Genomic DNA, 43,547 nt, shown 5'->3' on the forward strand with positions numbered 1-43,547 from the left:
GGGTCTTATGGGTCTTATGGGTCTTATGGGTCTTATGGGTCTTATGGGTCGTATGGGTCGTATGGGTCGTATGGGTCAATATGGGTCATATGGGTCATATGGGTCGGGTCGTACTATGAAATCGCCCTGTACGAAGCATTGGTCCCATTACCGAAGCCCCAGTACGTCCTGCATGTCGTAGAATCCCGGTTTTGCGTTCAGCGCAAAGCGCGCCGCGGTGAGGGCGCCGTTCGCATAGTGATCGCGCGTCGAGGACTTGTGGGACAGCTCAATCCGCTCGCCCTGGCCGAAGAAGAACACGGTGTGATCGCCGATGACATCGCCGCCGCGGAGGGCGTGCATGCCGATTTCATTCCGGGGACGTTCGCCGATGAGGCCCTCGCGTCCGTGGGCCGTGTCCTTGGCATAGTCGAGACCGAGGGCCGCCGCCGCGTTCTCCGCGAGGCGCACCGCCGTGCCGCTGGGGCTGTCCTTCTTTAGATTGTGGTGGATTTCCATCACTTCGCAGTTATAGTCGAGACCCAACTTCTCCGCCGCCACTGTAGTGAGATAGAATAGAAGGTTTACGCCACGGCTCATATTGGGCGCATACACGATGGGAAGCTTCGTCGCGATTTCGCGCAGTTCATTCATCTGGGCTTCATTCAGGCCGGTGGTGCCGATGACCGACGGAATCCCCGCCGCGGCCGCCGCGCGCACGTTGTCCAGGCACACGCCCGCATACGTGAAGTCGATCATCACATCGGCCTGGGCCACGGCCTCGGCCGCGCTGCCGAGCACGATTACAGGATGGGGCGCGCCGGATTCGGCGCCTACGGACAATACCGTGCCCGCGTTCGACGGGGCATCGAAGGCACTGCCGATCTCCGCGTCGTCCGCCGCCACCGTCATCTCCAAAATACGCCGACCCATGCGGCCCAAAGCGCCCGCCATGCAAATCTTCATTGTATTGTCTCTCCAGCCAGTGGGGTTGAGGGTAAGTTGGAATTATACCCCCTGCCATGCGCACAGTAAAAGCGCGGTACGAATAGTTTCGCGGTTTACGGGGTATTTCCGTACAATAAGACCAACGAGGAGATCCCCATGGACACACCGCCCCCCATGCCGCCTGTCGAGTACGAAGGCCCCATCTTCGATGTTTTCGGGAACATTCTGAAAATGATCCGCGTCTTTGCCATCCTTTGCGCCATCGTCTTTACCGGTGCGGGCGGCATGCTCGCCTGGGAGTTCTTCTTCTTCGTGAAGGACATCGTTCAGGCGCCGGGGCCGATTGTCGAACAATGGCAAACGGCCATGGCCCCCGATCAGGAGCTCTTCGGCGCGGCGGCAGCCCCGTTTGCGCCGTCGACTTCGGCCTCGGTTCCCGCAACGGCTGCAGCACCGGCTCCGGAGGCCGCAACTCCGGACACGCCGACTCCGGTCCCTGCCGCACCGGAGGTCTCGGTTCCGCCCAACGTGCCGGAGGCGACAACGGCACCCGAGCCGGTTGACGAAGTCCCCGCCCCGCTTCACCCGTCCCACAACGACGACGCGGAACTCTTCCTCAACTTCGCGAGTTCGGTCCTGGATCGCTTTGAGGCGGGTCACTACAGTTGGCTGGTGGGCATGTGCTTCCTGGCCGTTTTCTGCGGGATCCTCGGGAAGGTGCCGGGCGTGATGATATCCGTGGGGGCGAAGGTGCTCGTGGAGCTGCTCAACGCCGACAAGCCCAAACCCCGAGGGCCGGCAGGGATCTGACTAAAGCTGGTTCATCCGGATTAGGGGTACCGGGTGCGGCCCGACCGTAAGGAAAGGGTTCCGGCAAGAGTGCCACGCGATCCGCCTACGGCGGTTCGTGTGCCCGTGGCGAAGTGCACCTCGTTTGTCGGCGGAAACTTGACCGGTCCTTTCTTGCCGCGCCCCCGTCCTGATCGCGGACATGGTTCCAGGCATTCCGTAATGAACACCCCGCTCGGTAGCGGCTCTCCCTCTACCGCCGCCGATTTCGCGGCTCAGGGCACACGAATCGGCGTTGCCGAATCGCGTGGCACGCCCGCCATCGTATTGAACGCAATCGAATTCCATCCGTCGCACGCCAAAGCGCGCATTTTCGAACCGGATGACCCGCTTCTCTATGTGGGCCGGTGTAATTCGGCGGGAAAATCCTACGCTGAACGTTGCCCAGTTTCCGCCCGCGCCTCAATCCGCCTTCAACAACCCCGCGCGCCGTTTGCGCATGTTGTCGTAGTAGACCAGGGCGATAATGAGCACGCCGACGAGCACCTGCTGCCAGTAGGGGTCCAGGTTTTCGAGATTGCAGAAATTCCGCAACACGAACATGATCAGCGCGCCCGCGATGGACGCGATGGCGCCGCCCTCGCCGCCCATCAGGCTCGCGCCGCCGATGACGCAGGCCGCGATGGTGTCGAGTTCGTACATCTCCGCCGCCGTGGGCGAGCCGATACTGGTTTTGGCGGCGAGCATCATGCCGCCGAAGCCCGCAAGCAGGCCACACAGGGTGTAGGCCATGATCAGCACGCGATCCACGGGCACGCCGGACAAACGGGCGGCCTGTTTATTGCCGCCGATGGCATAGAGCGAGCGGCCGAAGCGGGTGTATATCAGCATGATGGTACAGAGCAGGCAAAGCAGCACGGCGATCACAACGGGAATGCGCCAGTCCTTCGTCTCCGAGAGCCAGGAGAGGCTTGCGGGCAGACCGAAGATGGGCTTGCCGCCCGAGATCAACAGGGCCAGCCCCCGGGCGATCATCATCATGCCGAGGGTCACGATGAAGGGCGGTATTTTTCCTTTGGCAACGAGCGAGCCGTTGATGGAGCCGCAGAACATGCCCACGGCGCATCCCGCCAGCACGCCCAGCGGCATGGGAGCGCCCGATTTCATCGCCAGACACCCGACCACGCCCGACAGGGCCGCCACGCTCCCCACGGACAGATCGATACCGGCGGTCAGAATCACCAGCAACTGCCCGATTGCAATCACGCCGATGGTGGCGGCGCGCCCGGCGACCGTCTTCAGATTGCCCGGCTGGCGAAAGTCTTCGGAGTACACCGCAAGCACGATACAGAGGGCCGCCAGGATGAAGAGGGGCGAGTGTTTTGCGATAAATCGCTTCATGGAAACCTCGGCAGGTTCAGGAATTGGGGTTTACGACTTTACCTCGGGGCGCCTGCGCTGGATCGCGGGGATGGCAGAGACAACAGGGACAGCAGAGCAAGAGGTCCGTTTTGTCCCTGCTGTCTCTGCCGTCCCTGCGAAACCGGGCGGCGCACCAAATCAAAGGGGTAACTTGACCGGGCGCCCTTCGAGGCCGGAGAGATCGGCGGCGTAGCAGATCTCGTGGGACTTGAAGGCGTCGGCAATGCTGGTGTGGGACTCCACATTCTTTTCGATGCAATCGATAAGGTGGGAAGCCTCGCCGGTGAAGGGGTGGTGGGTCACGTCGCCGCTGTCGGGCAGGATCGTGGGCACCGTTACCCAGGTGGTCTGACCGGGGAAATGGGATTTGGACCAGATCTGGTTATTCTTGATGGTGCCGTGGGTGCCCACGAGATTGATGTTGAACACATAGGGCTGCACGCACTCGATGCAGGAGGTTACCTTGCCGATGCGGCCATCGGTGAACTTGAGGATGGTGCAGGTCGTGGGGGCGTATTCATATTCCGTGAAACTGGGCCCGCCGCCGGCCGTGGCGTACTGCATCACTTCCTCCACCTCGCCGCCCATGAACCAGCGCAGGGCATCCAGGGCGTGGCAACCGGCGGAGAGAAGAGAACTCGCGCCCACCTCTTTCTTGATGTTCCACTCATACTGCTTGTACCAGGGGCCGATGCCGTGGAAGTAATCCACTTCGCCCATGAACACGCGTCCAATGGCGTTTTCGGAGAGCTGCTTCTTGATGATGTCGAAGAGGGGGTTCCAGCGCAGCACGAAGCTGACCACGGATTTCACACCCGCTTTGTCCACCGCATCGCGAATGGCGCGGGCGTCGTCCACGGTCACCGCCATGGCCTTTTCCAGAACGATGTGCTTGCCCGCGCCGGCGGCGGCCACCGCCTGATCCCGGTGGACGTTCGGCGGCGTGCAAATGGCCACAATATCGATCCCGTCCTGCTTCAGTAAGTCGTCCACGTCGGTATACACCGGGCAGGTGAGGCCCAGCCCCTCCGCGAAGGCCTTGGAGCGCGCCGCATCGCGACCGCACACCGCGCGGACTTCCGCCCGGGGATCGTGTTGAAAGGCCTTGACGTGCTCACCCGCCACCCAGCCTGTGCCAATGATTCCAACCCCATATTTCTGCATGTGTCCTTCTCCATCCGTTGTCGCGCCATGAACGCAAGTGTTAGCAGAAAAATTTTGGATCAGTGTAGCACCCCTCCGTGCCGGAACACACCTTGCCCGAGCGGGAGCTGGAGCGGGGTATCGCAGGTACGACACGTCGACCGGTCCCCCCCCCACGCAACACGGTGCACCTCAGCATGCGCTGGTCGCTGAAACCACGCGGTCTTCGGGAACAACACGCCATTCGACGACGAAACGGCGCAACCACGCCGGCATGCTGCCGAGCAATTGCAGCGGCTAAACCACTGTAAAAATTAGACTTGGAAATAATGATTCAACCTGGGTTGCACCGTTTGGCCGGGACCCCGGGCGAGCATCGCGCGGTCCTGGGTGCACATTGGGGGGATTTTTCGCCTTGGTTTAATTTCGGCACGCTTCTTTCTCTTTCTTCATGTACGGAGGAGGCGAATTGGCCAGGCATTGACCCAGTGTAAGCGAATCGGTCGGGGCGCCGTCTTATGGGCTGTGGTGACGAAAGAACGCCAGGTGGCGTCGCAAAAATCGGAAGGAGACCTTCAGGGGAGTAAAGACGCTTGGGGAAGCGCCGACAAGCGCTGAACGGGGGTGGCTGCGGATCTGGTAGGTACGCAGCTACTTGAAACTTGGGAATGATCGGCGGGCGTCCGTCCGCTGGTGAACTGACAAACACCTTATCAAGGCCGCAGTGCGGTGCAACCAACTGGAGAACGTATTATCATGAGAACACTTGAATGGGCGAGCCCGCTGGCGGGCATTTCCACGAAGCGCTGGGCCCTCGGGCTTGCGGTGGCCTGCCTTTCGGCACTGCCCACCTCCGCCTCCGTGGTTAACGGGGACTTCAGCGGCGGCCTCGGAAGCTGGAACACTTCCGGCGATGTGACGTCCGTGAGCGAAGCGACGCTGGGCGACAACGGCGAAATCTACAGCTATCTTTACCAGGCCGTGGCCCTGGCGCCCGGACAGTACATCATCGAGTTCGACTTCTTGAACTTGCTGTCGTCCGACCTTGCGACCGACCCGAATGCCTTCCCCGATGCTTTTTTTGCATCGCTGTATTTCACCAATGACCTCTCCTCTTTCGACCTGCTCGGCACCGTTCCTGTCGACGTGATGCCGTTGGTTGATCTGGAGTCTGCTGGTCCCGTGAATGTTGCGGGCGTGTTGAGCCCGAGCGCTGTGGGACCCGACTGGACCCACTTCTCCATGGCGTTTACGAACAACTTCAGTTACGTGATCCCGACCTTTGAACTGCTGGACTTCAATTTTGCGTCGAATGACAGCTCCGTCAGCCTGGACAACGTCTCCATCACGCTGGACCCGGCCGTGGTTCCGATTCCCGAACCCGCGACCATGACCCTCCTGGGCATGGGCCTGGCCGGCTGCTTCCTCAAGCGCAAGCGCAGCGCCAAATCCCTCTAATTGCCCCTGCTCAATCACGCTTTCAAACTTCAACTACCCACAAGGAAAACACGCATGAAACGTCTATTATTGACCTTGGCGCTCGCCGCGCTCAGCCTCTCCGCCGGCGCCCAAACAGGAACGCTGTACGGCAGCCTGAACAACTTTGACGCGGTGAACGACACCGGGGTGGAGTGCCACGGCTTCGAGATCGAAGTCCACGGCTGCCACAGCCGCGAAATCACCTACACCTACGACTGGAACCACTACGGTGTTCCCCGCATCTACGAGGACAGCACCGATCCGGCGAATCCCATCTGCTACGTGCGCTATGAAAGCAAGAAGAACCCCGACGGAAGCTGGGCGTCCTACACCGCGATCCCGGCCGGCCCGATTGCCGCGACCGACGGCCACCAGTTCACCAACCCCTTCATCAACTTCGGCGGCGAGCACTTCGGTGTTGGCTTCTGGGGTGTACCGCGCACCGTGAAGTACTCCTGGCTGATCGACGACGGCGCGGGCAATCTGATGAAGGCCGGTCAGGTCAACATCGGCACGCCCCAGTTCAATTACCTGCCGCCCTTGATTGTTCAGCAGCAGGTCGTCGCACCGGCGCAGGTCGTTGCCGTGATTGAGCCCCCGGAACCCATCGAAGTTCCCGTGCTCGAATTCGGCGAACCAACCTGGATCAAGGTCATTACCACCCAGTCGCGCAACAACAATAAGGTCGAACTTGAGGACCTTGTATCCGAAGACCCGAACGATCCGAATGATGTTAACTGGCGCAATGGCGAGCCCGATGAAGTCGAAGTTGAATGGGAACTGCTCCAGGTCGAATTCAACAAGGACGACGGCGGTAACCGCGGCAAGAATGAAGCTGCACCCGAAGACCTGAATGAGGGCGACGAAGTTATTACCCGCCGCTACGAATTCTACAAGTACATTGGACCGATCGATCCCGAGTCTGGCGAAGTCGAAACGGACTCCGTGGGCCCCGATGGCATCCATGGTGACGAGATTAAGGAGATCAACGGCGTCGAGGTCGATTTCTCCACCATCGAGATCGTCGGCGACTATATCGGCGCCCAGATGGCTGCTTTCGATGCGGCTGGACAGATGGGTCTGATCGACCACCTGCAGGATGGCGAGATCAACCAGCCCTACGTGGAACGCTCCATGGTCATCGGCGGAACGCCCCCCATCGTCACTACGATTGATGGCGCTCTCCCCGAAGGCATGGAGTTTGACGTGGTCACCGGTATCCTGTCGGGCACCCCGACGGAGAGTGGAATCTTCAACTTCACGCTGCACTCCACCGATGCCGCCGCCGCGGACGTGACCATGGACTACAGCCTCAACATCCTTGAAGCGCCCATTGCTCAGTTCACCGTCACCGCGGACGCCGCCCCGGTGGAGGGTGGTTCCGTCACCGGTGCGGGCACCTTCGATGAAGGCGCCAACGTCAGCCTGGAAGCCACGCCGGAAGCGGGCTATCAGTTCCTGAACTGGACCGAGAACGAAGTCGAAGTATCGACGAGCGCAATCTACGAGTTCGCTCTTAGCGGCGACCGCAACCTGGTGGCCAACTTCGAGTTGATCCCCGTGAAGGTGTATCAGTCGGTGGACCACCTCGTGTCGATTGTGGAATCCGGAAAGACCTCCACGCTCAACCGCGTCACCCGGAAGATCACGAGCGTCTCGACGGTGACCATCACCAACAATTCCGGTGATTCCATTGACGCGCCCCTCAACCTGCTGGTAAACGGCGTCGGCGCGGGTATCACGATGCCCGAAGCCAGCGGCTCCCCGGCACCCGGCAGTTTCAACTACGACCTCGGCGCCAAGAAGGGTCTTGCCACCCTGCTGCCCGGCGAGTCCGCAACAATCACGATCAAGTTCGTGTACCCCATGACCACACGCCTGGCTTATAGCCTCGGGTTCATGGGCACCGCGTTCTAAGCCCGCCACACCCCACATCGGCCCCGCAGGCAATGCCCGCTCACGGCGCTCCGTGAAACGGCCCGCCTGCGGGGCCGTTCCATTGCCGCGCGGGAAAGAAAACCAAATGCAGCAGGGTCCGGTGCGATGGACCCTGCTGCATTCAGTTCATCATGCCAGGGGAACAGGGAAGGCTGGCACGACTAACCTTTGGCTCACCGACGATTCGAGCGGCCCGAAGCGGCGTTGCGAATTCGGTGGCTCACCCCTCAGACGAGGTTATAGGTGTCGAGCAGCACATAGGCCACGTAGAGCCCGCTGAGAAAAGAAAACCAGAATACGGGCAGGGGCCGGGCGTGCGCACCGCAGCGGAAGCAGAATTTCGCGCTGGTGCGGACCGACTCACCACAGGATCGGCATTTGGTATAGCTGACTTGCATGACGTAATCCTCCAAGTGTCGGTGGCGCTACTCAATCACCATCCGTGTAAGAGCAACTGGCATACCAATGCCTCGGACAGCCTCAAATCGCTTTTAGTCTCCAAAAACCGATAGAAACAGAATCATTTTATCTATGGGGCGATGTTGTAATCGACAGAATTCTGACAATCTGACAGGGGGCGATGTCGACGAATCGTGATTGAAATGCGCCGCGAACCGCATGTCGAGGATGGCCACGAAGCTGCTCCTTTTGTCGGTATGCATCTGTAATTGTCACATCGGCGCCCCTATCCGCCGTGACACGTTTAATTGACTCAATTCCCGCGAAATGCTACCCTAACCTGTGGTCTCAAAACGCCTTACTCAATCCAATGCCCCCTTGAGGATGCTATGTACAAAGCTTTTTACGGCTTGCGGGAAAAACCCTTCAACCTCACGCCGGATCCCCGGTTTCTCTATTTGAGCGAGAAGCACAAGGAAGCCTTCGCCCATCTGCTCTACGGTATCCGCAATCGGGCGGGCTTCGTCATGGTCACGGGCGAGATCGGCACGGGCAAGACCACGATCTGCCGCAACCTGCTGAATCAGTTGGATGAGGATACGGAACTCGCATTCATCTTCAATCCCATGCTGAGCCCGCTGGAGTTGCTCAAGAAGATCGTTTCCGAATTCGGTATTGAGGCGCAGGGAACCAATGCCCTGGAGCTGACCGAAGAATTGAACGAGTATCTTCTGGAAGCCGCCGCCAAGGGCAAGAACTGTGTGCTTCTGATCGATGAGGCGCAGAATCTGGATCCCCAGGTGCTGGAGCAGATCCGCCTCCTCTCCAATCTCGAAACGGAAACGGAGAAGCTGCTTCAAATCGTGCTGATCGGCCAGCCGGAGCTTGGGGAAAAACTCGCCCTCCACGAACTGCGCCAATTGAACCAGCGCATCACGGCGCGTTATCACCTGAAGCCCCTGAGCGACAAAGAAGTGCTCCACTACGTGGCCTACCGCCTCCACGTTGCGGGGGGACGGCGTCAGGTGAAGTTCGCGCGCCGGGCGATAAAGGCCGTGTACAAGATTTCCAAGGGCACGCCCCGGGTGATCAACGCCCTGTGCGATCGCGCCCTGCTCATTGGCTTCACGCGGGAAGTCCGCGTCATCACGCCCGGCATCGTCCACCGCGCGTATCGCGAGATCCGTGGGGACGCCATTTTCGGCAAGAAACAACCCCGCTGGACCCTGCGCCAGTTGCTTTTCAATCCCGTGGCCGCGATCGCGCTCTTGTGCGTCGGTATCGCAATCTACCTCAACTCGCCCGCGCTGCAGACCCGGGGCAATGCCCTGGCGACGCGCGTGGTCGCCGCCCTTCCCCGGCCGACTGCTTCAACCCCCGAAGTGATGCCGGAGCAGGCCCCGATCGCTCCGGAAACCGCGCTCCCCACACCGGCGGGTCCATCGGCCACCGGGCCCTTGAACAGCGCTCCCCCCGAAGTGACCGCGACCGCCGTCGTGCCGCCGGTTCCGCCCGCGGCGCCGCTTGTACAGACCTTCGAGACGACGCTGGCCGCCGTTCCCCAATCCGAGTCGGACGCCGCCGCCGTGACCCTCATGTGCCAGGCGTGGGGCAAGCCCGTGCCGGCGAAGCTCCCCGAGCTTTCCAGCGATGGCGCGCTGGAGTCATTCATTCAATCTCAGTCCTGGTCCCATGATCGGCTGAATCCGGCGCTGGATCAGCTTCTCGCTCTGGACCTGCCGGCCTTCGTGAAGGTCATCGCGGGCGGTAGTTCCCGTTGGGTCACGCTGAGCAAGGCCGAAGGAGACAATCTCACCGTTTCGCTCAGCGCGACCGCACCGGCTACGGTCAATCGTTCCGATTTCCTGCGGGTCTATGCCGCGGAAGCGCTCGTACCCTGGCAGGACAGCCTTCCCGGGGCCGCCGTACTTCGCCAGGGCCAGCAGGCGCCCGCCGTCGCTCAGTTGAAAGAGAAGCTTCAGCGCTTGAACCGCCTGCGTCCGGAGAATACGACCGACACCTTTGATGTGGAAACAGCCTCCGCCGTGGCCCGGATACAAGCGGAAACCAGCCTCGATGTGGACGGCATAGCGGGCAAGCAGTTCCGCATGGTGTTGAGCAGTTGGCTGAAGGAAAATGGCGCGCCGAGCCTCACCGGGAAAGTCGCGCCCGCCCCGGCCCCACCCCGTCAGACCCTTGCCTCGACGGATGCCACCGCAGCGGCGACGGAGCCGAAAAAGGAGGCCAAACCGGAGCCCAAACCGGAGCCCAAACCGGAGCCCAAGCCCGAATCCAAGCCCGAATCCAAGCCCGAATCCAAGCCCGAATCCAAGCCCGAATCCAAGCCCGAATCCAAGCCGGAGCCGGTGCTGGAATCCGCTGCCGCGCCGGCGCCCGCACCACCCGCGCCTGTGGTGGCGGAGCCGCCCGTACCCGTACAGGAAACCCCTGCGGCCTCCGAGGATGTGAAGGAGCCCGCCCCGGCTGAATCGGCACTCGCCGAAGACGCGGCGCCCGCGCCGGACGCAGCGGAGACACCCGCCCCGGTTACTCTGACGAATATCGGTGAGGACGGCCCGAAGTCGCCCGAAGCGTCCCCGGAGACCTCGCCTGAAACTGCGGAACCCGCGGCGGCGACTCCCCAGCCGACGAACCCCCTCGACCCCACTTCGCCACCGCCGGCTATCGCGGCGCCGACACCGGTGAATCCGGTGGGTGGCTTGCTGGCGGTGGAGGAATTGTCGGATCCGGGGCAACTCTTCATGCCCGCTCCCCCGGCGGCAACCGCCCCGGTTGAAGGGGCGAGCGCGGCGGCGTCACCGGCGGAAGCCAATTTGCCCGGCGAGGGCGAATCCCCGCCGGCGGAAGGGGAAGAGAGCGAGGGCTGAAGGCCGGATCACGGGCGTAACGGGGACGGGGCCAAGGCGTGGTTGCCCCGCGCCGAAAGTGGCGGAATTCATTCCGAACCCGTACAATAGGCGCAGTCAGGCCGACGCGGGCGACGCGAATGACGCAACCACAAACGAGGTGTTGTGAATGAGTTCCATCCTGGAAGCACTGAAGAAACTGGAAGCGGATAAGAGCGCCCAGCAGGTGGCCATCCAGGAACCGGAGCCGGTTTACACCTCGGATCAGATGGCCCAGTCGCTTCTGGGCAACTACGCCGATCCGGTGTCGGAAGCTCGCCGTCACTCTCCGGTGATTCTGGTCCTGGGAGGAGCCATGTTCACGGTGCTCCTGATCGGCGTTTCCGTGGCGCTGGCCGTGTTTGTTCTGCGCGAAGTTCAGCCCCCTCGACAAGACGCCGTCGTACCCGCCGCCGTTGCGGTTGCGCCGGAACCGCTTCCCGCGCCCTCCAGCTCGGGCGAAGCCCAGGGGGAAGCATCGCCGTCGGACGGGGAGCCCGCTCCGCTGGACGTCGCGGCGGTCGCCGAGACTCCCAAACCGAAGGCCACCCGTCCCAAACCCAAGCCCGCTCCGGCACCGGAGCCCGCCGAGTCCATGGTGGTGACTTCGGTCCCCGTGGCGGCCGAAGTGCGCTACGAGCCCTATGTTCCCAAGCCGGCCGAAAGCGCCGCGCGGGAAAGCGCGCCGCTGCCCGAAGACATTCGCACGCTGCCCATGTTGTCGCGCAGTGATCGCGCCCAGTATCGGCTGGAGGGTCTCACCATCAACATGCTCAACGAGGCGAGTCCCACGCGCCCGCTGGGGAATGCGCTGATCAATCTGGAGAAGATATTTATCGGGGAGACCCTGCCGGGCAGCAATGCGACACTGATCGACGTGAAGAGCCACGGCATTGCCATCGAGATCATGAGTACACGCCAGCGGTATTATCTGCCGCGTTAATCGTTGGAGAGCAGGCGCGCTTCGGGAACCGAGAGAGCCTTCCCCCGCGCCGCAGCACGGAAGGAATCATGTCATGCGTTCGATTCATCGTCTTTGGAATTCCCCCATCAGCCCGCGCTTCGCGTGCGCGGTGCTGCTTGCGCTGTCCCCCATCGCCTTGAGCGGTTGCGGCGGCGAACCCGCGGGCACACCCCAGGAAGCGCCAACCGGAGGCACCGCGCCCGCGGAGACCAGCACGCCCGAAGCCGCGCCGGCCGGACAAGCCAAGCTCCGTATTGCCGTTGTGCCCAAGGGCCTGGCCCACCAGTTCTGGCTGACCATCAAAGCGGGCGCGGACGCCGCGGCGGCGGAGGGCAACGCCGAAGTCATCTGGCAGGGTCCGGCGAAGGAAACCGAAGTTGAAAACCAGATCAATATCGTGCAGGACATGATCACCAGCAAGGTGGATGCGCTGGTGCTCGCGGCCTGCGACGAGCAGGCCCTGATCCCCACCGTGCAGATGGCGGTGGACGCGGGTATTCCCGTGATCACCATCGACTCGGGCGTCGCCTCCGATCTTCCCGCGTCTTTCGTGGCGACGGACAACGTGGCGGGCGCCAAGATGGCGGCGGACACGCTGGCGGGACTCATTGGCAATGCCGGTACCGTGGGGCTAATTCCCTTCATTAAGGGCGCGGCCACCTCGAACATGCGCGAGGAAGGTTTCCTCGAAGGCATCAAGGCCCATCCGGAAATAACCGTGTCGGCGACGCTCTATTGCCAGAGCGACGTGGAAGAGGCCATGGCCGTAACTCAGGACATGCTCACCCAGGACGGGGGCATGAAGGGCATATTCGCCACAAACGAGCCCGCCGCCATCGGCGCGGCGGCGGCCCTCAAAGCGGCGGGCAAGGCCGGCGCGGTAAAGCTGGTGGCCTTCGACGGCGCCGAAGAAGAGATCAAGGGCCTGCAGGACGGTTCGATCCACGCCCTCATCGTGCAGAACCCGCACCGTATGGGCTACCTCGGCGTGAAGGCCGCGCTGGACGCCATCGCGGGCAAGCCGGTGGAGAAACGCATCGACACGGGCGTGACGGTGGTAACCATGGAAAACTTCAACGACCCGGAAATTCAGAAGTTGCTTTATCCCATGGGGAAATAGGCGTCTCCTGGAAGCTGAAGACACTACGAATCCTTGCGGGGACGGCGGGGACAACAGCGACAGCAGGTCAGTGATTCACCTGCTGTCTCTAAACGCTCTTCCGTCCCTGAGATTTAGAAAGGCCACTCGATGACAAGTCCCCTCGCCGCGTTCCAGGAGAAAGCTCTGGCGCGGAACGCCGCCGACGAGGGCGTTTATCAGGACCTGATGTTTTTCCATGCCGCACAACGCGCGATGGACAAGATCGATGCGCTCGTGCAGCATCTCGATCCGTCGAACCAGACGGACCTGCTGGTCTTCGAATTGTTTCAAGGCACCGAGCCGCAGGCGCTGCTGGCGTTGGCCGACCCGGAAGACGCGCCCTGGATCCGCTACAGTCTATTGAAGGCCTTTCTCAACCGGGGCGAAATCGACAAGGCGCTGGCCTTCTGGAAGAAAATCCTCCAGTGGCAGGTGCCGGACACGCTCGTCGCCAATACGCTGCTTCAATGCATGCTCCGAGAAAGCCGCTTTGAAGAAGCGGGCAATGTCGCCGCCGTTTCCTTGAAAGTCGCGCCAAAGCAGCGCGACGTGATGCTCTGGAAGGCCATGGCACAGTCGAAACGGGTGCTTGATCGAGAGCTCTATCTCGACCCGCTGCCAAGAGCGTTTCCCGTCAATTTTGCGCTGTGCGCCGATCCGCGCAGTGGCCTACCGGCGCCTCCGGATGTAACGATGGCGATTGCTGAACAGAACTACCCTCTGGCTGAGGTCTTGTGCGTTCAGGCCGCGAATGGGAGCGATTGGCATGATGGACGTTCCCTCAAACCTCGGATTGTGACACCGGATCCCGGGCAATATTGGATTAGCGCCGCAGTCGACGCCAATGCTGCGCCTCTTCTGGTAACCGTCCCCCCGGGACGCGTACCTACCTTCGACTATGTGCAGCAGTTCGTCCTGGCGGCGGAAAACGCCGCGCCCGACTGGGCACTCGCCTCCGGTCGAATCGAAGACATGAACCAGGATAATCCGGGCGACGCCTGGCGCGTGGCGCGCATGAGCCCGGCTTTTTCCATGGAGCGCACGACCGATTTCAGCGCCATTGACTCAGAGGCGCTCTGTGTAAATTGCGATGTGCTCCGACCGCTGCTGGACGCCACCTGCACCGACCTGAAAGCGATCGCCCGATTGGCCGAGGCCCGCGATTGCACGGGGGCCTACCTTCCAGAAGCAGTCGCGCTGGATCTCCGTAGTGACGACGTTCAGAGTGCGCTCGAATTCTTCTGGAAGCAGAGCCTGTCTCGGCGAAAAGCGGCGGGAGATTTTGATTCGGCGGCGGCGCTTGTGGCGCGTTTCAGTGAGCACCGTGAACAATCTACGATATTCATGAACCAATCCATGGCCGAGGGCAACTCCATTCTCATCTTCCCGGATTTTCTGTTGTTCTTCGAATCGGTCGTGCTCGACCTTCGGCACGGTTTGGAGAGTGGACTCCTCGACGAAGCAAAAGCCAGCACAATTCAGAAGCGCCTGATAGAATCCCTGGCTCCAATGGACGAATCTTTCAAGCGGGGGCTTCGTGCCAAAGTGCGCCTGAGCCTGGGCCCCCTGTTGTTCGAGGGGCATTCCGATGCCACGCTTCCCGCCGAGGTAGATCGCGCGTTGGATGGCGTGTTACAAGAACTGACGACGCTCTTTCGCGCCTTTCCTCAGGACCTTTACCTCGCCCTCATCGGCTGATTCCGGATTACCCATGGAACCCACGATGCATACGAATGAACGCCCCCGCCCGACCTGGAGGCTCCTCGTCGCGGGCGGTTGCCTCGGCGCTTTCTTCGGCGCGGCGGCCCTGCTCACGGCCCTGCTTGTTGCCTATGGTTTCTTTCAGCAGAAGGCCGTGCAGAAGATGGCCGAAGCCAAAGAACTCAAACCCGTGCAGCTTCGTGCCCACTATGCGTGGGAAGTGAAGAGCGTGGACGGCGCGGCCCTGTCGCTGGAGTCCCTGAAAGGGAAGCCCCTCTTCCTCCACCTGTGGCGTCCGGGTTGTGTTTCGTGCGTCGCCGAGATTCCCGGCATCAACGCGCTGTATGACGCCACGGCCCCGTTGGGCATGCAGTTCGTTGCCATTGCCCTGGGAGCAGTGGACGATCTGGACGGCGAGCTCCAGATGCACGGCGTGAAGTTTCCGGTGTACACGGTGGAGGGGGACAAACTCCCGCCAGTTTTCAACACCGCCAGCACCCCCACCACGTACATCATCGACAAAGCGGGCTTCATCGTCTATTCACACGCCGGGGGCGTCGACTGGAGCAGCGAGGACGGCAAGGCATTTGTGGCGTCGCTCTGCGAGAAGTAGTGGGGACCGTCCCCCGCTTTGGGATCAACGAGAAAGTTCCCCTCACACGCCCTGAAAAGGCTGTCCCACTTCGGCCTTGATGAACACGTCGACCAACTCGGGGTCGAAGCGCTCGCCGCGCTCGGTCTTGAGATGGTCCACGGCGGCCTCGTGGCTGGCGTGGGTGCTGCGGTAGTGGCGGGGGCTGGTCATGGAGCAGTAGACGTCGAGGATTTTCATGATCCGGGCGAGGAGGGGGATGGCCTTTTTCTCCAGGCGCTCGGGATAACCCTCGCCGTTCCAGCACTCGTGGTGGTATCGGACGATATCGAGGATATCGTCGTGGATCTTGTGCTCTTTGAGGAGATCCGCGCCCATGGTGGTGTGGGCCTGGAGCAGTATCCAGTCGTCGTAACTCAGCACGGCCTTTTTCATCAGGACTTCGTTGGTGAGCAGGATCTTGCCGATATCGTGGAGGAGCGCTCCCCGCTCCAGGGCGTGCTGCTCGTCTTCGCTCAGTTTCAGGGCCTTCGCGAAGCGGGTGGCGTGATCCCGGATGCGCTCGGAAGAACCTTTAACGAGTCCTTCGCGGCTGTCTACGGCCTCGGCGAGCAACACCATGAGGACATCATGGGCGGCGGCCTGAACACCGGCGGCGGTAAGGGATGCGAGCGTCAATGGGGCAAGCAGGGCGCCCGATCCGGCGGGGATCGGGGCGTTTGCCGCCATGGGCTTCAACTGGATTCCCGCCTTGGCGGCGGCCTTGGACAGTTTCGGATCGAGATCCCCGTCGGCGACGACGGCAATGCGCTTCAGCATCCCATTCTCCCTGTGCGTGTTGCATGGTCTGATTCCGCGCCATAGTACCAAGCCCGCCCGCAAACAGCAACTTGAATTGAGGCCCAATCCCGCGTAGGATCAGGGCCACCCGAAGCCACCAATTCCCCCCGCACCCAGGTAGTACCGCCCATGATCTCGCTGAATAAAGAACAGAAGGCCGCCGTTACGGCGGCGGATGGCGCCACGCTGGTGCTGGCGGGCGCGGGAAGCGGAAAAACCCGGGTCATCATCGAGCGCATGGCCTGGCTGGTGGAGGAAAAGGGCATCGACCCGCGCTTCCTGCTGGCACTGACCTTCACGAACAAGGCGGCAAAGGAAATGCAGGCCCGATTCGCCCAGCGGCTGAACACGGACCGCGTGGCGGCGTGGATGGGCACCTTTCACAGCTTTGCCCTCTATGTCCTGCGCCGGGAAATGCAGCACCTGGGCCGGAGCAAGAATTTCACCGTGTTTGACTCCGCCGACCAGTTGAGCGTCATGAAGCGGATGGTCAATGACCTGCCCGACGCCCTGGCCAAGGTCTCGCCCCGGGATGCCCTCCAGTGGATCAGCAATCTCAAGCAGGAAGTCGAGTCCCCCGATTCCGCGACGGAGGCGAAAGACGCCACGGAAGAGGCTCTGCGTATTCTGTGGGTGAAGTACCACGACGCGCTGAAGGCGGCCTCCGCTGTGGATTTTGACGATTTGCTGGTACTGCTGGTGGAGCTGCTGCGGGATCACCCCGAAGTTCGTGAACGCTATCAGCAACGCTATCGCCACATTCTGGTGGACGAATACCAGGACACCAATCGCGCCCAGTACTTGATTGCTCGGAACCTGAGTGGGGGCTACGGCAATATTTTCGCCGTGGGCGACGAAGACCAGAGCATTTACTCCTGGCGCGGCGCGGACATCAACAACATCCTCGACTTCGCCCAGGATTTTCCCGACGCGTCGGTGGTGCGCCTGGAGCAGAACTACCGCAGCACGCAGGCCATCCTCGATGTGGCCAACAACGTGGTGAAGAACAATATCAATCGACTTGGGAAGACCCTTCGCACGGAAAATTGCAAGGGCGACCGGGTGGGCTTTTACCTGGCGGAATCGGGCGAAGAAGAAGCCCGCTTCGTCATGCGGGACATGCTCGAAAAGGGCCACGCCCCCAGCCAGGTGGCGGTGCTCTACCGCACCAACAACCAGGCCCGGCTGGTAGAAGAGGCGCTACGCAACAAGGGCGTGAACTATACCGTCGTGGGCGGCATCAAGTTCTACAGCCGTCGCGAAATCAAAGATATCCTGGCCTACCTCCGCGTTCTGGCAAACCCGAACGATGACGAGGCCCTCCGCCGCATTATGAATGTGCCCGCGCGCGGGATCGGTGCGACCACCCAGGAACGCCTGGACGAGTATGCGGCCCTGCGGAAGTGCCCCCTGCTTCAAGTCTTGCGAGAGATTGATCTGGACGAGACATTGCCGGGACGGGCCCGGAAATCGGCGGCGGATCTGGTGCAGCTTATCGATGATCTGGCCATGGACGCCAAAGAAATGGATCTCGCCGATCTGGTGGAGAAGCTGCTGGAGGCCACGGGCTACCGCAGCTTCATCCAGCAGAGCGATGAGAAGGATTTCCGCACCCGCCTGGAATCGCTGGACGAGTTTGTGGTTTCCTGCAAGGCCCGGGACAGCAAAGGAGAAAAGGGGCTCCTGCCTTTCCTGCAGGATCTCTCGCTGCTGGCCGATGTGGATGGCTGGGACGAATCGACGCCCGCGGTGACCCTCATGTCGATCCATGCCTCGAAGGGCCTGGAGTTTGACTATGTCTACCTGATTGGCTTGGAGGAGGGCCTCCTCCCCTTCGGCGTCGATTTTGACAGTGGCGCCGACCTGGAGGAGGAACGACGGCTCTGCTATGTGGCGATGACCCGCGCGCGCAAGGGCCTCGTGTTGACGGCAGCCGCCTCGCGCATGCTTTATGGGCAGACCCACAATAACCGCAGGCTCTCCCGCTTCCTCGAAGAGGCGGGCTCGGATCGCCTGGAACGGCTCAATGATGACCTGCCCACGCCCCGGCAACGCCTGTCCTCCTTCACGCCGCCGACAGCGCGGTCGAGTTCGCGCCCCGCGCAGACTTCCGCGTCGGCGGCTTCGAACTCCTTTTCGCTGGAGCCCTCCCGGGGCGGCGCCGAATCGGGCGGAATGCGCATCGGAACGCGGGTGCGCCATGCCAAGTTCGGGCCGGGCATTGTGATGTTTACGTCGGGCGCGGGCGACAAATTGAAAGTTCGAATTCGCTTTAACACGGGCCGGACCGCCATGCTGATGGTGAGCCAGGCTCCGCTGGAAATTCTGGAAGGAAAAGATCGCTGATGCTGGAAGAATGCCGCAATGAAATTGACCGCCTGGATGGGGAAATCGTCCGACTGTTGAATGAGCGGGCCGGCTTTGCCCAGAAGATAGGCGAGATCAAGAAAGAGGCCAATGCGCCGATCTACGTGCCCGAGCGGGAGAAGGCCGTGCTGGAAAAGCTGGCCCGCCTGAACGAGGGGCCCCTGCCCAACGGCGCGGTGCAGGCCATCTACCGGGAAGTGATCAGCGCCATGATCGCGCTGGAGCGCCCCATCAGCGTGGCCTTCCTCGGCCCGCGGGACACGTTCAGCCACATGGCGGCCATGCAAGTCTTTGGCGGCTCGGCGGAGTATCACCCCCTGCCTTCTTTCACCGATATTTTCACGGAAGTGGAGCGCGGGCGGATTGACTATGGCATTGTGCCCGTGGAGAGCTCCATGGGCGGATCGGTGAGCGACACCCAGGACCGCTTTATCTCCTCCGATCTCAAGATTATCAATGAGATGCTCCTCCACATCACCCAGAACCTGCTCGCGGCCTGCCCGCTGAGTGAAATCAAGCGGGTGTGCTCCAAGGACAACGCGCTGCTCCAGTGTCGCAACTGGATTCGGGCCAACTTGCCGGGTGTGGAGCTGATCGAGACGTCGAGCACGGCGGAGGCCGCGCGACGGGCGGCGAAGGAAGCGGGAACGGCCGCGATTGCCAGTAAGATGGCGGCCACGACCTACAACCTGAATCTGCTGGCGGAGCAGATCGAGGATGCGCCCCACAATTACACGCGCTTTCTCGTGCTGGGTCGCCAACTGGTCAAGCCGACGGGGGACGACAAGACGTCGCTGCTGGTTTCGATCAAGGACAAACCAGGGGCGCTCTTCAACCTGCTCGTCCCATTTTCCGAAGCCAACATTTCCCTTACGCGGATTGAATCGCGTCCAAGCCAGAAAAAGGCGTGGGAGTATGTATTCTTCATCGATCTCCTGGGTCATGTGGAAGACGAGCCGGTCCGACAGGTGCTTGCCCGGCTCGAAGACCAGGTCCACACCCTGAAGGTGCTGGGCTCCTTCCCCCGCGCCCCACAGCCCCTCTAAACCCCTAATTATAAGACAGTTAAGCGCATGGTCCCCTTGCGCTTTTCTTTCATGTCTGGATAAAAAAATACCGCCTGCCCGCGTTCGTGCGGAGCAGGCGGTAAAACTCGGTGTGCGAATTAAAGCTCAACCGGGTCAAGACCGATACCCACGAGGATGGGGTTCAGCAGGCCGAGGATGAGGTTGGTGATGAAGGAAGCAATGCTGTTGGTGATGCCTTCAGCGATACCATTGAAGATGTCTTCGAATAACATGACGCGTTTCTCCTTGAATTACACTTTTAGTTTGTTCCGTACCTGGGTGTTCGCGCCTCCAGAGCGCGTTCACCTGACCTTACAAGCACAGTTGGAAAACGTTACACACATGGTTGGAATGACAGCGGCTGGTTTCCGAATGGCCGTCACAACGGGATTACCCCCGCTGAACCGGCATTGAATAGGCGTTCGGATCCGTCGTCCTGTATATAAAAATGCCGCCTGCCTTCATTGAAGCGGAAGCAGGCGACATTCACTGTACGCAAATACAGCTCAACGACCTCTCGGTACCGTATCAGGCAGCGGGAGGAAGGATGGGGTCGATGATGCCGTAGATCAGACCAGAGATCAGGGCAGCGACGCGGTGAATGATCTCGAGGATCACGTCGTTGAAGAGGATTTCAAAAAAGCCGTCGTTTCCGTGGGGATTTTCCATGACGCGTTTCTCCTTAACTGAATGCTTGTTGTTCCGTAGTCACTGGTGAACGCGCCTCCAGAGCGCGACCACCTTACCGACCCACTGTGCAACCACTGCACGGGTTGGGTTGATACTGAAGCCTACACCACAGGTTAGGGTTTCTACCACAACTTTTGGCATAACACCACTAAACCTAGGGTGCAGCATACACGATCTGATGTTTAAATGTCAACCGTTTGGCAATTTTTACATTCAGATGAATTTCCAGGAGCATCATACGCCCTAAGCTATTATATTTCAATGATTTAAGAGCCCCGCAGAGTACCGCGAGCTCATGGCCGCGCCGGAACCTCTCCCTCTTTTCTTAAGCAGATTGCGAACTTTTCGGTAACAATTCACCCCGCTGGGATATACTATGGGGTGATTGCAAAAACAAGTTCAACGACCCAGGAAGTTTACCTTGACCATGTCTCAACTGCTGTTCACGTGCCGGTGCCGCCCCGCCTCTCTTGCCCTCGCGGCCTGTCTGCTCTTTTCCTTCATCAGCCCGGCCGAATCATTTCGCGGGATTATCCGCGCGGAGGGCACCCAGGGCGATCTTGTCACGGTGTCGCGCGAGGGCAAGCCCATGACCATCCGACTTTACGGCGTGGCCTGTCCCGTGGCGGGTCAGCCACTGGCGGATGGAGCGACGTCCCGCGTGCTGGAAGCGGCCATGGAATCGACGGTTACGGTGGAACTGGTCGGTCAGGACACGGCGGGCACACCGGTGGCCCGGGTGACGCTGCCCGATGGCAGGAGCCTGAATGAAGACTTGGTGCGGCAGGGTCTGGCCTGGTGGGACGCGCCGAACACGCCGGAAGCGCGGGGCTTCCAGCGAGCCGCCACCGAGGCGATTAGCGCGAAACGCGGGCTCTGGAGCACTCCGGCGCCGTTGGCCCCCTGGGATTACCGCGCCAGCAATGGCCTGGCGCCTGTGGCCTATCGGAAGGCTGACCCGGCCCCCGCGAAGCCAGCTACTCCCGCGCCCCCGCAACAAACGCCCACGATCCAGGCCAAAGGCGACGGCCAGGCGGAAGATTACTTCCCCGAAGACCCGGCGGAGCACATGGCCCTCATGATCAAGCACCAGCCCAGGATCGTGTACGACAAGACCGGCAAGCCGGTGGGGCTGACGGCGGATGACATTGCCTCGGTACCCGGAGCGAAACGCGTCGGGCTGCAAGATGGGGATATCGTGCGCTCGGTGAACGGCATCGCCCTGACGGACGAGGCGCAGGTGCTTGGCCTGGTGACTCAGTTGCAGGGCGTGAAGCAACTGGACTTGGCGGTCCAGCGCAACGGCGCCATAACGAAGATCAGCATCCCGCTGGAATAGGCTGCTATCGCGTAAGCCTGGGGTCGGGCTCGAATCGGGTCGCGGCCCCGATTTCAACCCGGCTGAAGTCCGGGTGCCGCGGATTGATGAGGTAATTGTACTCGCCGGGCGTCACCACGCTGGGGACTTTCAGCACCGCCGACGCGTACGAACGCACCCACTGATCACCGAGTTGTTGCGTGGACAGCGCGATCTGAGGGCCATCCCAGCCGGCCCGCAGCACGCTCGTGTTCGCCTCCGCCACGATGGATTCGTCGAAGGTCACGGGTATAAGGACATGGGAACTGCGGATAGTCGCGAGATCGTCCAGATGGACGAGCAACTCCAGCGTTGCGAGGGAACGGGAACTGGAGACATAGACCATGGGGGTACCCGGCGAATTCCACCGCCCGCCAAACTGACGCGCTCCTTCGCCGTCAAAGGCGCTTGAGGCATACTTCGCGCGGGTAATGCGAAAGGCCGTGATGGTCAACTGAAGACGCCATGCTCCATCCGGCCCAGCAAATGCTCGACTTCCTCAGCACCGGGGCCCGTGTCACAGTATTCAAGGGGCGTCTTTCCAACGAGCGCGCGTTTCGGCGTGGAAAACCAGTGGCGGGCTTTTTCCAAATCTTCGAAGATATCCAGGCTGCGCTGGAAGGCCGAGGCAACTCGCAGGAGCCCCTCGGACTCGTCGGGCTTGAAGCGACGTCGCCGCGCCAGGGTACGAAGGGGCACGCCGACCGCCCGGGCCAAGGCATCGTTGGAGACCGAGAGCGCCTGACGCAAGCGATCAAACGCCTCTCGACTCAGGCCGGCACGCATGACGTCTCGTATTCCGTCGAGCGTGGCTTCGGCCCCCTCCATTGGGCGCCCCTCCAGATTTCCAAGTACGCCCCCATACCAGACGGCGGCCCCCTGCGGAACATGAAACACCCACGCGCCGCGTCGGCGGAACGCGGCACTCCGGGCGCGAGCGCTCTTCGCGCCCTCCCAGGGGATCAGTACGAGACCCACGGGATCTTTCAGCTCTTCTGCCATATGTCATAGTATAGCGCGCCATTTGGCTGGCGTCAATTGAGGCCCTGGCTGTCAGCCGAAGAAATGGGTCTTATGGGTCTTATGGGTCTTATGGGTCGTGTGGAACCTCAGTTTTCATACTGACTCATGCGACCCATTCTTCACCCTTCAGCCTCCCCACCGTGGATCCCGCCGCCCCATTGCTGCTACCCTTCCGGGGTGCGATGGTACCAACCTGTGGGGCAGGAGCCAGTCCATGACCGAAGAAGTCCGAGAGTTGCTGCTTGAAGCGGGGAGCCTGCTGAAGGCCCGCTACTTCGATCCGCCCCTGTGCGACGTCAAGGCCCGCCGCGAACTGGTCACGGAAACGGACCGGGAGATCGGGCGGATGATCGTGGAGCGACTGCGCAAGCTCTTTCCGGGGGATGGTATACGGGGGGAAGACCTGGGCCGGGCTCAGGGACATTCAGGCGGAAACTGGATCATCGATCCCATCGACGGCACCTCCAATTACCTCATGGGCAAGCCCTATTTCGCCATTTCCATGGCCCGGGAGCAAGGCGACAAGATCACCGAGGCCTACGTCTACAATCCGGTAAGCGGTGAACTCTACCACGCGGACAAGGGCAAGAAGGGCGCTTTCCTCAACGGCCAGCGCATCAGCCCCTCCCCCACCACCGATATCCGCGACTCCCTTGTGGCATTTGGCTTCAGCGCCAACATGATGGCCATCCAGCGCTACTACGACGAGTGGAAACCGGTCTTCGATCAATGCGCCAAAGGTGTGGGCTGGATCACGCCCGCCGTCACCCTGTGCAACGTGGCCCGGGGACGCCTCGACGCCTACTTCGATTTCGGCGCGAGCCCGGCGGGGCAATCCTCGGGCGGCTATATCCTCCAGAAAGCCGGGGGCGTCGCCATGGACTACGATAGCTTCGACCACTACGACTACCGCACGAAGGGGATCGTGGCCTGTGGACCGGGATTGGTGGAGGCGTTGAAGAGGGCGCGGAAGTGAGAAATGTTGTTGATGCAGACTAAGGAAAACGGAGGGCAATGTTACGTGGATAGGCGGCCTATATCTGTCACCATCGCAGGATGGTTCTTCCTGTTCGTTTCGGCCGTGTACGTAATTCCCCGTGTCGCCTCGGGCATCCCGACTTCATTCGAGGAAACTGGTGAATTTGTGAAGTTTAATTGGCAACTGGAAACCCTGATTTTTGCGCTACTGGGAGTATTCTCATTCCATACCCTTCGCGGGAAGAACTGGGCCCGCCTCGGCTTGTGTGTCGTGTTCGCACTCGATCTCCTCCGGAATGTAATACTCGACTGGTCGGGTTCCTGGCATTCGCTTCATCTCGATATTCTCGGCGATCTACTTGCCGTCGCTGCGTTGTACGGGCCTGGATGCAAGAGTTTTTTCTCCGAACAAGATAAGGCAACACCCCTGACCTACCAACTGGGTTCTGCAATTTGCTATATCGTGACTGTAGTTTTTTTGATGACCACGATTGCACTTCCATCCGCCTATACACGGCTGGAGGGTCCAGAGTCCTATAAGTATCTTCTCTTCGCCTGTGTCCCGCTGCTCACCTATGGTATAGGAAACGCATTCGGCCTAGTTCTCAATCCCCGCCGCGATGTGGGATGGATGCTAGCTATCGCAGCAATCCTAGACGTCGGTTTCGGAGCCAGTCTTTATCTCCGCCAGGCGGGAAGTTTCGAGGCGGCGCTTCGCGGGGACGTACCCTATCTGACCATGAATCCATGGATAGCGCTCATCGTGGCGACACTCGTAGGCATGGCCGGTGTGGTACTCATTCGACAATCGTCGGCGAAGCCCCCCCTCTTAGCTTCCGCAGAGCCGACGACGAGTGAAAATGCAGATTGACTAGGTCCGCAACTGATGGCCTCCCGAACCTATTTAATCGTTCCACCGGATAAACCGCTTCCCGACTTCTTGACGCCCCGGGCAGAATAGACTAAACTTAGTTTAGTCCATAAAGGTCCATCCCATGAAATCCGTCAATATTCACGAAGCCAAAACTCATTTGTCCCGCCTCCTCCAAGAAGTGTCGGACGGCGAGGAAATTATCATCGCCAATGCGGGCAAGCCCATTGCCCGGCTGGTCGCCTATGTCGAGCCCACGGGGCCGCGGACGCCCGGCTGCTGGCGCGGTCAGGTTTGGATGGCGGACGATTTCGATGAGACGCCCGAGGACATCATCAATTCGTTCTATGGTGAAGAAACGTGAACCTGCTGCTGGACACCCACGCCGTACTGTGGTGGCTTGCGGACGATCCGGCGCTGTCCAGCGAAGCGCGGCGCGCGATAGGCGACGCTGCGAATGACGTTTGTGTCAGCCCGGTCACGCCTTGGGAAATCGCGATCAAATCTTCAGCGGGCAAGCTCAAGGCGCCGGATAACCTGCTGGAAGCACTCAGGGCTAATCGCTTTCGGGAACTCCCCATTTCTCTCGTGCACGCGGAAAGGGCGGGCACCCTTCCACCCTGGCACCGCGATCCCTTCGACCGAATGTTGATTGCTCAGGCGTTAACAGAAGGCCTTACGCTGGTCACCCGTGATCGCGTCTTCGAGCAATACGATGTGAACGTTTTGCGGGCCTGAAGCCGCTCGTTCCCAAGCTCTGCCTGGTCGAAGATGCGCATGCCGATGGACTTAGTAGCGCGAATATTGCTATTCTAAGGCCTTTCCATAACGCCTTTTAGCGCCCAGCCGTGCCTTCGCGCGGTGCGTGCATTTTCGACTTTTACAGGACTCCAGATCATGTGCAGCCAGCCCCACGACGACCCGAAGCAGACTTTTATTTACAAATTACGCCATTCGCTGGCCCATATCATGGCGCAGGCGGTGCTCACGATTCGTCCGAAGGCAAAAATGGCCTTTGGTCCGCCGGTGGAATTTGGCTTTTATTATGACTTCGACTTCGGTGCGGAGCCCATCGGCGAGCGGGATCTGGAACAGATCGAAAACGCGATGCGCAAGATCATCAAGGAAAAGCAGCCCTTCGAGCAGTCCTTCAAGACCCTGGACGAGGCGAAGGCGGTCCTGAGCCCCACCGACCAAACCTACAAGATTGAATATGCCCAGGAGCTGGTGGAGAGCGGCCGCGCGGGCGATGAGGGCCTCGGCTTCTATGTGAATGGGCCCTTCACCGATCTCTGCGAGGGCCCCCACCTGGCCCACACGGGCGAGGTGCCCAAGGCCTGCTTCAAGCTGGACCGAATCTCGGGCAGCTACTGGCGCGGCAGCGAGAAGAATCCGATGCTCACCCGCATCTACGGGCTGGCTTTTGAATCGAAGGACGAACTGGACGATTACATCGCGCGGCGCAAGCTGGCCATGGAGCGGGACCACCGCAAGCTGGGCCAGGAGTTGGACCTCTTCTTTATGGACGAGGAAGTGGGCGTGGGCCTGCCCATGTGGATGCCGAATGGCGCCGTGGTGCGGGACGAATTGGAGCAGTGGGCGCGGGAGATCGAATTCCGCGCGGGCTACCAGCGCGTGAGCACCCCGGCGATTACCCGGGGCGAACTCTACCACCGTTCGGGCCACCTCCCCTACTACGCCGACTCCATGTATCCCGCGATGGTGGTGGACGAACACGACGAGTATTACCTGCGCCCCATGAACTGCCCGCACCACCACAAGATTTACGGCGCGCGCCCCCACTCCTACCGCGACCTGCCCCTGCGCCTGGCGGAATACGGCAACACCTACCGCTATGAGAAGCACGGCTCCCTCGCGGGCCTGCTGCGCGTCCGCGCCATGTGCATGAACGACGCCCACATCTACTGCACCCCGGAGCAGGTGGAACAGGAATTCCGCTCGGTGATGGACATGTACACCTATTACTATGGCCACCTGCGCATGGGCAACTTCCGCGTACGCCTGAGCCTGCACGATCCCGCTTCGGACAAATTTGCGGGCAAGACCGAAGAGTGGCTCAAGAGCGAGGCGGTCGTCCGCGATGTGCTCAACAAACTCGGTGTGGAGTATGAAGAAGAAAAGGGTGAAGCCGCCTTCTACGGTCCCAAGATCGACATCCAGGTGAAGAACCTCCTGGGCCGCGAAGAGACCGTGTCCACCTGCCAGCTCGACTTCGTGGTGGCGGATCGCTTTGACCTGAAATACGTCGACGCCAATGGCGAACAACAGACCCCCTTCATCATCCACCGCGCGCCGCTGAGCACCCACGAGCGCATGATCAGCTTCCTTATCGAGCTTTACGGCGGGGCCTTCCCCACCTGGATGGCCCCCCTCCAGGTCAAGCTCATCCCCGTCAACGACGACGTGGCCGACTACGCCCAGGAAATCGCCGCCGACCTCCGCGAGAACCTCTTCCGCGCCGAGATCGACGACAGCAACGAGAGCTTCAACAAGAAGATCCGCAACGCCATCACCCACAAGGTGCCGAATATCTGGATCATCGGCAACAAGGAAAAAGAGAACCGCACCATCACCTGGCGGCGGTATTGCTCGAAGGACCAGCTCAGCGTGGACATCGGCGACGCGCAGATGGCCCTGGAGCGCATGCGCGGCGAGCGGATGATGGACAATTTCGAGGACGTGGCGTTGCCGTTGGGGTGACGGGGAAGAATAGCCGCGAGAAAAGATGAAGGGCGCAAAGAGGCGATGGTCTCTTTGCGCCCTATTATTTCAGATATGCGGCAAGCGCCTCACTCTGGCGCTTTGGGTAACAGGGCAAGTAGGGCCGCGACGAGCTTCGGTACATCCCGTGTAGCCGTAGTCCAAAGCACTTCCAGTACGATTTCGTCGTAGTTGTGTGCGATGACATTCCGATTTCCGATGATGTATTTCCACGGAATTTCCGGATGAGCGTCACGGAAGGGTTCGGAAACTCGGCGGGCGGCTTCGCCGATGATCTCGAGTGCTCGTTCGAGTGCAAGCTGGCGCATGCGCTCGGTCTTTTCATCGCCCAGTTTTTTCCATGACGACACGCGCAAACCTCAACATGTCGTTCAGGTAGCCGATGTCGCGGTCGTCAGGCTGCATAAAGAATTTCCCTCCGATCCAGAATCTCCTTACGGCGGAAGGGATTGTTCAGACCCTCTTTGATGACCAAGTCCACCTTCCGGGCGTAAAGTCCTTCAAGCTCTTCAGCCATTTCGGAGATATCCCACAGGCCTATCTCGGGATGCTCCTGAAAGCTGACCAGCACGTCCACGTCGCTGTCGGGGCGAAAATCATCGCGGAGGACGGAGCCGAAGAGGGAGAACTCGCGCACGCGCCATTTCCTGCAGAAGGCTTCGATCTGCTCTTGCGGTATGGCGATTCTGGGCTGGCTCATTTTCATATCTCCTGCAACGGGACAAGGGTACTTTCTCGCGACCCTATTGTACCGCGCCACGGCAACCATTGGAAATGCGCACTTTGGGAATCACCACGGGTTTTCATTTCATTGGCGGTGCGGGCGCGGTGATCTCGTAGGTGCCGGAGCCGAGGGTGGCGGCTACGCGTTTGCCTTCTTTGCGCACCTCGCTGGCCAGGGGATTCTCCGCCAGAGGCTTTCCTTCGAGCATCACCGTTGCGGGGTCGTCGGCAGTGAGCATGACGTTGGCGGTGGTGTTGGGCGGGATGGTGATGGTGTAGGTGGCTTTGCCGCCTTCGCGCTTCCAGTTGGATTCGACGCGGCCGTAGAGGGTTTCGCGTGCGCCGTTCACATGGGTAAGGTCGCCGACGAGGGCGGGGCGGATGATGAAGTGCTGAAAGCCGGGATGGGCGGGGTCGAGCTGGATGCCTGCGAGGCCCTGGATGAACCACATGCCCACGGAGATGAGGGTGTCGTGGATGTGGGAGTTGTCGCCGTTCCATTCTTCCCAGATGGTGGTTGCGTCATTCGCGCGCATGTGGCCCCAGCCGGGGTAGTCGGGTTGGGAGGCGACGCTGTAGAGGAGGTCGCTGTTGTCGGTGTCGGTTAGATAGCGGAACATGAAGTAGGTTCCGTGCATGCCGGTGTTAAGGTGACCCTTTTGCTTTACGAGGATGGATTCGCGGAGGGCGTTCATGACGGCGTCGCGCTTGTCTTCGGGGGTGATGTTGAAGAGTAGAGGCATGGCGAGGTAGGGCTGTTCGCCGTTGACGTAGGTTGCGCCATCGGGATTGAGGAAGCGCTCGTGGAGTCGGGCGGCGAGCTCCTGGGCTTGTTTCGTGTAGTTGGCGGCATCGTCCGGCTTACCGAGGAGCGCGGCCGTCTGGGCGGCAAGTTGGAGGTTATGGACGTAGTAGGCGTTGTTGAAGAAGAGGGTGGAGTTTTCATCCACGCGGCTGTCCGCGCCCTGGCCTCGGTTGGGGGATACCCAGTCGCCGAGGAAGGACCACTCCTGGCTGGTATAGCCGACGCCGAAGTAGGGGGCTAGGATGCCGTCTTTCTGCTTGGTTTCGAGGAAGGCGAGCCAGCGCTGCATGGTGGGGTAGGACTCTTCGAGCACGCGGGTGTCGCCGTACTGCTGGTAGACCATCCAGGGCATGGTAACGCAGATGCCGCTCCAGGCGGGTCCGCCGCCTGCGATCTGGGCATTGGGCGCGGTGTGGGGCAGGTCGCCGTCGGGAGCCTGGGTGTCGCGCCAGTCGCGGAGCCATTTGCTGTAGAGGGGGGCGGTCATGAAATTCGTCATACCCATTTCCATGGAGGTGCCGGAATCGCCACCGTAGCCCAGGCGCTCGCGGTGGGGGCAGTCGACCACATAGCTGCCGAGGGTGAGGCAGCGATAAGTCCAGTTGGCGGTATCGTAGATCCAGTTCAGCAGATCGTTGGAGCTGGAGAACTCGGACGTGGCCGCGTAGTCGGTGGAGATCCAGTGGCCGGTGATATCCTCAATGGAGGGTGCAGCTTCCAGGCCCTTCACGATGACATAGCGGAAGGCGTGGTAGTTGAAACGGGTCTTGAAGGTCTGTGCTTTCGGGCCGCTGAATACGAATTCATCGTACTGGTTGTAGCTCTGGAGCTTGCCATTGTCGAGGAACTTGTCGCCGTAGTCCAGTCGGATTTCCATGCCTTCGGGTCCCCCTTTGGGGAAGCGGTATTCGAGCCAGCCGCTGAAGTTCTTGCCCATGTCGACGAGCCAGGTGCCGTCCTCCTGCTTCTTCACGGACCGGGCGGGGATATCGCCCAGCACGCGGTTGGGCTCGGAGATCTGGGCGGCGATGATGGGCGTGGGCGGGTCGTATTGCACGGCGTTGCCCCAGGCGCTGTCGTCGAATTTCACGGCGGCCCAGTCTGGATTCTCCAGGCGGCTGTCATAGCGCTCGCCGCCGTATTGTCCGCTCTCCAGCTTGCCCAACGGCGTAATGGGGCTTTTGGCGGCCTTCCAAGTGGTGTCCGTGACGATGACCTGTGGCGCGGCTCCGCCGATTTCGAACTGGGCGCGCACGAGGGGACCCTTCGTGGAAGCGGCGGCAAGCAGGCGACCGGACCAGCCCCGACCGAGCCAGAGGGCGATGGTGTTGTCGCCCTTTTTCAGGTAACCGCTGATGTCGTGGGTCAGGTAAAGGCCGCGCTTGCCATAGTCGCTCACCGCGGGTGTCAGCACGTAGTCATCGACTTTCTTGCCGTTGACGTAGAGCTCGTAGTAGCCCAGGGCACAGACGTAGGCGACCGCTTTCTCGGGGGCGGCGTCGAGGGTAATGTTCTTGCGCAGCCAGGGCAGGGGGCCTGCGTTGTCTTCGATCCAATCCGCGCCGATCCACTGACCGGTCCAGTCCTCCGGCGTAAGGAGCCCCATGGACCAGTGGGCAGTCTCGCTCCATTTGCCGGGCTTGCTATCCTGCCCCCAGACGCGGACTTTCCAGTAGCAGAACTGACGCGAAGTGAGGGGGGCCCCAGCGTAAACCACGTGAGTCGAATCATCGCTTTCGATTTTTCCGCTGTCCCACAGATCGGCCTTGCCCTCCTTGAGCAGTTCGGGCGACGAAGCAACCAGCACGTGCCAGGCGGTCTGGCGCACGCCGCGCTCTTTGCTTTCGAGCTTCCAGCCGAGGCGCGGGACGTCAGAATCGATGCCGAGGGGGTTGGTGCGGTATTCGCAGCGGAGGTCGGTGGTGGAGAGCGCCATGGCGTCTGCGGCGGTCATCAGACCTGAGACCAGGCACAATACGAAGAGGGTGGAGAAAATTTTCCTGGAAGTCATGGTATTCCCTTCTGGCAATCGGTGGGGAATCCGGGCGCGTAACATTCGGCTGGATTCGGCCCCGATCATAGGCCGCGACTCCGTGCGTTGTCCAGTGTCTATAGCGCTTTCATTGCAGAACTGGGCTGATCGCGGGACGCTCATTGCAGGCGAGCGAATCCGCCTCATGCGATTGCGCCGTGCCACGAAGCGTAACTTCATGGCACGGCGTTGTCGACAGGCTGGCGCGATAGCGAATGGAGACGGCTTATCGCGCGATGATCTTAACCTTCAGGGAGTACTCCGCCTTTTCCCCGTTTTTCGCGGCGGGTTTCACCAGGAAAGGCCGAATCAGGTAGGTGCCATCGGTGTTGACGTCGATGGACGAGATAGACCCGTCGACCTCGCCGCGGTGCAGGGCGGCGCCGCTGGTGTCCGACACATCGATCACGTTGAAATAGGCCGAGGTGCTGGTCGTGGTCATTTCCACGTGGAGAGTCGAGCCCTTCGGAACATCCACGCCGTAGCAGTCGCTGTTGTAGCCGTTGATGTAGCCCTTGCTGATGACTTTGGTGGCACCCGAAGCGATTTCGAGCATGGTCAGGGCCTCGTCCGGTGTCAAGAGCGCCTGGGCCGCCTTGGCGCCGGTATGGGCTCCGCCCGACGGCGTGGTGGCGGCGGTACCGCTGTCGATCTGAATCTTCAGTCCGTACTCGGCCTTTTCGCCCCGCTTGGCGGCGGGGGATTCCAGAAATGGCCGGATCAGGTAGGTGCCATCCACGGAAGCCGCGACGCTCGCCTCGGGGCCCTCCACCTCACCGCGATGCACGGCGGCGCCGCTCTTGTCGGAGACATCGACGACATTGAAGTAGGCCGACTTGCTCTTCGTAGTCATTTCCACGCGGAGTGTGGCGCCTTTTGGCACGGACACACCGTAGACATCGGTCTTGTAACCCGTAATGACGGCTTTGTTGATTACTTTGGTGGCGCCCGGCTTGACGTCGAGCATGGTAAGGGCCTCATCGCTGGTGAGCATGGACTGGGCGGCTTTCTCGCCGCTCTGCGCGTTCAGGGCTTCGCCGAGACCAATCAGAACCTCGCCGCCGACGTAGCCCCGCTCATAACCGCGCTTGAACGCATCTTCATACTGCGACTCATATTCGCCTTTGTGCTGGCGATAGTCGTTGGGCTTCTTGTCCGCCGCATCCTTCAGTCCGGCGCGATTACCGGCGTGAGCGGCCTTCTTCTCGGGATCGTCCTTTGCCAGCACGATTCTTTCGGGCGTCGGCACAGCGGCCGCGCCTGCGGGGCGTGCAGCCTGACTCTGGGGAGCAACCAGACTGGCCAGAATGAAAGCGGCCGTGAGAAGCCCGGCGCGGACGGATGTCGGGGGGGTGAGATAGTCGAGGTGAGACATGGAGGAGCCTTTCCAGAATGGTTGCAATCCACACGCCGGAAACGGGCACCAGGCAGCCTTCCCCCGCGGTTCCCACACCGGCACAAATCCCCCATACTCTAACATTGGCCCGAGCAAGTTTCCATCTCGGAATGCGTCCCGCTGGGGAGAGGTGGCGGATGGGGCGCGCGAATGATGGGACTGGCGACCGGGAATGTGGCAGACTGTGACCTCCGCCCATCTGGAGAAATGACATGGGAATCTCACAAAACATGTTGGTGGCGCTCGCCCTGCTCTGCCCGGTGAGCGCGATCTTTGCGCAGAAAGCGCCCGCTGCGGGAGCCCCCCTGCCGGTCTATCCGATCTGGGATGAATCCGTGCCCTTTCCGACGCGGGAAGCGCTCGCAACGCCCGATGGGATGACGCGACAGGTAGTTCATCGCGCGGGGAGCGATGAATTCAATTTTCTGCATGACGTGGCCATTACGGAATACCAAGGCACGCTCTTCGCCGCGTGGTACAACTGTCCCAACGGGGAGATGGAAGGCGCGTCGGTGATTCGGGGTCGGCGATCGACGGATCAGGGCAAGACGTGGTCCGAGGTGGAGGTGATTGCGGCGGATACGGCGAACCAGGGTGTGATGTATGTTCCTATTGCGTTCGGGCAGAGCGGTGGGCAGCTCTATGGTTTTATTTCCAATATGATCGGTCCGGATTTGGTAACGCGATGCGAGGTTTTCGTCTATCCCGGCGCAACGGCCCCCGGTGAGCCCTGGAATTCGAAGGGCTTCATTGCGGATAGCTTTCTCCCCAACAGCGCGGCGCAGCGGCTGCCGGGCGGGGACTTTCTGATCGCGGGACGCGTGGCCGATGCGCCGGGAACGAAGCCGGAAACCCCGGCGGTGGCGCTGAGCCGAGGGGATGACCTCACGGTGCCCTGGGACATCGTGCGGCTTCAACGGGACAAGCACCTGCCCGATGGGCACGAATTGAAGTATCCGGAGACGACCGTTATCGTTGAAGAGGATGGTCTTGTGGCCTTCGTCCGCAATGACGGCGGCAATGGTCTGATCTACACCGGCGACCCGACCGGCCGCACGTGGTCCGCACCGCACACGGCGAACTTCCGTATTGGCTCGGCCAAGCCCTATGCGGGCACGCTGAGCACGGGCCAGCGCTACCTGCTCTACACCACGCCCACGCCGGGTTATCGCGAGCTATTGACGATGGCCATCAGCAAGCCGGGCGAGCGGCGCTTTTCCAAGGTTTGGCAGATTCACGATGGCCCCGACACGGCGCTGGGCGTGGGGCCGGAGTGGTCCTACCCGTGCGCCTATGAAACTTCCGGGAATCTGTACGTGGTCTACACCTCCGAAAAACGCCACGCGATGCTGGCGATTATTCCCGTGGCAAGTCTCGCATCACCTTGAACCAGCCACGCCCCGGACAGCGGTGTTCTTGCGTCACCGACTTCTCTGGTTCATACTTGCTCGAAATCTGTCCTTTGCCTGAATTCTATTGGAGTGATCATGAGTACGTTTCCGCTGAAATCCGCGCTGTTTGTTCTCGCCTTCGCAACATCACTGTCCCCGGCCCACGCGGGCATTGAATCGCTAATCGTGCCCTATACCGCCACGGAGGATGTGGTTTACGGCCAGAAGGAGGGCATGGGCCTGACGATGGACATCCTGGAGCCGGAGCAGGGCCGGAAGGGCATTGGCATCGTGCTGATCTCCAGCGGGAGCTGGCGATCGAGCAAGTCGAATCTGCCGGAGGAAGTGGCGGAGTTCCGCCAGGACCACTGGGCCATGGGCCTGCTGAGCAACGGCTACACGGCCTTCGTGGTGCGCCATGGGAGCGGCCCGCGCTTTCATGTGCCGGAGATGGTGGAAGACGTGCGGCGCGCGGTGCGCTTTATCCGCCTGCACGCGGCGGACTACAAGATCGATCCCGATCACCTGGGCATCACCAGTGGATCCTCCGGCGGCCACCTGGCGCTCATGGTGGGGATGACGGGCGACGATGGCAACGCGGATTCGAAGGATCCGGTGGAGCGGGTGAGCAGCAGGACCCAGGCGATTGTGTCGTGGTTTCCGCCGACGGACATGGTGAACTATGGCATCACCGATGGCTATACCTTTGTCCAGAAGCTCCAGCCCCAGCGTTTCACGGACATGTTCGGCACGATCACGGATCTGCCCGCCCAGCTCCGGGAAGTCTCGCCGCTGTATTTCACGACGCCGGACGATCCGCCCCTCCTGCTGCTCCATGGCGACGCCGACAAGACCGTTCCGCTGCAGCAGTCGGAAATCCTGAAGGCGAAGTACGAAGAGACGGGCCTGAAGGTGAAGCTGATCGTCCAGCCCGGCGGCGTGCACAGCGGCTGGGAAGGGCTGGAGAAGAATTACGTGGATGTGGCCGAGTGGTTCGACACGTACTTGAAGTAGCGTAGCGCACAAGAAATTCAATCTCTGCGTCGTTGCGCCTTTGCGTGCCACAGGACTTATAGCGTTCACGCAAAGGCGCGGAGGCGCAAAGCGAACAATAACAGCCGTGGCGCTCTGGCAAGCGGATTGCACCCGTCGGGGGCTGAAAAGCCCCCGCTCCATACCTCCCCAAAATCCCCAGTCTTCAATGCGAATGCGCTGATTCTAGTTTCCATCCTTTTCCAGGAGGTATCACTTTGACGTTTGTTTCTCGCGTGGCCCTGCTGGGCTTCTTTATTTGCCTCTGCGGCATCTCCGCCGCCGCGCCGATCTCGCGGATATGGCTGACCCATAAGACGAGCGATCCTTCGAAGCTCATGGTGAACTGGGAGTCGAAGGAGGTCGGCCCGTCGCGGGTGGAGTATGGGTCTTCGGAGGCGTTGGGCGAGTCGGCGGGGAGCGACGGACCCGCGACGCTCCACCATGTGGAGATTCCCTTTCCGCAGACGGGCCTGCTCCACTATCGGGTGAGCACCGGCGGGGAAGTGTCGGCGATCAACGCGGTGAAGTCGTACAGCGGGGAGGCGCTCCGCATCGCCGCCACGGCGAACTGGCAGTTTCGACCCGCCATTGACGGGCTGATCCAGGATGACCCCCACCTGCTGCTTTCGTGCGGCGACATGGTGCTGGACGTGGTCACCATCGACAACGTGGGCGCTACGGGCAACACCCAGCCCTTCGCCACGATCATTGATCGCTATCCCGCGCTCTTTGCACGGGTCCCCTTTCTGCCGGCCCTGGGCAATCACGAACGGCAAATCCGCTATCTGAAAGAGGGGCAGGCGGTGGAAGCGATTTATGATATTGAGGCTACCGCGTTCCGCAGCTACTTCCCCTTGCCGGAAGACGGGCGCAAGTATTTTTTCGACATCCCAACCTTCAACACGCGGCTGGTGGCGCTGGACCTGAGCCATATCCGCGACGTGGGCACGCTTCGCCAGAGTTGCCAGCCGTTCGAGCGCAATTCAGAGCAGTTTCGATGGTACCGTGAAGTGGTGAAAACCCGCCCGTCGCGATTCATGATCACGTATTTCAACGAGTCCGGTCCGAATATTCGCGCCCAGGAAAAGGGCATGTGGGAAAACATGCTGCGCCAGGGTTCCGCGGTGCTTTCCGGGTTCGGGAGTTTCGCGGAACGGAGCGAAGTAAAGGGCCTGCCCTATTTCACTTCGGCCCTCAAGGTGCTGGATTCCTTCGGCGACAAAGCCAACGGGAAGTTCTACCAGGCCGTGGAGAGCTATACGCTCCTGACCATTCCCAAGGCGGGCGTGCTCATGACCGTGGAACTTAAAAAGACGGATGGCACCGTGCTCGACCGTTCGGAATGGCCCAGCCGGCCCCAGCCCGGAAATCGGCAGCGGATCCCTCAATAGCGCCCGCCCCCCGAATTTCAAAATTATCGGGTATACTTCCAGAGGCCGATGGTCGGCCCCATGGAGGATTGCGATGGCGTGTGTTGTCCGGTGTCTTGTGGTCTGCTGCGCGGCGTTTCTATTTTCGACGTCCGCCCGGGGTGAATACATCACCCGGATCTGGTTGACCCATGCCAGCACCGACACCACGACGCTGATGGTCAACTGGGAGACCGATTTACCGGGTCCGTCGCGCGTGGCCTATGGCCCCACGGAGGCGCTGGGCGGGGAAGTCCGGGACGATGCGCCTGTGACCCTGCACCATGTGCCGGTCCCCTTTCCCGACGATGGCACGCTCTACTACCGTGTATCCACCGACCGACGTTGTTCGGCGATTCACGCGGTGCAAACCTACAGCGGCGACGCGCTCCGGATTGCGGCGGCGGCCAATTGGCAGGATCACCCGAATCTGGACGCCTTGCTGGCCGAAGGGCCTCACCTGCTGCTTTCCTGTGGTGATATGATCAACGGGCTTATGAGCATCGGCCATCCGGGCAATCGAACCATTACCACCGATTTTTCCGACCTGATAGACGCCTATCCCGACCTCTTTGCGCGGACGCCTTTCATGCCGGTGCTGGGGAATCATGACCGCCAGATTTACCACCGGCTCCTCCAGCCGCCCCCCGAGCCCATCTATGACCTGAAGGCGACGGCCTTCTTGAACTTCTTCCCCCTGCCCGATCCAGGTAGGACCTGGCACCTCGACATTCCAGGCTTCGATGTGCGCGTTATCGGGCTGGACCTGAGCCACACGCCCGACGCGGGCACGACGTGGCAGAGTTGCCAGGCTTTCGACGCGGGGTCCGCACAGATGTCGTGGTATCGCGAGACAATGGCGGAAAGCCGCCAGCGCTTTGTGCTCACGGTGTACAACGAGTGGCACCACCTCGTGGGCAAGGCGGCGGAGGGCGAATGGATGAACGTGGCGAAACAGGGTAGCGCGGCGATTTCCGGCTTTGGTCTTTTCGCGGAGCGGGCCAACTACGACGGCCTCCCCTGCTTCAATACGGCGCTGAAAACGGGCAACATTTATGCAAACGGCGGTCGCACCCGTTTCTATCAGAAAGCACCGAGCTATCTGTTGCTCACGATCCCGAGGGCCGAAGGCCCCATGCGGGCGGACTTCAAGTCCCTCGATGGGCGGCTGATGAATCGGACGGAATGGCCGGAGCGGAAATACCAGATCCGCGCGTCGACGACGGGGCTTGCAGCCCGGCTTGATTCCGACTAGAATCATGGCGTCGTGCCGTAGGGTTCCCCTCGCGGGGGCGCCATTGCTTTTCACCGGGTTGAAGTCCAAACGAAGGGTTCGAGCTCATGCGTCAACCATGGGGTAAATCAGATGTCGACGGGGCCAAGTTCAAGATGGCCGCGAGCGAACTGGATCGCATGTATGACGAGATGCCGCGCCTGCCGGAGCCCCCGGCCCAGGCCGAAGGCGAGGGCAGCGCCCCGCCGGGAACGCCGCCCCGAAGCCAGCCCCAGACCATCGCGCCCGCACCCGCCGAGGAGGAGCACCCCGCCGAGTGCACGAATCCCGCGTGCGCGCGCGCCTTTACGAGCGCCTCGGAAACCGGCGCGCCCCTGGTGCAGGGCTCGGGATCGGGCTGCACGGACGAGCGCAAGGCGGTGGACAAGTCGAAGATTCCCAATCCCGACCGCCGCAAGAGCTGACGAGCGCATCGGGATGGCCCCAAGCAAACTTCAACGACGAAACGTGACGCACTGATGTCGAGCAAGCCCAACGCCTACGATCTGCACTGCTTCATCGAGCAGCACAAGCAACCGGGAGATATTCTTTACTCCGTGGTGGATGCCGCGAGGGACTACCGCCTGGCGATGGCCTCCCGGGACCTGCTGGGGGAACCGTTGCGCCCGCTTTTCATAAAGGCGCCGCGCCACATGGAAAAGGTGGGGCCCTATCTGGCGCGGATTCAGTGCACGAACCGCTATCCCGACTATATGAAGCTCTGGGCCGAGCGTCTGGGCGACAACGGGGGCATTCTGCTGCTGAGCAGTGCGTGGCCGAAGGCGATTTACAGCCACCTGCGGTCCATATTCAAGGTCTACGACGAAACCGGAGCCATGTTCTATTTCCGATATTACGACCCCCGGGTGCTGCGGACCTACCTGCCCACCTGCACCGCGAAGGAAGGCCGGCAGTTCTTCGGACCGATCCGCAGCATCCTGGTCGAAGATGAGACCGCCGGCGTTATGAGAAACTACCGCAATGGACAGGCGGCCGTCCAGATGGACGCGGAACCCATCCCCGTTTCAGAAGAGGCCGCGACTTTCGCATAAGTCGCGCGCCATCTACACGGTTTTCGCGTTCCACGCGAAGGTGCGAATCGGTGCGGGCGGGCGCGTCTCCACCAGACCCTGGGCCGGCACGGCGGCGGGATAGCACGTGTAGGTCGGTTTAATCGTGGCGTTCAGGGGCTTATCGACGTCGGCTGTAACCCTCGCCCGGGCCTGCCAGTTGCCGGTGGCATTGCGGGGATCACGCGCGAGATCTTTGATGTCATCCGGCCAGGTGATGTCCCAGGCCGCGTCGAAACCCCAGCCGACTTCGGCCACGGCGGCATAGAGCAAATCGCCCGGGCCGCCCTCGTTCCCGCCCAGGCCGCGCCCCGTGGCATCGGTCCACACGCACAGATAGGACTTGAAGGTTTGCGCGTACTCCGCGCGGGTGAGCAGGGCGTTCTTGTTGGTGAAATGGGTGACAAGAAACTCCGTGCCGGGCGAGTCCACGGCAACCGCGACGGCATCGCAAATCACGTTGGGATCCCATGCAAAGTGGCGCTGGCCCAGGCAGGTCTTTGCGCCGCCGATGGGATCATTGCCGGTGTCGAGGAGCGGACTGGCGGTGCTGAAGCCGATGGATTGCAGGGCGGGCTGGGCATCGCCGAAATAGCGATCGGCGGCGGGCATGCCTTCCCCCGTATCGATTGGCACGCTTGTGCCGGCGCCCTGATTGCTCACGAAATCGCCCGTCATCCGAAGAATACCCGTGGGTACGACGGACCCATCGCGATAACGCCCGACGATACTGCCGCCGGTCTTGTTCTGAATCCAGCCGGCAAAAACACGACCGACGACTCCACGCTGAAAATCGCGTCCACCGCCCTTGATATGAACGCGGCCCGCGAGAACGGCGCAGGCGTGGTCCCGAAGGGTATTGAGTGGCGTGCTCGCGGCGGGGAATGGGATGTCTCCCGTCCGTGCGACGAGTGCCAGGCCGTTGACGAAACCGCGCGTCTCTATGGCGGTTCGTTTAGCGGCGAGATTGGCCACGGTCGGCACCTCGGGACCGGCGAGGGCCAGCGCCTCAACCACGACAAGATTGATGATATAGCAGGTGGAACCACTGACCCGCATAATGATGTGGAAGGAGCCCACATTGTCCGTCGGGACATCAATCTCGACATCGATGGGGACGTTAGACTCCGTTGGCCGTGACACATCAATGGACTGCCTCGACTTGGACAAGGGCGAGTCGAATCTGTGGGTGCAGGCGGCCTTCAGGGTGGCATGGTCGTCGGCCGCCTGCTCCAGATAAAACTGTGCGCGCATGCCCATGCCATATCGCGCCTTGAGCCGAAGCGGCGTGTCGGAGCGGAGGGAACCCTTGACGATTACCACGGGTGGATTCTTGTCGAAGTCGCGACATTTGTAGGGCGAATCGGCGTGGAGAATGGTTGCAACCTCCTGAGCACAGAAACGCTGGGGCGCGGCGGCATTCGGTGTCGTGGTACCCGGCAGATTGCGCGCCGTCAGCGGCGCGGTAGCGGGAATCTCCACGGTGAGCGACGGACAGGCGCCTACGCGCAGCTTGCAGGTGTCAAAGGTTGTCGTTGGCGTGTCGCGATTAAACGTCGTGGAGATCAGCTCGATTTCCGCATGATCGTTGTTGGCGGCCTGACCACCCGTCTCAACGATGCCCTCCAGCCAGATATCCATGCTGCGCTTGTCCGGGAAGTGTTCGTTTTTCTGGTCGGTCGGCCTGAGTTCGTACTCCCGCCACTTCTTGCCGTTGCGCGACTTCTTCGACCCCTTAGCGTCGCCCAGTGCGTCGGTCTTGTGTTTGAACATGGCTACCAGGCCGTCGGAAACCCGCAGAATCATCTTCTGCGTGTAAGCGATGGGAAGACAGATCTTTACCTGCACCCGCAAGCGCAGATGCGCCGGATTGTCCGCGGTGGACAGGGGCACAAAAACGGCGTTGCGGCGCTCTTCCCCGTCAACGGGCGTAGGCGCTTCGGCGCGATCTACACTGAAATTATAGAACTGCATCCAGGGCCCCGGCGTGGCCTTGTAGCGGAGCGTGCGCTGGACCGGGGCCGTGCTGACCCGCTGCCCACCGGCGGCAGCGAGGGTCAGGGTCAGGGTCGCGCCCGCGAGCTCGCCCGCCGCGTAGAGGGTCTTGCCCGCCCACAATTCCGCCGAAGTCAGGGGCATGCCCGTGGCAACGGTGTTCAGTGGGGCACCGCCGGACTCCGTGGCGTAAAACTCGATTCCGGGGGTGTTGCAGGTGAAGGTACCGTTGCCCTGGTAGGGCTGGGTGGCGCGAAGCAGGATTTTCTCGCGCCGCTCCACGTCGAGATATCGGAGAAAGACGGTCGTATTATTTCCTGTCTCGCTGCTCGCGTTGGGGATTTCGATGACGGGCTCCACCTGCTGGGGTTGGAGGAAAGTTACGCAGTGAAGCAGTTCTCTGCCCTTCTGCACCCCCAGGCTGAATAAAAGCTTGTCGCCCACGTTCCATGCGGATCCTGCGCCGAGGATGTGGCTTAGATTGTCGCGATCCAGAATCTTTGCATAGACCACGCGCTCGCCCCCCGCCTGCACCGCCTTGGTCCGCATGAGCGTCTCCAGCGTGGCGAGATCAGACTCACCCGCCATGGCCTTTGCCCGCGCCTCCAGCACGGCCTGCTCCAATGGGCTGAAATCCGGAGAAAACGCGCCCGCAGGAGGCGCGGCGGGCGTGGCGTTGGCCACTATCGTCCAGTTGTTTGGCTCGTCTTCATCCCAAGCGCCGAGCACTTTTCGCAGCGCTTCCAGGAAGGTCAGATAGTAGCGCTCGAAAAACAGGGTACCCACGGACATGAGGTGGTTATTGCGTTCATAGGGCGTGGGGCTGGCCTCCAATCGCAGGGCGCCACACTGGGCCTGCATGGAGACCTGGGCCTGCGCAAACTGGGGAAGATTTCCGGGGCCGTAGGTCTGATACTCATCGGGAAGTCCAAAGAAGTGACCGCACTCGTGGGTAGCGGCGGAGTAGGGCACGTCCCCACCGACATAGCGGATCTCCACAATAGCCCCTTCGACTTCAGGGGCGTCTGCAGCATTCTGGGCATACTCCGGTGGCGCTGTACCAAGTTCCGCCACGGTGCGCCGGCAAATGTGTGGATCAGGTGCGAGCTGCTCATAAACCCGGGTTGCTCTGCTTATCTCGAGGTTTGCCAATTCGCCCGGCGCGCGCTGCCCTTTCACAAAAACTCGAAACTCAAGCCCCTTGCAGCGTGTTGTAAGGGAAGTGGAAATATCGGAGAGCAGCGCTTTGGTTTCCGGGTTCAAGTCATCGCTACCCCTTGCAAACTTGACCGTACACTTGGGTACACCGCCCATGCGGTCCGCCTGGTTGGTCGCCGTGTTTCCGACGCGGGCCGTCCAGAATTGCTGCCAATCCGCAGCGATGAACTTCTGGTGGCCGTTGACAATTGAGGCCGAAACATTCGGGGGATGAACCGCATCGAAAGCCACTTCATAGAGGAAAACGTTGGCCGCGCGGTGGGAAATCGCGGTGGGGAGGCCCGAGCCGCCTACGCCGCTGAGCAGGGCCACGTAGTGATCGGAACCCGAGTCTTCAAACTTCTTGATCACATCGGCGGGGCACTTTTCGATTACGCGCGCGTCGAGGGCCGCCTCCAATGTCGTTGAACCGCCGTCCTGAAAATAAACAGACACCGGCCAGGCTTTGTTGTTGCCGTCCTTCAGCGCGAATCGCTGGTTCCACATCGTTGTACAGCGTGCGATGTAATCCGCCTTGTATTGATCCAGTGTCTTCTTGAAAGCGTTCGACTCCGCGACGAGCATGGCGAAGAAGGTCTTTGCCGCCACCTTTATTTCATTTTCCTTCGGATCGAATTCGATACCGAAACGGCCCATGCCCGTCGAAGGGATGTATTTCACTGCCTTGTAGCGGTGCTCGAAGTCCACATCGAAATACGTGTAGCCCCGGGGCTTCGTGCACACCGCCTCCGCTTTCGGGCGGATGGTGAGCTTCAGCTTGTAGGGCGACTTATCCATGTTCACCAGATCGTCTGGATAATCCGCCTGGCCGTGGGTCACTTTGGTGTCCCAGGGGAGCTCGCCGGCGTCGCTGATGCCCTGGGCGAATTCGTGACTCAAGATGGCGTTGGGATTGCCTTTGGCGAAGAGTTCCAGCAGGGCGTGGTCCACCTGCGCCCCGTTCTTCACAGTCCACTTGATGGTCACGGCGCTCTTGGGGATCACGCGAAAACGCCCCACGCCCGTCTCCGGCGCGCCGTGGGGATCGGTCAGGCTCTTCGATACCTTTACCGTGTCGTCGGGGTGGGTGCTTTCCAGCGTGAGGGTCAGCACCTCGCACTCGGGCGGGCTCGAGCAGGACGTCTTTGCCGGGGCCGTTGACTGCGTGCCGTGGGTGGGCTCCGCCTGGGCGAGGGCCGACTGGCCATCCGAGAAGTCGGCATAGTTGATGTCCGGCGGCGTTTTCCCGTGCACGATGACTCCTTGTCCGGCGGTGGCATCCACCGCGATTGACTATTCCCCGGAAACGCCCGCGCTGCCCCGGCCATCCAGCCCTGTACCCTCGCCCTCGTGGCGCAGGCCTTCCACATAGAGCCGGTTCATCAGGCTGGCGGGATTGGCGCGCCCCGCTCGGGCCAGCAGGCGCGTGGCCCAGCCCAGGGTCGGGTCGCGATCAAAGAGGCGCCCGAAGGTGAACATCAGATTGAGAAAACGGGTCGCATCCCGTTCGCAGGCGAAGCCATAGTGCTCCGCACGGACGATCCCGTCGCGCACCACATCGACCAAGGCCTCATCCGACAGTGCTGCGCATTCGCCGGGAAAATACTCGCGCACATGGGCCACCGCCCGCAAGACAAAGGGCTCGCGAAGATGGGCTTTGAATGGCTCGATCTGTGCTCGGCGAACAATCAGCAACGCGGCGCGACTCCCGAATAACTCCTACCCTGCGCATGCGCCAGCGGGGCCGAAAACGACCCGCGCGCATCGATTGGCGAGTATACGGGCGGGGCCGGGGCTTGTCAAACGACCGAATTGCCTCACAATAAATCTACTCGAAATGTATTCGTTGCCTCACGAAGGAAATCTATCCGAAACGGGCTGGGTC

The 43,547-nt window shown here is 61.2% G+C and carries 35 protein-coding genes and 1 pseudogene; 22 read left to right on the plus strand and 14 right to left on the minus strand.

What is annotated here, in order from left to right; all coding sequences use genetic code 11:
* Positions 1-147: 147 nt before the first annotated feature.
* On the minus strand, positions 148-945 hold the full coding sequence (locus tag JNK74_23105) for a 4-hydroxy-tetrahydrodipicolinate reductase (protein ID MBL7649076.1): 798 nt from the start codon (positions 943-945) through the stop codon (positions 148-150).
* Positions 946-1,083: 138 nt separating this feature from the next.
* Here JNK74_23105 and JNK74_23110 point away from each other — a divergent pair, with 138 nt between their 5' ends.
* The gene (locus JNK74_23110) at positions 1,084-1,737 is read left to right on the plus strand and encodes a hypothetical protein (protein MBL7649077.1); all 654 of its coding nucleotides are present in this window, start codon (positions 1,084-1,086) and stop codon (positions 1,735-1,737) included.
* 441 nt (positions 1,738-2,178) lie between these two features.
* On the opposite strand, the gene JNK74_23115 is transcribed toward JNK74_23110, so the two are convergent.
* Complete coding sequence (locus tag JNK74_23115) at positions 2,179-3,117, minus strand: ABC transporter permease (GenBank protein ID MBL7649078.1); 939 nt, start codon at positions 3,115-3,117, stop codon at positions 2,179-2,181.
* Between the two features lie 159 nt (positions 3,118-3,276).
* Positions 3,277-4,302, minus strand: a complete 1,026-nt coding sequence (locus tag JNK74_23120) for a Gfo/Idh/MocA family oxidoreductase (GenBank protein ID MBL7649079.1) — start codon at positions 4,300-4,302, stop codon at positions 3,277-3,279.
* A 735-nt stretch (positions 4,303-5,037) separates the two neighbouring features.
* On the opposite strand from JNK74_23120, the gene JNK74_23125 reads away from it, so the two are divergent.
* Together JNK74_23125 and JNK74_23130 are read left to right on the plus strand one after the other, a co-directional pair.
* Positions 5,038-5,739: a PEP-CTERM sorting domain-containing protein gene (locus JNK74_23125; protein MBL7649080.1), complete on the plus strand. Its 702-nt coding sequence runs from the start codon at positions 5,038-5,040 to the stop codon at positions 5,737-5,739.
* A gap of 54 nt (positions 5,740-5,793) precedes the next feature.
* Positions 5,794-7,677 carry a putative Ig domain-containing protein gene (locus tag JNK74_23130; protein ID MBL7649081.1) on the plus strand — a complete coding sequence of 628 codons (1,884 nt, stop codon included), beginning with the start codon at positions 5,794-5,796 and terminating at the stop codon, positions 7,675-7,677.
* Between the two features lie 248 nt (positions 7,678-7,925).
* Here JNK74_23130 and JNK74_23135 read toward each other — a convergent pair whose 3' ends face one another.
* On the minus strand, positions 7,926-8,096 hold the full coding sequence (locus tag JNK74_23135) for a zinc ribbon domain-containing protein (protein ID MBL7649082.1): 171 nt from the start codon (positions 8,094-8,096) through the stop codon (positions 7,926-7,928).
* Positions 8,097-8,486: 390 nt separating this feature from the next.
* Between JNK74_23135 and JNK74_23140 the strand changes: the two genes are divergently transcribed.
* The 5 genes from JNK74_23140 (at position 8,487) to JNK74_23160 (ending at position 15,422) form a co-directional block, all read left to right on the plus strand.
* A complete protein-coding gene (locus JNK74_23140; protein MBL7649083.1) occupies positions 8,487-10,985 on the plus strand; it encodes an AAA family ATPase in 2,499 nt (832 codons plus the stop codon).
* 148 nt (positions 10,986-11,133) lie between these two features.
* The gene (locus JNK74_23145; protein MBL7649084.1) at positions 11,134-11,946 is read left to right on the plus strand and encodes a hypothetical protein; all 813 of its coding nucleotides are present in this window, start codon (positions 11,134-11,136) and stop codon (positions 11,944-11,946) included.
* 73 nt (positions 11,947-12,019) lie between these two features.
* Entirely contained in the window at positions 12,020-13,087 is a 1,068-nt protein-coding gene (locus JNK74_23150) for a substrate-binding domain-containing protein (GenBank protein MBL7649085.1), read from the plus strand.
* 129 nt (positions 13,088-13,216) lie between these two features.
* Positions 13,217-14,806, plus strand: a complete 1,590-nt coding sequence (locus tag JNK74_23155) for a hypothetical protein (GenBank protein MBL7649086.1) — start codon at positions 13,217-13,219, stop codon at positions 14,804-14,806.
* A gap of 25 nt (positions 14,807-14,831) precedes the next feature.
* Positions 14,832-15,422, plus strand: coding sequence for a TlpA family protein disulfide reductase (locus tag JNK74_23160; protein MBL7649087.1), 591 nt, complete (start codon positions 14,832-14,834; stop codon positions 15,420-15,422).
* 42 nt (positions 15,423-15,464) lie between these two features.
* On the opposite strand, the gene JNK74_23165 is transcribed toward JNK74_23160, so the two are convergent.
* The gene (locus JNK74_23165) at positions 15,465-16,220 is read right to left on the minus strand and encodes an HD domain-containing protein (protein ID MBL7649088.1); all 756 of its coding nucleotides are present in this window, start codon (positions 16,218-16,220) and stop codon (positions 15,465-15,467) included.
* A 150-nt stretch (positions 16,221-16,370) separates the two neighbouring features.
* Between JNK74_23165 and JNK74_23170 the strand changes: the two genes are divergently transcribed.
* A complete protein-coding gene (locus JNK74_23170; GenBank protein ID MBL7649089.1) occupies positions 16,371-18,587 on the plus strand; it encodes a UvrD-helicase domain-containing protein in 2,217 nt (738 codons plus the stop codon).
* On the plus strand, positions 18,587-19,654 hold the full coding sequence (gene pheA, locus JNK74_23175; GenBank protein ID MBL7649090.1) for a prephenate dehydratase: 1,068 nt from the start codon (positions 18,587-18,589) through the stop codon (positions 19,652-19,654). The genes JNK74_23170 and pheA overlap by 1 nt, the downstream gene beginning before the upstream one ends.
* Before the next feature lie 549 nt (positions 19,655-20,203).
* On the opposite strand, the gene JNK74_23180 is transcribed toward pheA, so the two are convergent.
* The gene (locus JNK74_23180) at positions 20,204-20,344 is read right to left on the minus strand and encodes a hypothetical protein (GenBank protein MBL7649091.1); all 141 of its coding nucleotides are present in this window, start codon (positions 20,342-20,344) and stop codon (positions 20,204-20,206) included.
* Between the two features lie 448 nt (positions 20,345-20,792).
* Here JNK74_23180 and JNK74_23185 point away from each other — a divergent pair, with 448 nt between their 5' ends.
* Complete coding sequence (locus JNK74_23185; GenBank protein ID MBL7649092.1) at positions 20,793-21,704, plus strand: thermonuclease family protein; 912 nt, start codon at positions 20,793-20,795, stop codon at positions 21,702-21,704.
* 4 nt (positions 21,705-21,708) lie between these two features.
* Here the strand turns inward: JNK74_23185 and JNK74_23190 are convergent, their stop codons facing one another.
* Both JNK74_23190 and JNK74_23195 read right to left on the minus strand, forming a co-directional pair.
* Complete coding sequence (locus JNK74_23190; protein MBL7649093.1) at positions 21,709-22,170, minus strand: RES family NAD+ phosphorylase; 462 nt, start codon at positions 22,168-22,170, stop codon at positions 21,709-21,711.
* Between the two features lie 2 nt (positions 22,171-22,172).
* Positions 22,173-22,700 carry a DUF2384 domain-containing protein gene (locus JNK74_23195; protein ID MBL7649094.1) on the minus strand — a complete coding sequence of 176 codons (528 nt, stop codon included), beginning with the start codon at positions 22,698-22,700 and terminating at the stop codon, positions 22,173-22,175.
* A 259-nt stretch (positions 22,701-22,959) separates the two neighbouring features.
* Between JNK74_23195 and JNK74_23200 the strand changes: the two genes are divergently transcribed.
* From JNK74_23200 to JNK74_23220, 5 genes are all read left to right on the plus strand, one after another.
* Positions 22,960-23,721 carry a hypothetical protein gene (locus JNK74_23200; protein MBL7649095.1) on the plus strand — a complete coding sequence of 254 codons (762 nt, stop codon included), beginning with the start codon at positions 22,960-22,962 and terminating at the stop codon, positions 23,719-23,721.
* Between the two features lie 3 nt (positions 23,722-23,724).
* Positions 23,725-24,594 (plus strand): hypothetical protein, encoded by an 870-nt coding sequence (locus JNK74_23205; GenBank protein ID MBL7649096.1) that lies wholly within the window; start codon positions 23,725-23,727, stop codon positions 24,592-24,594.
* Positions 24,595-24,718: 124 nt separating this feature from the next.
* Positions 24,719-24,958 carry a type II toxin-antitoxin system Phd/YefM family antitoxin gene (locus JNK74_23210; protein MBL7649097.1) on the plus strand — a complete coding sequence of 80 codons (240 nt, stop codon included), beginning with the start codon at positions 24,719-24,721 and terminating at the stop codon, positions 24,956-24,958.
* Positions 24,955-25,332 (plus strand): type II toxin-antitoxin system VapC family toxin, encoded by a 378-nt coding sequence (locus tag JNK74_23215; protein ID MBL7649098.1) that lies wholly within the window; start codon positions 24,955-24,957, stop codon positions 25,330-25,332. Before JNK74_23210 ends, JNK74_23215 begins: the two co-directional genes overlap by 4 nt.
* Positions 25,333-25,491: 159 nt before the next feature.
* Positions 25,492-27,315, plus strand: a complete 1,824-nt coding sequence (locus JNK74_23220; GenBank protein MBL7649099.1) for a threonine--tRNA ligase — start codon at positions 25,492-25,494, stop codon at positions 27,313-27,315.
* Positions 27,316-27,404: 89 nt separating this feature from the next.
* Here the strand turns inward: JNK74_23220 and JNK74_23225 are convergent.
* The 4 genes and pseudogenes from JNK74_23225 to JNK74_23240 all read right to left on the minus strand — a co-directional run bounded on the left by JNK74_23225 (position 27,405) and on the right by JNK74_23240 (position 32,271).
* Positions 27,405-27,741: pseudogene (locus tag JNK74_23225) on the minus strand (DUF86 domain-containing protein).
* Positions 27,731-28,036, minus strand: a complete 306-nt coding sequence (locus tag JNK74_23230) for a nucleotidyltransferase domain-containing protein (protein ID MBL7649100.1) — start codon at positions 28,034-28,036, stop codon at positions 27,731-27,733. The pseudogene JNK74_23225 and the gene JNK74_23230 overlap by 11 nt, the downstream one beginning before the upstream one ends.
* Before the next feature lie 103 nt (positions 28,037-28,139).
* Positions 28,140-30,875 (minus strand): family 78 glycoside hydrolase catalytic domain, encoded by a 2,736-nt coding sequence (locus tag JNK74_23235; protein MBL7649101.1) that lies wholly within the window; start codon positions 30,873-30,875, stop codon positions 28,140-28,142.
* Between the two features lie 247 nt (positions 30,876-31,122).
* Entirely contained in the window at positions 31,123-32,271 is a 1,149-nt protein-coding gene (locus JNK74_23240) for a PPC domain-containing protein (protein MBL7649102.1), read from the minus strand.
* Positions 32,272-32,504: 233 nt separating this feature from the next.
* Between JNK74_23240 and JNK74_23245 the strand changes: the two genes are divergently transcribed.
* The 6 genes from JNK74_23245 (at position 32,505) to JNK74_23270 (ending at position 38,452) form a co-directional block, all read left to right on the plus strand.
* Positions 32,505-33,680: an exo-alpha-sialidase gene (locus JNK74_23245; protein ID MBL7649103.1), complete on the plus strand. Its 1,176-nt coding sequence runs from the start codon at positions 32,505-32,507 to the stop codon at positions 33,678-33,680.
* A 99-nt stretch (positions 33,681-33,779) separates the two neighbouring features.
* The gene (locus JNK74_23250; GenBank protein ID MBL7649104.1) at positions 33,780-34,697 is read left to right on the plus strand and encodes an alpha/beta hydrolase; all 918 of its coding nucleotides are present in this window, start codon (positions 33,780-33,782) and stop codon (positions 34,695-34,697) included.
* A gap of 236 nt (positions 34,698-34,933) precedes the next feature.
* The gene (locus JNK74_23255; GenBank protein MBL7649105.1) at positions 34,934-36,109 is read left to right on the plus strand and encodes a hypothetical protein; all 1,176 of its coding nucleotides are present in this window, start codon (positions 34,934-34,936) and stop codon (positions 36,107-36,109) included.
* 73 nt (positions 36,110-36,182) lie between these two features.
* Positions 36,183-37,382, plus strand: a complete 1,200-nt coding sequence (locus JNK74_23260) for a metallophosphoesterase (protein MBL7649106.1) — start codon at positions 36,183-36,185, stop codon at positions 37,380-37,382.
* Positions 37,383-37,468: 86 nt separating this feature from the next.
* Complete coding sequence (locus tag JNK74_23265; protein MBL7649107.1) at positions 37,469-37,825, plus strand: hypothetical protein; 357 nt, start codon at positions 37,469-37,471, stop codon at positions 37,823-37,825.
* Positions 37,826-37,879: 54 nt separating this feature from the next.
* A complete protein-coding gene (locus JNK74_23270) occupies positions 37,880-38,452 on the plus strand; it encodes a DUF4123 domain-containing protein (protein MBL7649108.1) in 573 nt (190 codons plus the stop codon).
* Between the two features lie 12 nt (positions 38,453-38,464).
* Here the strand turns inward: JNK74_23270 and JNK74_23275 are convergent, their stop codons facing one another.
* Positions 38,465-42,916: a hypothetical protein gene (locus JNK74_23275; protein MBL7649109.1), complete on the minus strand. Its 4,452-nt coding sequence runs from the start codon at positions 42,914-42,916 to the stop codon at positions 38,465-38,467.
* A 39-nt stretch (positions 42,917-42,955) separates the two neighbouring features.
* On the minus strand, positions 42,956-43,357 hold the full coding sequence (locus JNK74_23280; protein ID MBL7649110.1) for a hypothetical protein: 402 nt from the start codon (positions 43,355-43,357) through the stop codon (positions 42,956-42,958).
* Between the last annotated feature and the right edge of the window lie 190 nt (positions 43,358-43,547).

The sequence above is a fragment of the Candidatus Hydrogenedentota bacterium genome (genome assembly GCA_016791475.1).
Lineage (GTDB): Bacteria > Hydrogenedentota > Hydrogenedentia > Hydrogenedentales > JAEUWI01 > JAEUWI01.

What these genes read in the sequence shown, in the direction of transcription:
- JNK74_23105 (MBL7649076.1), bottom strand. Translation starts at nt 945, where the DNA reads ATGAAGATTTGCATGGCGGGCGCTTTGGGCCGCATGGGTCGGCGTATT.
- JNK74_23110 (MBL7649077.1), top strand. Translation starts at nt 1,084, where the DNA reads ATGGACACACCGCCCCCCATGCCGCCTGTCGAGTACGAAGGCCCCATC.
- JNK74_23115 (MBL7649078.1), bottom strand. Translation starts at nt 3,117, where the DNA reads ATGAAGCGATTTATCGCAAAACACTCGCCCCTCTTCATCCTGGCGGCC.
- JNK74_23120 (MBL7649079.1), bottom strand. Translation starts at nt 4,302, where the DNA reads ATGCAGAAATATGGGGTTGGAATCATTGGCACAGGCTGGGTGGCGGGT.
- JNK74_23125 (MBL7649080.1), top strand. Translation starts at nt 5,038, where the DNA reads ATGAGAACACTTGAATGGGCGAGCCCGCTGGCGGGCATTTCCACGAAG.
- JNK74_23130 (MBL7649081.1), top strand. Translation starts at nt 5,794, where the DNA reads ATGAAACGTCTATTATTGACCTTGGCGCTCGCCGCGCTCAGCCTCTCC.
- JNK74_23135 (MBL7649082.1), bottom strand. Translation starts at nt 8,096, where the DNA reads ATGCAAGTCAGCTATACCAAATGCCGATCCTGTGGTGAGTCGGTCCGC.
- JNK74_23140 (MBL7649083.1), top strand. Translation starts at nt 8,487, where the DNA reads ATGTACAAAGCTTTTTACGGCTTGCGGGAAAAACCCTTCAACCTCACG.
- JNK74_23145 (MBL7649084.1), top strand. Translation starts at nt 11,134, where the DNA reads ATGAGTTCCATCCTGGAAGCACTGAAGAAACTGGAAGCGGATAAGAGC.
- JNK74_23150 (MBL7649085.1), top strand. Translation starts at nt 12,020, where the DNA reads ATGCGTTCGATTCATCGTCTTTGGAATTCCCCCATCAGCCCGCGCTTC.
- JNK74_23155 (MBL7649086.1), top strand. Translation starts at nt 13,217, where the DNA reads ATGACAAGTCCCCTCGCCGCGTTCCAGGAGAAAGCTCTGGCGCGGAAC.
- JNK74_23160 (MBL7649087.1), top strand. Translation starts at nt 14,832, where the DNA reads ATGCATACGAATGAACGCCCCCGCCCGACCTGGAGGCTCCTCGTCGCG.
- JNK74_23165 (MBL7649088.1), bottom strand. Translation starts at nt 16,220, where the DNA reads ATGCTGAAGCGCATTGCCGTCGTCGCCGACGGGGATCTCGATCCGAAA.
- JNK74_23170 (MBL7649089.1), top strand. Translation starts at nt 16,371, where the DNA reads ATGATCTCGCTGAATAAAGAACAGAAGGCCGCCGTTACGGCGGCGGAT.
- pheA (MBL7649090.1), top strand. Translation starts at nt 18,587, where the DNA reads ATGCTGGAAGAATGCCGCAATGAAATTGACCGCCTGGATGGGGAAATC.
- JNK74_23180 (MBL7649091.1), bottom strand. Translation starts at nt 20,344, where the DNA reads ATGGAAAATCCCCACGGAAACGACGGCTTTTTTGAAATCCTCTTCAAC.
- JNK74_23185 (MBL7649092.1), top strand. Translation starts at nt 20,793, where the DNA reads ATGTCTCAACTGCTGTTCACGTGCCGGTGCCGCCCCGCCTCTCTTGCC.
- JNK74_23200 (MBL7649095.1), top strand. Translation starts at nt 22,960, where the DNA reads ATGACCGAAGAAGTCCGAGAGTTGCTGCTTGAAGCGGGGAGCCTGCTG.
- JNK74_23205 (MBL7649096.1), top strand. Translation starts at nt 23,725, where the DNA reads ATGTTGTTGATGCAGACTAAGGAAAACGGAGGGCAATGTTACGTGGAT.
- JNK74_23210 (MBL7649097.1), top strand. Translation starts at nt 24,719, where the DNA reads ATGAAATCCGTCAATATTCACGAAGCCAAAACTCATTTGTCCCGCCTC.
- JNK74_23220 (MBL7649099.1), top strand. Translation starts at nt 25,492, where the DNA reads ATGTGCAGCCAGCCCCACGACGACCCGAAGCAGACTTTTATTTACAAA.
- JNK74_23230 (MBL7649100.1), bottom strand. Translation starts at nt 28,036, where the DNA reads ATGAGCCAGCCCAGAATCGCCATACCGCAAGAGCAGATCGAAGCCTTC.
- JNK74_23235 (MBL7649101.1), bottom strand. Translation starts at nt 30,875, where the DNA reads ATGACTTCCAGGAAAATTTTCTCCACCCTCTTCGTATTGTGCCTGGTC.
- JNK74_23240 (MBL7649102.1), bottom strand. Translation starts at nt 32,271, where the DNA reads ATGTCTCACCTCGACTATCTCACCCCCCCGACATCCGTCCGCGCCGGG.
- JNK74_23245 (MBL7649103.1), top strand. Translation starts at nt 32,505, where the DNA reads ATGGGAATCTCACAAAACATGTTGGTGGCGCTCGCCCTGCTCTGCCCG.
- JNK74_23250 (MBL7649104.1), top strand. Translation starts at nt 33,780, where the DNA reads ATGAGTACGTTTCCGCTGAAATCCGCGCTGTTTGTTCTCGCCTTCGCA.
- JNK74_23260 (MBL7649106.1), top strand. Translation starts at nt 36,183, where the DNA reads ATGGCGTGTGTTGTCCGGTGTCTTGTGGTCTGCTGCGCGGCGTTTCTA.
- JNK74_23265 (MBL7649107.1), top strand. Translation starts at nt 37,469, where the DNA reads ATGCGTCAACCATGGGGTAAATCAGATGTCGACGGGGCCAAGTTCAAG.
- JNK74_23270 (MBL7649108.1), top strand. Translation starts at nt 37,880, where the DNA reads ATGTCGAGCAAGCCCAACGCCTACGATCTGCACTGCTTCATCGAGCAG.